At 54.6% G+C, this 57,508-nt stretch carries 51 protein-coding genes (2 of these 51 cut by a window edge); 37 read left to right on the forward strand and 14 right to left on the reverse strand.

The window, feature by feature from the left end; genetic code table 11:
- The 5 genes from GW579_RS16090 to GW579_RS16110 all read left to right on the forward strand — a co-directional run.
- Positions 1–436, forward strand: the 3' portion of a protein-coding gene (locus GW579_RS16090) for a UbiD family decarboxylase (protein WP_165060139.1). 1,061 nt of this gene lie to the left of the window's left edge; the window shows 436 of its 1,497 coding nt (coding positions 1,062–1,497); its start codon lies off the left edge, out of view; the stop codon is at positions 434–436.
- 31 nt (positions 437–467) lie between these two features.
- Positions 468–1,034 (forward strand): UbiX family flavin prenyltransferase, encoded by a 567-nt coding sequence (locus tag GW579_RS16095; protein WP_152326589.1) that lies wholly within the window; start codon positions 468–470, stop codon positions 1,032–1,034.
- A gap of 56 nt (positions 1,035–1,090) precedes the next feature.
- Positions 1,091–1,804, forward strand: a complete 714-nt coding sequence (locus GW579_RS16100) for a DUF554 domain-containing protein (RefSeq protein WP_152326588.1) — start codon at positions 1,091–1,093, stop codon at positions 1,802–1,804.
- Between the two features lie 80 nt (positions 1,805–1,884).
- Positions 1,885–2,742, forward strand: coding sequence for a LysR family transcriptional regulator (locus GW579_RS16105; protein ID WP_235937403.1), 858 nt, complete (start codon positions 1,885–1,887; stop codon positions 2,740–2,742).
- A gap of 117 nt (positions 2,743–2,859) precedes the next feature.
- Complete coding sequence (locus GW579_RS16110) at positions 2,860–3,180, forward strand: DMT family transporter (protein ID WP_165060142.1); 321 nt, start codon at positions 2,860–2,862, stop codon at positions 3,178–3,180.
- 78 nt (positions 3,181–3,258) lie between these two features.
- Here GW579_RS16110 and GW579_RS16115 read toward each other — a convergent pair whose 3' ends face one another.
- The 4 genes from GW579_RS16115 to hutW form a co-directional block, all read right to left on the reverse strand.
- A complete protein-coding gene (locus GW579_RS16115; protein WP_165060144.1) occupies positions 3,259–3,480 on the reverse strand; it encodes a YdgH/BhsA/McbA-like domain containing protein in 222 nt (73 codons plus the stop codon).
- A gap of 533 nt (positions 3,481–4,013) precedes the next feature.
- Entirely contained in the window at positions 4,014–4,637 is a 624-nt protein-coding gene (locus tag GW579_RS16120; RefSeq protein WP_165060147.1) for an SDR family oxidoreductase, read from the reverse strand.
- Positions 4,634–5,155, reverse strand: coding sequence for a heme utilization cystosolic carrier protein HutX (gene hutX, locus GW579_RS16125; RefSeq protein WP_371819704.1), 522 nt, complete (start codon positions 5,153–5,155; stop codon positions 4,634–4,636). Before hutX ends, GW579_RS16120 begins: the two co-directional genes overlap by 4 nt.
- Entirely contained in the window at positions 5,133–6,458 is a 1,326-nt protein-coding gene (gene hutW, locus GW579_RS16130) for a heme anaerobic degradation radical SAM methyltransferase ChuW/HutW (protein ID WP_165060150.1), read from the reverse strand. Before hutW ends, hutX begins: the two co-directional genes overlap by 23 nt.
- Before the next feature lie 631 nt (positions 6,459–7,089).
- Here hutW and GW579_RS16135 point away from each other — a divergent pair.
- Together GW579_RS16135 and GW579_RS16140 are read left to right on the forward strand one after the other, a co-directional pair.
- Entirely contained in the window at positions 7,090–9,756 is a 2,667-nt protein-coding gene (locus tag GW579_RS16135) for an autotransporter outer membrane beta-barrel domain-containing protein (protein ID WP_165060153.1), read from the forward strand.
- Between the two features lie 122 nt (positions 9,757–9,878).
- On the forward strand, positions 9,879–10,499 hold the full coding sequence (locus GW579_RS16140) for a helix-turn-helix domain-containing protein (protein ID WP_165060156.1): 621 nt from the start codon (positions 9,879–9,881) through the stop codon (positions 10,497–10,499).
- 131 nt (positions 10,500–10,630) lie between these two features.
- Here the strand turns inward: GW579_RS16140 and GW579_RS16145 are convergent, their stop codons facing one another.
- Positions 10,631–11,335, reverse strand: a complete 705-nt coding sequence (locus tag GW579_RS16145) for an SDR family oxidoreductase (protein ID WP_165060159.1) — start codon at positions 11,333–11,335, stop codon at positions 10,631–10,633.
- Positions 11,336–11,508: 173 nt separating this feature from the next.
- Between GW579_RS16145 and fecI the strand changes: the two genes are divergently transcribed.
- The 9 genes from fecI (at position 11,509) to GW579_RS16190 (ending at position 21,518) form a co-directional block, all read left to right on the forward strand.
- The gene (gene fecI, locus GW579_RS16150; RefSeq protein ID WP_165060162.1) at positions 11,509–12,027 is read left to right on the forward strand and encodes a ferric citrate uptake sigma factor FecI; all 519 of its coding nucleotides are present in this window, start codon (positions 11,509–11,511) and stop codon (positions 12,025–12,027) included.
- Positions 12,028–12,032: 5 nt separating this feature from the next.
- Complete coding sequence (gene fecR / locus GW579_RS16155) at positions 12,033–13,004, forward strand: ferric citrate uptake sigma factor regulator FecR (protein WP_165060165.1); 972 nt, start codon at positions 12,033–12,035, stop codon at positions 13,002–13,004.
- Between the two features lie 146 nt (positions 13,005–13,150).
- Complete coding sequence (gene fecA / locus GW579_RS16160; RefSeq protein WP_165060168.1) at positions 13,151–15,511, forward strand: TonB-dependent Fe(3+) dicitrate receptor FecA; 2,361 nt, start codon at positions 13,151–13,153, stop codon at positions 15,509–15,511.
- Between the two features lie 67 nt (positions 15,512–15,578).
- The gene (locus GW579_RS16165) at positions 15,579–16,484 is read left to right on the forward strand and encodes a Fe(3+) dicitrate ABC transporter substrate-binding protein FecB (RefSeq protein ID WP_165060171.1); all 906 of its coding nucleotides are present in this window, start codon (positions 15,579–15,581) and stop codon (positions 16,482–16,484) included.
- The gene (fecC, locus tag GW579_RS16170) at positions 16,481–17,485 is read left to right on the forward strand and encodes an iron-dicitrate ABC transporter permease FecC (protein WP_165060174.1); all 1,005 of its coding nucleotides are present in this window, start codon (positions 16,481–16,483) and stop codon (positions 17,483–17,485) included. The genes GW579_RS16165 and fecC overlap by 4 nt, the downstream gene beginning before the upstream one ends.
- Positions 17,482–18,444 carry a Fe(3+) dicitrate ABC transporter permease subunit FecD gene (gene fecD, locus GW579_RS16175; protein WP_152326574.1) on the forward strand — a complete coding sequence of 321 codons (963 nt, stop codon included), beginning with the start codon at positions 17,482–17,484 and terminating at the stop codon, positions 18,442–18,444. The genes fecC and fecD overlap by 4 nt, the downstream gene beginning before the upstream one ends.
- Before the next feature lie 2 nt (positions 18,445–18,446).
- Positions 18,447–19,214, forward strand: a complete 768-nt coding sequence (fecE, locus tag GW579_RS16180) for a Fe(3+) dicitrate ABC transporter ATP-binding protein FecE (RefSeq protein ID WP_165060176.1) — start codon at positions 18,447–18,449, stop codon at positions 19,212–19,214.
- 110 nt (positions 19,215–19,324) lie between these two features.
- Positions 19,325–20,473, forward strand: coding sequence for an FMN-dependent L-lactate dehydrogenase LldD (gene lldD, locus GW579_RS16185; RefSeq protein WP_152326572.1), 1,149 nt, complete (start codon positions 19,325–19,327; stop codon positions 20,471–20,473).
- Between the two features lie 205 nt (positions 20,474–20,678).
- Positions 20,679–21,518 (forward strand): MetQ/NlpA family ABC transporter substrate-binding protein, encoded by an 840-nt coding sequence (locus GW579_RS16190; protein WP_165060178.1) that lies wholly within the window; start codon positions 20,679–20,681, stop codon positions 21,516–21,518.
- A 158-nt stretch (positions 21,519–21,676) separates the two neighbouring features.
- Here GW579_RS16190 and fhuE read toward each other — a convergent pair whose 3' ends face one another.
- Positions 21,677–23,893: a ferric-rhodotorulic acid/ferric-coprogen receptor FhuE gene (gene fhuE / locus GW579_RS16195; RefSeq protein WP_165060180.1), complete on the reverse strand. Its 2,217-nt coding sequence runs from the start codon at positions 23,891–23,893 to the stop codon at positions 21,677–21,679.
- Between the two features lie 330 nt (positions 23,894–24,223).
- On the opposite strand from fhuE, the gene GW579_RS16200 reads away from it, so the two are divergent.
- The 6 genes from GW579_RS16200 (at position 24,224) to GW579_RS16225 (ending at position 32,184) form a co-directional block, all read left to right on the forward strand.
- Positions 24,224–25,126 carry a homocysteine S-methyltransferase family protein gene (locus GW579_RS16200; RefSeq protein ID WP_165060181.1) on the forward strand — a complete coding sequence of 301 codons (903 nt, stop codon included), beginning with the start codon at positions 24,224–24,226 and terminating at the stop codon, positions 25,124–25,126.
- A 74-nt stretch (positions 25,127–25,200) separates the two neighbouring features.
- Positions 25,201–26,742: an ABC transporter substrate-binding protein gene (locus tag GW579_RS16205; RefSeq protein WP_338105859.1), complete on the forward strand. Its 1,542-nt coding sequence runs from the start codon at positions 25,201–25,203 to the stop codon at positions 26,740–26,742.
- Between the two features lie 106 nt (positions 26,743–26,848).
- Positions 26,849–27,787 carry an ABC transporter permease gene (locus tag GW579_RS16210; protein ID WP_165060569.1) on the forward strand — a complete coding sequence of 313 codons (939 nt, stop codon included), beginning with the start codon at positions 26,849–26,851 and terminating at the stop codon, positions 27,785–27,787.
- 18 nt (positions 27,788–27,805) lie between these two features.
- On the forward strand, positions 27,806–28,621 hold the full coding sequence (locus GW579_RS16215; RefSeq protein WP_165060185.1) for an ABC transporter permease: 816 nt from the start codon (positions 27,806–27,808) through the stop codon (positions 28,619–28,621).
- Positions 28,618–30,210, forward strand: a complete 1,593-nt coding sequence (locus tag GW579_RS16220) for an ABC transporter ATP-binding protein (RefSeq protein WP_165060187.1) — start codon at positions 28,618–28,620, stop codon at positions 30,208–30,210. The genes GW579_RS16215 and GW579_RS16220 overlap by 4 nt, the downstream gene beginning before the upstream one ends.
- A gap of 309 nt (positions 30,211–30,519) precedes the next feature.
- Positions 30,520–32,184, forward strand: a complete 1,665-nt coding sequence (locus tag GW579_RS16225) for a methyl-accepting chemotaxis protein (RefSeq protein WP_165060189.1) — start codon at positions 30,520–30,522, stop codon at positions 32,182–32,184.
- A 160-nt stretch (positions 32,185–32,344) separates the two neighbouring features.
- On the opposite strand, the gene GW579_RS16230 is transcribed toward GW579_RS16225, so the two are convergent.
- From GW579_RS16230 to GW579_RS16240, 3 genes are all read right to left on the reverse strand, one after another.
- Positions 32,345–33,622, reverse strand: coding sequence for a type II toxin-antitoxin system HipA family toxin (locus GW579_RS16230; RefSeq protein ID WP_165060191.1), 1,278 nt, complete (start codon positions 33,620–33,622; stop codon positions 32,345–32,347).
- Complete coding sequence (locus tag GW579_RS16235; protein ID WP_152323795.1) at positions 33,619–33,915, reverse strand: helix-turn-helix domain-containing protein; 297 nt, start codon at positions 33,913–33,915, stop codon at positions 33,619–33,621. The genes GW579_RS16230 and GW579_RS16235 overlap by 4 nt, the downstream gene beginning before the upstream one ends.
- A 192-nt stretch (positions 33,916–34,107) precedes the next feature.
- The gene (locus GW579_RS16240) at positions 34,108–35,097 is read right to left on the reverse strand and encodes an aldo/keto reductase (RefSeq protein WP_152323796.1); all 990 of its coding nucleotides are present in this window, start codon (positions 35,095–35,097) and stop codon (positions 34,108–34,110) included.
- Positions 35,098–35,420: 323 nt separating this feature from the next.
- Here GW579_RS16240 and GW579_RS16245 point away from each other — a divergent pair, with 323 nt between their 5' ends.
- The 5 genes from GW579_RS16245 (at position 35,421) to GW579_RS16265 (ending at position 40,404) form a co-directional block, all read left to right on the forward strand.
- Positions 35,421–35,594 (forward strand): ATP-binding protein, encoded by a 174-nt coding sequence (locus GW579_RS16245; protein ID WP_338105860.1) that lies wholly within the window; start codon positions 35,421–35,423, stop codon positions 35,592–35,594.
- 105 nt (positions 35,595–35,699) lie between these two features.
- Positions 35,700–36,113 carry a hypothetical protein gene (locus GW579_RS16250; protein WP_235937405.1) on the forward strand — a complete coding sequence of 138 codons (414 nt, stop codon included), beginning with the start codon at positions 35,700–35,702 and terminating at the stop codon, positions 36,111–36,113.
- A 566-nt stretch (positions 36,114–36,679) separates the two neighbouring features.
- Positions 36,680–38,065: a diaminobutyrate--2-oxoglutarate transaminase gene (locus tag GW579_RS16255; RefSeq protein ID WP_152323797.1), complete on the forward strand. Its 1,386-nt coding sequence runs from the start codon at positions 36,680–36,682 to the stop codon at positions 38,063–38,065.
- A gap of 18 nt (positions 38,066–38,083) precedes the next feature.
- Complete coding sequence (locus GW579_RS16260; RefSeq protein ID WP_165060193.1) at positions 38,084–39,556, forward strand: pyridoxal phosphate-dependent decarboxylase family protein; 1,473 nt, start codon at positions 38,084–38,086, stop codon at positions 39,554–39,556.
- Positions 39,557–39,723: 167 nt separating this feature from the next.
- On the forward strand, positions 39,724–40,404 hold the full coding sequence (locus tag GW579_RS16265) for a Rossmann-fold NAD(P)-binding domain-containing protein (RefSeq protein WP_165060195.1): 681 nt from the start codon (positions 39,724–39,726) through the stop codon (positions 40,402–40,404).
- Here the strand turns inward: GW579_RS16265 and GW579_RS16270 are convergent.
- Positions 40,387–41,274: an SIS domain-containing protein gene (locus GW579_RS16270; RefSeq protein ID WP_152323800.1), complete on the reverse strand. Its 888-nt coding sequence runs from the start codon at positions 41,272–41,274 to the stop codon at positions 40,387–40,389. The two genes, GW579_RS16265 and GW579_RS16270, sit on opposite strands and share 18 nt — an antisense overlap.
- A gap of 385 nt (positions 41,275–41,659) precedes the next feature.
- Between GW579_RS16270 and GW579_RS16275 the strand changes: the two genes are divergently transcribed.
- The 5 genes from GW579_RS16275 (at position 41,660) to pagP (ending at position 46,712) form a co-directional block, all read left to right on the forward strand.
- Positions 41,660–43,267, forward strand: coding sequence for a PTS transporter subunit EIIC (locus GW579_RS16275; protein ID WP_165060197.1), 1,608 nt, complete (start codon positions 41,660–41,662; stop codon positions 43,265–43,267).
- 73 nt (positions 43,268–43,340) lie between these two features.
- Positions 43,341–43,787, forward strand: a complete 447-nt coding sequence (gene rpiB, locus GW579_RS16280; RefSeq protein WP_152323802.1) for a ribose 5-phosphate isomerase B — start codon at positions 43,341–43,343, stop codon at positions 43,785–43,787.
- Positions 43,784–44,470 carry a ribulose-phosphate 3-epimerase gene (rpe, locus tag GW579_RS16285; protein WP_165060200.1) on the forward strand — a complete coding sequence of 229 codons (687 nt, stop codon included), beginning with the start codon at positions 43,784–43,786 and terminating at the stop codon, positions 44,468–44,470. The genes rpiB and rpe overlap by 4 nt, the downstream gene beginning before the upstream one ends.
- A 432-nt stretch (positions 44,471–44,902) precedes the next feature.
- Positions 44,903–46,015, forward strand: coding sequence for a mechanosensitive ion channel family protein (locus GW579_RS16290; protein ID WP_152323804.1), 1,113 nt, complete (start codon positions 44,903–44,905; stop codon positions 46,013–46,015).
- A gap of 109 nt (positions 46,016–46,124) precedes the next feature.
- The gene (gene pagP, locus GW579_RS16295) at positions 46,125–46,712 is read left to right on the forward strand and encodes a lipid IV(A) palmitoyltransferase PagP (protein WP_165060573.1); all 588 of its coding nucleotides are present in this window, start codon (positions 46,125–46,127) and stop codon (positions 46,710–46,712) included.
- 61 nt (positions 46,713–46,773) lie between these two features.
- Here pagP and GW579_RS16300 read toward each other — a convergent pair whose 3' ends face one another.
- Positions 46,774–47,628 carry an aldo/keto reductase family oxidoreductase gene (locus GW579_RS16300; protein ID WP_165060203.1) on the reverse strand — a complete coding sequence of 285 codons (855 nt, stop codon included), beginning with the start codon at positions 47,626–47,628 and terminating at the stop codon, positions 46,774–46,776.
- A gap of 95 nt (positions 47,629–47,723) precedes the next feature.
- On the opposite strand from GW579_RS16300, the gene GW579_RS16305 reads away from it, so the two are divergent.
- Entirely contained in the window at positions 47,724–48,644 is a 921-nt protein-coding gene (locus GW579_RS16305; protein ID WP_165060206.1) for a LysR family transcriptional regulator, read from the forward strand.
- On the opposite strand, the gene GW579_RS16310 is transcribed toward GW579_RS16305, so the two are convergent.
- The 3 genes from GW579_RS16310 to GW579_RS16320 form a co-directional block, all read right to left on the reverse strand.
- Positions 48,641–49,123 carry a nuclear transport factor 2 family protein gene (locus tag GW579_RS16310; RefSeq protein ID WP_206738960.1) on the reverse strand — a complete coding sequence of 161 codons (483 nt, stop codon included), beginning with the start codon at positions 49,121–49,123 and terminating at the stop codon, positions 48,641–48,643. The genes GW579_RS16305 and GW579_RS16310 overlap by 4 nt on opposite strands.
- Positions 49,124–49,348: 225 nt before the next feature.
- Complete coding sequence (locus GW579_RS16315; RefSeq protein WP_165060212.1) at positions 49,349–50,620, reverse strand: DUF1479 domain-containing protein; 1,272 nt, start codon at positions 50,618–50,620, stop codon at positions 49,349–49,351.
- A gap of 152 nt (positions 50,621–50,772) precedes the next feature.
- Positions 50,773–51,558, reverse strand: coding sequence for a MipA/OmpV family protein (locus GW579_RS16320; RefSeq protein WP_165060214.1), 786 nt, complete (start codon positions 51,556–51,558; stop codon positions 50,773–50,775).
- 125 nt (positions 51,559–51,683) lie between these two features.
- On the opposite strand from GW579_RS16320, the gene GW579_RS16325 reads away from it, so the two are divergent.
- The 4 genes from GW579_RS16325 to GW579_RS16340 form a co-directional block, all read left to right on the forward strand.
- On the forward strand, positions 51,684–52,382 hold the full coding sequence (locus GW579_RS16325; protein WP_152323810.1) for a response regulator: 699 nt from the start codon (positions 51,684–51,686) through the stop codon (positions 52,380–52,382).
- On the forward strand, positions 52,379–53,560 hold the full coding sequence (locus GW579_RS16330) for a sensor histidine kinase (RefSeq protein ID WP_152323811.1): 1,182 nt from the start codon (positions 52,379–52,381) through the stop codon (positions 53,558–53,560). Before GW579_RS16325 ends, GW579_RS16330 begins: the two co-directional genes overlap by 4 nt.
- 93 nt (positions 53,561–53,653) lie before the next feature.
- Entirely contained in the window at positions 53,654–54,796 is a 1,143-nt protein-coding gene (locus tag GW579_RS16335) for an efflux RND transporter periplasmic adaptor subunit (RefSeq protein ID WP_165060217.1), read from the forward strand.
- A protein-coding gene (locus tag GW579_RS16340; RefSeq protein ID WP_165060220.1) for an efflux RND transporter permease subunit crosses the window boundary here: on the forward strand, positions 54,793–57,508 show its 5' portion. 365 nt of this gene lie beyond the right edge of the window; the window shows 2,716 of its 3,081 coding nt (coding positions 1–2,716); its start codon is at positions 54,793–54,795; the stop codon falls past the right edge of the window. Before GW579_RS16335 ends, GW579_RS16340 begins: the two co-directional genes overlap by 4 nt.

A 57,508-nucleotide genomic window follows, 5' to 3' on the forward strand; every position in this document is an offset into this window, starting at 1 on the left:
GCCGGGCCGCGTGCTGAATGTGAATGCACACACCTCCGGCGGCGGTAAGTTGCTGGCGGTACTGCAATTTAAGAAAGCTTCTCCGGTTGACGAAGGCCGTCAGAGACAAGCCGCGCTGCTGGCGTTTGCCGCTTTCTCCGAGCTGAAACACGTCATTCTGGTCGATGAAGATGTGGATATTTTCGACACCGACGACGTTCTGTGGGCGATGCAAACCCGCTTCCAGGGCGATGTGGATATCGCCACCATTCCCGGCGTGCGCTGCCATCCGCTTGATCCGTCGCAGAACCCGGCATACAGCCCGAGCATTTTGCAGGAAGGGATGTCTTGCAAAACGATCTTCGACTGCACCGTTCCTTTCCACCTGAAAGCGCATTTCGAACGTTCTAAATTTAAAGAAGTCGATGTGAAGAAATTCTTACCCGATTTTAAATAATACGAACGTTAGCATTAATTAAGGATTTGACATGAGTAAACGGCGCATAATTGTGGGGATCAGCGGTGCTTCAGGATTTCAATATGGCATGAAAGCGCTGGAAATATTGCGTGATATGGATATTGATGTGCATCTTATTATCAGTAAAGGTGCCGAGATGACGCGGAGCATGGAAACGGATATTGAAAGAGAAGATGTCACCTGTCTGGCCGACGAAGTTCACTCCATTAATAATCTGGGGGCTTCTGTTTCCAGTGGTTCATATAAAACCATCGGAATGATTATTGCGCCGTGCTCAATGAATACTCTGGGATCTATCGCTCACGGTTTAACCAGTAATTTACTCACCCGCGCGGCGGATGTCGTGTTAAAAGAGCGGCGCAGGTTGGTGCTGATGGTCAGGGAAACACCGCTGAATCTTTCGCATCTGAAGAATATGCAATCGGTGACAGAAATGGGCGGAATTATCTTTCCGCCGGTTCCGGCTCTTTATCACAAACCTGAAAGCGTGGATGACATTATTCACCACAGCGTGGCGCGTGCCCTGGATTTATTTGATCTGGACGTCGCGAATATCAAACGCTGGGGCGAAAACTGAGTGATAAATTCTTTGTGACAACGATAAAAAACAGCCTCTAAATTTGCGGAGTAGAAATGTTAATTGGACCTATTGTTAACAGCGGCGCCATTATCCTCGGCGGCCTGTTAGGGGGCTTTCTTGGCGTAAAAATGCCAGAGCGGTTAAGAACCTCGCTGCCCCAGACCTTTGGTTTATGCTCGATGGCGCTCGGCGTCGTGCTGCTGGTGAAAATGCACAGCATGCCGGTGGTAATCCTGTCGGTGATCCTCGGCGCGGCCATCGGGGAACTGTTTTATCTGGAACGTTACATTGCGCGTCTGGGCAATATGGCGCGCGGGATCGCCTCGCGTTTTGCCCCTGATACCGGCATGGATCAGAGCGTGTTCACCGAAAAATTCGTCGCGATTATTGTCCTGTTCTGCGCCAGCGGCACCGGTATTATCGGCGCAATGACCGAAGGGATGACGCATGATCCGAATATCCTGTTCGTTAAAGCGATTATGGATCTGTTCACGGCGGCTATTTTCGCCACGGTGCTGGGTTATGCGGTGGCGCTGATTTTCATTCCGCAGTGGATTGTGCAATTTCTTATCGCGTCGGCGGCGGTGTTCATTCTTCCGCTGACCAATGCGCAAATGATGGGGGATTTCACGGCAGCAGGGGGCTTTATTATGCTCGCCGCCGGTTTCCGTATCAGCGGAATCAAATCCATCGCAGTAGGAAATTTATTACCGGCGTTAATTCTGGTGATGCCCATCTCACATTACTGGAGCCTCTTTATTCACTGATGAATATCAGCCAAAGCCACTTCATTGCGAAGTGGCTTTTTGTATACTGAGCGTGCCACCGCCGCAATGAAGAGAAGGGAATGATGGATCTGAAAAGAATGCGTTACTTCTGCACCATCGCTGAACAGGGTTCAATCAGCAAAGCTGCGAAAGTGCTGAATATCGCACAGCCTCCGCTTGGAAAACGTCTGCACGAACTCGAAGAAGAAATCGGTTCGCCCCTGTTTATCCGCACCACCAAACAGATGGTTCTCACCGAAGCCGGACGTTTTCTTTACCGCAAATCCAGTGAAATCCTCAGCCAGGTCAACAGCGTCACGCGGCAGGCGGTGGATATCGCGTCGCAAAAAAAACGCACCGTGCGTATCGGCGTTTCCTATCTTTATCTGCGCTATTTCAATACGGTATTTCTCGAGCTGTACCGCAAAAACCCGGACTGGGATCCGAACCTTCTGGTATCTGAATCCACCTATCTGGAAGAACTGGTGATGAACAAAGCGCTGGATATGGCGATGATTCAGACGCCCGCCGATATCCGTTCTTTCTATGTCCGTGAATTTGAGCCGATCAAACTGGTCGCGGTTGTCTCAACTGAACTGGCCGAAAACCTGCCCGACCGCACGCTGACTTTCGCTGATTTATCCGGCTTCCCGCTGATTATGCTGCACCGGATGGGCGGCGAGGGCACCTATGAAGTGCTGCTCAACCGTTTGTATGAAGAAGTGAAAGATGTGAACGTGATTATGAAAGTGTCCGAGCCGCGGCTGGTGATCGAAATGTTTCGCGACGGCCTTGCGGGTGCTGCGCTGATGCCGGAATCGGAAGTCGGCGAGAGCAAACATTTCCGCGCGTTTAAAATCGAACAAAAAGAGAAGCTTTTCCGCCCGGCGATCATCACGCTGCATACTGAAAAAGACTCGTTTTTGCCGGGAGAGTGATTTTTGTCATGAGCAGGCGAGGTGAACTATAATCAGCTTTCTCATGCTGACTGGACGACCAGAGACTCAGCTTAATTTTTCGGGGACGACCCTGACTGTTATTCCTGAGGATGTTTTATGGCCTGGCTTTATCTGTTTTTAGCCGGAATTTTCGAAGTTGTCTGGTCGACCGCAATGAAAGAATCCCACGGATTCACCCGCCTCATTCCCAGCCTGATCACGGCATTTTTCATGCTGCTCAGCGTAGTATTACTGGCGATCGCCATGAAAACCCTGCCGCTCGGCACGTCGTACACCGTCTGGGTCGGCATCGGGGCTATCGGCGCATTTATTCTGGGTGTCACGATGTTCGGCGAAAGCCTTAATCCGCTACGTGTGATCGCAGTTTTACTGATTTTCGCGGGGGTTATTCTGCTGAAGGTGGCAACGAAAGAGTGACGGGGTAAAACTCCAGATCCCGCAAAGCCGCTCTGTAACGGGAGCGGCTTTTGTTCTTAAAATGCAGACTTAATCAAATCATTTGTACAATACAGCGGTGCCATGAATGCGGTTCTGACCACCGGCTTCGATAATTTTATAAGAGGTTGCACCGGCGGCAGCGGCTTTAGCGGCGAAGGTGGATTCCAGACCATCCAGTGTGTTGTCGGAGGCAGTAATAGTGCCGATTTGTGAGGCGAAACTACCAAAAGAAACAGTGGCGAGTGTTGCTGCGATAACGAAAGTTTTGATGGTTTTCATGATGTCATTCCTTCTCAGTGTTTGTTGGGTGAAGGCGGCTGCCTCCGATGAGAAGAAGAATAGCGCCGCGGGATCCGGATGAATAGCGGACTTATTTGCTTGTAATGATCAAAATGTTTGAATAATTCAGCGGGTATGCAATTTTCTCTTTCCGGAGGAGTCTCTTTCAGTCCGTCCGCCATTTGCCGTTATCACATGTCGTGTTCTGGCAAACTTTTATAAAAACCACGGACGTATATAAATGAGCCGGGAAACGCAGTTCCCCAGGGGAGGTCATTCATGGCGACGGAATATTATCTGCGCAGGCGGCTCGAAGTGATGATGGCTGATCCCCGGAACTGGGATTACAGCTATTCATCAGGCGGTTGCGCCCTCAGTAAAACATCAGCGACTGTATTTCTCGCTGGCTACCCGGCTTAACCGGTGGGACAGATTGCAGTTTTTGCTGATGAATACGGATAACACGGATGCGGCGTTACTGCGTCAGATGCTGGCGCAATAAATAACAGATGCCCCGTTTCCGGGGCATTTTTTTAAAACCTTTCGCCCTCCAGCGAGGCATCACACAGCGCGTACACCTCGCCCCAGCCTGCGCCGGTGGTCAGTAGCTGGCGGATGTGCAGGGCAACGTCGGCGCGGCGGACGCGGCCATGCGCTTCGGTTTCGATAAGGTGCGCTTTGCCGGTGGCTTCGCCGTTCATCAGGCCGCCCGGACGCAGAATACACCACGCCAGCGTGCTGGTTTGCAGCCAGCTTTCAGCCAGTGATTTCTCACGAACCGCCTGCCCGAATGCCTGTTTTGCGCGGTCGGATAAGGTCGGCCAGCTGTTGCCGCAGCCAATCGACGTCACCAGCAACATCTGGCGGATGCCGGTTTTTTCAGCGGTATCCACAATCAGCCGGTTAGCGGTGTAATCGGAGAGTTTTCCGCCCAGCGTGGACACGATCTGCGCCTCCGCCCCGGCCATCTGGCAGGCCTGCAAGACATCTTCCGGGTTCAGCGCGTCGCCGGTAATCACGGTGACGCCCGCCGCGCGCAACGTTTCTGCCTGTTGAGGGTTACGGATTAGCGCCACAACCGGGCGCTCCTGTGCGGAAAGGGCGACCAGTTCAGCCCCGACGCCGCTGCCAGCGCCAAAAATCAGCAAAGTATTCAAGGGTGTTTCTCTCTCTCGGCCAGAAGGGCAGGAAGGGCGCGAAATGCATTCAGCTGATCACTCAGAAGCTGGCGATGGCTGTCACGCCCGACGAAAACCTTGAGCATCGCATAACCGGAAGCGTTTAAAAACCAGACACTTGCTGTGCTCATTCCCATAAATGGCCGTTCGACCAGCGCGATGTGCTGGCAATTTGTTGCGCGGATATGCCCGCTCATTCCCTGTTTTCCGCGCAGGTTGAAATACCCGTGGCGATGCGTGCCGGTGGGCAACGCGCCGTGGAATTCGAGGATCAGATCGTCATTATTTACCAGCGTCGTGACGTCGCCCCATTCCGTGATGTTGTCCCACACTGTGTCGAACTGGCTGCCGGAAAACAGGTGGCTTTCGGGCAAATGTCGGATCACCGTCAGCGGCGTCACGCCATATTCACGGGCGATATCTTCAACAGTGCCGTCAGGCTGAGTGGAGAGAAAGTCGGTCAGTTTTTGCAGGTTATCCGTGTGCATGGCTGTCATTCCGTAAGGTCAGTTGAGGAACCAGAATTTGCAGGGCTTGCAGCATATTGCTGGCCCAGAAACGTCCGGCGGGAGTCAGGTTGAAACGCGGGCCGTCGCTGTGCATCAGGCCGCACTGTTGCCACTGTTGCAGCAACGGTTCAATCGGGAATGGATCTTCGACGATGCGGCTCAGATCATAACGTCCGGCTTCGATGCCGCCCTGTAAATCCAGCCGCCAGCGGTGCTCACCGGTGGTCGCGGCGGTCATCATCATGATCGGTTTTTGCCCGGCATCGAGCAGCTGATAATAAGCGTCCAGGCTGCGCATCGTCATATATGACTGGCCGCCAAGGTTGCCGCCCGCGCCGCTGCCGAAAGCCAGACAGTCTGCGCCTTTTTTGATCAGCAGATTATAGAGATTGCGTTCGCGGGTGGTGCGCGCCCAGTGGCTGTTGCTGATCTGATGCCAGCCGTCACGCGCCAGAAACGCTTCGCCTTCCAGATAGAAATCCCGACGCATGCTGACGTCGGGCAGGGTGACGCGATTGTTCCCGACCGCTTTGCCCAGTGGCGTGGACGGCAACAGATTCAGCGCGTAAAGATCGACACCGTCCAGCGGCAGGTCACGGACAATCTGTAAATCTTCCAGCCACGACGCGCGGGTCTGTTCCGGCAGGCCAAACATCAGGTCACAAACCACCGCCGCGCGGTCACGTTCGCCCAGCTTGCGCAGAAAATTAATGGCTTCGTCGCGGCTGGCGCGGCGGCCCATACGCTGACGGATACGCGTGTCGAACGTCTGAATGCCGACGGAAAAACGGTTAGCGCCCGCGTCCAGACAGGCATCAATGCGTTCGTCATCGAAATTCAGGATGCGGCCTTCCACCGTGATTTCGCAATCCGGTGCCAGCGGCAAACTGCGGCGCAGGGTCACAATAATCCGGTGCAACTGCCGGGCGCTGAGCGCGGTCGGCGTGCCGCCACCAAAATAGACGGCGTGGATTGGCGCAGACTGATGCAGCGGTGAGCTGGCTTCCTGCTCGATTTCGCGGATCAGGTAATCGCAGTATTGTTCGGTGGCTTCCGCTTCCAGCTTGTTCTGGTAGAACCCGCAAAATTTGCAGTGCGTCGCGCAAAAAGGGATATGCAAATAGACCAGACGTTTATTCGCAGGCAGCGTTTTCTGACAAAGCGCCTGCCATTGTGCGGGAACCTCCTGCGGAGGAACGGGTTGCTGCGGCCGCCAGGGCATAACCGCCCAGCGATCCGGGAACGGCAGGCCCTGATCGGCGGCATAAAAGCGCGTGAGGTCTAAGCTCATAAGGGTCTTCTTCTCCTGAAGAAACAGTCATTATCGCCATTAAACGATAATGATTATCATTCGATCAAACCCAACCCGCGCCTTTGATGATCTGTATCAAGTTAAAATTTGTGAGGATTTTGCTAAGAAAATCAGGTGGCCACCTGGGATTGTCCCTGTCCTGCGGGTGACGCCAACGTTACCAGGTGAGTCTGAGCAGTATATTTTTCCAGATAATTTAATAATGATCAGTTACGGGAATAGCTATTTTCACACTGTATTAATTATCCGGGTGATCAGAGTTTTCAAAACGTATTAAAACATAATCCTAAATTAAAGTTCCAGTGGTTTTTATTTCGCATGATGAAATGTATGATGAGTGATTAATTTTGTGGGATTATTTTTTATGGCGAATAAAATAATCCTAAAACAGATGACTCATTATTTTTATTTTAATTTATCGTGTTGTTTTTAAAGAGTTTTATAATTTAAAATAAATAAAGTCCGTATCCGTATACTTTGCCAATCAAGATTGAACCTTTGTATCTTATTGTGAATAATTGATTTTGAAGTCGTGGTGGGGAATAAACCGTTAGCGCGTTTTTCATGTTGCTATGGTTTCTACTCAATTATTCAAATTAAAGGATTACAAATGAATCATCATAAAAAGGGTTTGTCTGTTTCAAAGTTAGCCGCCGCATGCTCATTGGCATTAATGGCTCAGGCATCCGCTTCGGATATTTCTAACACAAGCTATGAAACATTCTATTTTAATACGACCGATAACACGCCGTATTATCAGGGCTACGTTGGGTTCAATAACGGGCAAGACCTCACGACGCAGGGCAATATCTCGCCGGGGATTAACAATGCTGTCGTTCGTGGTGTGATCTCGACCTATTATCTGAACGCCAATGCCAGCGAAAACGCACTGAACATCACCAACAGCACCGTCCGCGGCATGATCACTTCTCAGTGCATGACCACAAACTGCGCCGCAGATACCCTGACAAACGCGGGCGTATTGTCATTAACCGTTGATAATTCGACGATTGATGACACCTACGAGCATTACAATTATGTCAACAATGCCAACGTGGCGGGCAGCATTGATACTTACAATCTGGGCACTGCCATTACGCTGGACCAGCAAAGTAATATCGTTTTGCGTAATAACTCCCGTGTGGCGGGTATTACATTAACGCAGGGTTATGACTGGGCAGCAGATTCAGCAAATAACGGCACTTCGTTTAATAATAACGTGACAATCAGTGATTCCGCGCTGACGTCAGGTGCCTGGTCTGAGCTGGATAACTCAGGTTTCTACGGTCAGTCCGGCAAACCTTCTGATTACCATAATGGTTCAGCGGGTTGGGATGATGTAGCGCTGGATGTCAGCGATTCTGCTGATGCCGTTCATTCGATGAAAACCAACGTGGTATTAGACCATTCCACGCTGACCGGCGATGTCGCATTTGCCAGTACCTTCAATGCGAATTTCTATCCGGCAGGGCATGACTCAAATGCGGATGGCACGCTGGATACCAATGGCGGCTACGCGCAGGATTCCCTGAATCAGGATGAATTAAACCTGACGCTGCAAAACGGCAGCAAATGGGTCGGCGCGGCCATGTCTTCGGTTGAATCGACGGCCACTTTATATGATGTGGCACCGAACAGTATTCTTCCTGAATCTGTTTACGACACCAGCGGCCACGTGGCCGGCAATCAGGTTTTCCAGAGCGGTCTGTTTAATGTCGCACTCGATACCGGTTCCCGGTGGGATACGCGCGGTAATTCCAATATCGACACGCTGACCGTGAATAACGGTTCGCTGGTGAATATTACCAACGCGTCTTCCTTGCTGGCGGATTCTGTTTCGCTCAACAATCTGTCCGGGCTGAACATCGCCAATGACGGTTTCGTGGCGACCGATACGCTGTCCCTCGACAACCAGAGCCAGGTTTCGTTGTTAAATGAAGGCGCAGAACTTTACGCAAACCAGATCACCGTTGACCGTCAGTCTCAGCTGAATTTAGGTCTGGGTCAGGTGGAAAGCCGCAATATGACGCTGGCTAACGGCGGCACATTCAACGTGGGAAGCCGTGCTTACATCCTGAATTCTGATCTGAATTCGACCGCAAGCCAGGTTCGTCAGGAGCAGGGTATCGTTGCCCTGAATTCTGATGGTCATCTGTCAGTGAATGGCGATGTGAACGGTAACTTCCGCGTCAATATCAACGACGCCACCGGCAAAGGCAGCGTTGCTGATTATAAAAACAAAGAAGTGATTCGTGTGTACGACAACAACACGGCCACTGCGGCAACGTTCACCGCCAACAATAAGGCCGATCTGGGTGCATACCGTTATGAAGCGAAACAGGCTGGCGACACCGTTGTTCTCAAACAACGTGGCCTGACCGATGCCGCCAATATCGCCCTGAGCATTCCGTCCGCGAACACCAACATCTGGAATCTTGAGCAGGATACGCTGGCAAACCGCTTGAGCGCTGGTCGTCATTCCGGTGATGCAGGCGGCGTGTGGGTGAGCTACACAGGCGGTAATTTCAATGCCGATGGCAGCACGGTTTCCTACGATCAGGACGTCAACGGCATCATGATCGGTGTCGATAAAATGATTGAGGGCGATGCTAAGTGGATGCTGGGTATGGCCGCAGGCTTCGCGAAGGGTGATGTTTCTCATAAGAGCGGCAGCCTGGATCAGGATACTCAATCTGCACGTGTGTACGCTTCTGCCCAATTCGACAACCATGTCTTCTTAGACAGCTCACTGAGCTACAGCCGCTTTAGCAACGACCTGACCAGCGGTATGAGCGACGGGCAGCATGTTACGGCTGACAACGCTACCGACGGCTGGGGCTTTGGTCTGAAACTGGGCTACGACTGGGCGTTCAACGAAAGCGGTTATGTCACGCCGTATGCCGCCATCAGCGGTCTGTTCCAGAACAACGACAGCTATAAAGTGAGCAACGGGATGAACGTGGGTAGCCAGTCTTACAACAGCCTGCGCTACGAAGCCGGTGTTGATGCGGGTTACACCTTCAATTACGGCAGCGAACAGTCCCTGACGCCGTTCGTGAAACTGGCATATGTCTACGATGACGCGGGCGATAACGATGCACGTATAAACGGTGACCGTATCGACAACAGCATGAACGGTTCTGCGGTTCGCGCAGGGGTGGGCGGTCAGTTCAACTTCAGCAAAAACTTCGCAACCTATGCCGATACTGCTCTGCTGAAAGGCGGGGATGTTGACCAGGACTGGTCTGCAAACGTCGGTGTGAAATACCGCTGGTAATATCGGGTAAACGTCAGAAACGTTTAACCTGATTGCCTGAAATACGACTCCGGGCATACTTCACAAGGCTGTGAGTATGCCTGTTCGCCAATAACCTTACTCAATCTTGTCGGTTTTATACTATGTCAGAAAAACCACTGGAAATACTTCAGCAACTTCATGACTGTTTAATGGCAGAAGGTGTCTCTTTTACTTTTAATAAAGGAGAAAAGATTCAAATTGAGCAGGAAGAAAAGGAAAATATTGTCTATTTCCTCGAGTCGGGCTGTGTGTTTATTTATAATGAAGAGAAAGAATGGCTTCTGGATGTCGTCGATTCCGCTATGTTACTGGGCGCATCGGGCATCGTTTTCAAAGAATACGAAGGTTCCTGTGCCGTTGCTGTTAACGTCTGCCAGGGGTTCTGGCTGACCGCCAGCCGGGCAAAAGCGCTGCTCAATCAGAGCAATCTCTGGTACGAACTGAGCATCTGGCTGAGCTATCTGGCCTTCTACCTGAAACACCGTGAATGTGATCTGTTAGGCTCAAACAACTATTGTATTGTCCGCGCGATGTTAATCCGTATGCAAAGGATCAGGCCTGAGGTTCGCCAAAAATTAGGCGTTCTGGAGTTTATCCAGCAGCGCTCCAAAATATCGCGCACCGTGATTGCAGAAATACTCTGTGAATTACGCAAGGGTAATTATATCGAGATGGACAAGGGGAAATTAATACAGATAAACCGTCTCCCGGCGAATTACTAATTTCTGACTGAATGTTATTGGCGTCAACACCGGTGAATTAAAATCAATCACAGAACGGGTAACCAAACCCGATAATAAAAAGCCTTTTTGCCCCGGAGTTTTTGCGCATTCCGGGGCATTTTTTTACGGGTCTACCGCTTCGCTTTATCCCGGCGCGGCCTCACTGCGATATCCGTAATTTGCGTATCGTCGCTGGCGCTGACCACCAGACGCACCGCCGCCGCGACCGATTCCGGCGTGCTGTATTCGCGCGGATCAATGGCGTCAAAATTGCCCTGACTTTCGCGGGTTTTGCGGTTCATCGGCGTATCCGTTGGCCCCGGCGCAACGGTGGAAACGCGCAAGCCGTGCTCCGTTTCTTCCTGACGCAACGCATGGGCTAGGGCGCTCAGTGCGAACTTAGAGGCACAATAGACCGTATTCCCGCCATCTGCTTTTGTCCCCGATCCCGAACCGATAAATACCACCTGACCTTCCTGTTTTCTCAGCGCCGGTAATGCCAGACGGGTGAACTCCGCTGGTGCGAAAACGTTGATAGAAAACTGCTTTTGCCACTCCTCCGGCGTCGCCTGTTCAAGGCGCAGTGGTTTGGAAATCGCCGCCGAATGTACCAGCACATCAATCACCGGTAACTCACGAACAAACTGCTCAACGGCACTGAAATCCAGCAGATCGATTTCAACCGCCTCCACGTTTTCGACCAGCCGCAGCGCAATCAGGCTGTCTTTATTACGCCCGAGCGCATAAACCTGATGATCGCGTGCCAGATTATGAACAATGGCCAGCCCGATACCGCTGGTTCCGCCGGTAACAACGGCGACAGGGAGTGAACTCATGATGTTTTCCTTGTGGTTTTTATTCAGGCTAACACCTGGCAGAGTTGTGATCGACGCACTTAATTGGCTTAGCATTTATGGCAGATGGGAAAGCGAATGATTCTCGATTGTAATGATAACTATTATCAATTATCATCCAATTGTGAATTTCTGGTCTGGTTATGTAACTTCCTATGTCCGCAAACGTTGCCGTTTCCCCGGTTCGTGCTTTTGAAGCACTTTACAGCTCGCATCACCGCTGGCTGAAAAACTGGCTCCAGTTCAAACTGGGGTCCGCCAGTGACGCAGACGATCTGGCGCAGGACACCTTTATGCGCGTTCTCACCGGCAATACCGCACAGGAAATTCGCGAACCCAAATCCTTTTTATGTACCGTTGCCCGCCGCGTGATGGTGGATTTTTTCCGCCGCAACGCGCTGGAACGTGCGTATCTCGACATGCTGGCGCTGATGCCGGAAGAACAGATGCCGTCGCCCGAACAGCGGCAATGTCTGCTCGAAACCCTGCAACAAATCGATACGATGCTCGACGGGCTGGGCGAGAAAGTGCGTCAGGCATTTTTACTCTCACAGCTTGAAGGGCTGACGTATCCGGTGATCGCCGAACGTCTGAACGTGTCGGTCAGTTCGGTCAAAAAATACATGGCGAAAGCCACCGAACACTGCCTGCTGTTCAGCATAGAACACGGCTGATTCCGATGAATACGTCCCTGACCGATAACCAGCGCCTGTCGCTGAAAATAGCCGCGCAGTGGTTCGCCACCTTGTGCTCGGGCGAGGTCACGCCGCAGCAAAACCAGAAATGGCAGCAGTGGCTGGCGCAGGATGAAGATCATCGCTGGGCGTGGCAGCGCGTGGAATCGTTGCAGGGGCAACTGCACAATATGCCCGGTAAATTCAGTTATCAGACGCTTAACCATGCGCGCCAGCAGTCGGATGTCACCCGCCGCCGTGTTCTGAAAAGCCTGGTGGTGTTGCTCGGTCTGGGGGGGACATGGGAAGCCTGGCAGTCGTCCGCCGGGCAGCGTTTGCTGGCCGATGCACGCACGTCTACCGGCGAAATCAAAACCCTGCGCCTGCCGGATAATTCACAGCTTTCGCTCAATACTGCCAGCGCCGCCGATATCCGTTTTACCGACACACTCCGTCTTATCCGCCTGCATCAGGGCGAAATCAGCATTATCACCGCGCGCGATAATCAGCCGGTTCCGCGGCCATTTCTGGTCGAAACGCAACAGGGTATGTTACGCGCGCTGGGCACGGAATTTATCGTGCGCCAGCAGGATGACGCCACGACGCTGAAGGTGCTCAAACACGCCGTGGAAATCACGTTGCGCGACCGGCCTGCGGGCGGTTTGCAAATCAGCGAAGGCCACGCGGTGCGCTTTACCGGCAGTGCTTTCGGTGATGTTACCGCGGTAACCGGCGGTGCAGGGAGCTGGACCCACGGCGTGCTGAGCGTCAGCGACTGGCGTCTGGCGGATGTGATTGCCGAGCTGGCCCGTTACCGCCACGGTCATCTGAGCTGCGACCCGTCAGTGGCTGATTTACGCATCAGCGGCACGTTCCCGCTGAAAGATACCGACAGTGTGCTGGAAATTCTTTCACGAACACTTCCCGTGAAAATTCAGACGGCTACGCGTTACTGGGTGAAAGTGGTGCCTGTGTAATGTCCCGGTAAAATTCTTCCTGCAAATAAAAATGATAAATAATCGCATTCGCGGTTGTCCCTTTTCCATTCTCATCCGACTCCTGAGTAACACCTAAAAAACTGCCTGAAAAATCACACAGTAAAAAACATAAAATCGGAGACGGTATGTCCATTTCACGCTCACGCGTTATTCGTTCTTTTCGCAAAACAACACCACTGGCGATTGCCATTCACTGCGCCATTCTTCCTGCCGCACTGCTGACGTCGCTGCCGGTAGCCGCCGCGGTGCAGTCTGCGTCTTATCAAATTGCGGCCGGGGATCTGGATACCGCGCTGAATCAGTTCGCGGCCAAAGCCGGGATTACGCTTTCTGTGGATGCCTCGCTGACGCGTGGAAAACACAGCAGCGGCTTGCAGGGGAGTTACACTGTCACTGATGGTCTGACGACGTTACTGGCAAACAGCGGGCTGGAAGCCAGACCGCTGGGCAATAATGCGTTCACTCTGGCGGTTATGCCTGCGCCGGTGCAGGCACCGGAATCCCTGACGGTGGTCGGAGACTGGCTGGCGGACGCGCGTGAAAACGATGTTTTTGAGCACGGCGGGGCGCGTGATGTGATCCGCCGTGAAGATTTTGTGAAGACCGGCGCGACAACCGTTCGTGAAATGATGAACCGCATTCCGGGCGTCAATGCGCCGGAAAACAACGGTACCGGCAGCCATGACATGGCGATGAATTTCGGCATCCGTGGCCTGAACCCACGTCTCGCCAGCCGTTCAACCGTGCTGATGGACGGCATTCCGGTGCCGTTTGCGCCTTACGGCCAGCCGCAACTTTCCCTCGCGCCGGTTTCACTTGGCAACATGGATGCGGTGGACGTGGTGCGTGGCGGCGGTGCGGTGCGTTACGGACCGCAAAGCGTCGGCGGCGTGGTGAACTTTGTCACCCGCGCCATCCCGAAAGATTTCGGTATCGAAGCCGGCATGGAAGGGCTGCTCAGCCCGACGTCCAGCCAGAATGACCCGAAAGGCACCGGCAATCTGATGGTAGGCGGCACGGCGGATAACGGTCTCGGCGGCGCGCTGCTTTACTCCGGCACGCGCGGCAGCGACTGGCGCGAACACAGCGCCACCAAAATTGACGATGTGATGCTCAAAACCCGTTACGCGCCAAACGACGTCCACACGTTCAACAGCCTGCTGCAATATTACGAAGGCCGCGCGGAAATGCCGGGCGGTTTATCCCGTGCCGCGTATAACGCCGACCGTTTTCAGTCCACGCGCCCTTATGACGAATTCTGGGGCCGCCGCCAGCTGGCGAGTTTTGGCTATCAGTATCAGCCCGACCAGCAGCATAAATTCAATGTGCAAACGTTCTACACCTACACGCTGCGCAGCGGTTATCTCGATCAGGGTAAAAACCTGACGCTTTCCCCGCGCCAGTATTGGGTTCGCGGCGTTGAACCGCGCTACAGCCAGAGCTTCAACCTCGGCCAGACCGCGCATGAAGTGGGCGTCGGTTACCGTTATGTCAGCGAATCCACCCACGAATTGCGCTATTACAGCCCGGCCAAATCCGGCGTTCTGCCGACCGGCGACAGCCCGTATGACCGCGATACGCAATCCGGCACGCAGGCGAATGCGTTTTATGTTGATGACCGCATTGACGTCGGCGACTGGACCATCACGCCGGGCATGCGTTACGAGCACATCCAGTCGTATCAGAACAACTACATCAAAGGCACCAGGCAGGAAATCAGCTACAACGCGCCGCTGCCTGCTCTGAACGTCGTTTATCACATGAACGAGGCGTGGAATATTTATGCCAATACCGAAGGTTCTTTCGGCACGGTGCAGTACAGCCAGATTGGCAAAGCGGTGGACAGCGGCAGTATCGAGCCGGAAAAAGCCCGCACCTGGGAGCTGGGAACGCGCTTTGATAACAGCGTTGTGAAAGCGGAAGTCGGGCTGTTCCTGATCAACTTCAACAATCAGTACGACTCCAACCAGACCACGGACAGCGTCACCGCGCGCGGAAAAACCCGTCATACCGGTCTGGAAAGCCAGATTCGTTACGACCTCGCTGATTTGTCGCCAAAACTCGAAAACTTCTCCGCTTACGCCAGCTATGCGTATGTGAATGCCGTCATTCGTGAATCCGGCGATACGCAGGGCAACCAGGTACCGTTTTCCCCGAAAAACAAAGGCACGCTGGGGCTGGATTACACACCGGGCAACTGGTTCTTCAACGTCAACAGCGAATACCAGTCCGGCCAGTTTGCGGATAACGCCAACACCGTCGAAGAAAGTGCCGACGGCAGCACCGGTCGCATCCCCGGCTTCATGCTGTGGGGCGCCCGCGCCGGTTATCAGTTTGGCCCGGACATGGCGAACCTGAATCTGGCCTTCGGCGTGAAGAATATCTTCGACCACGAATACTTCACGCGTGCGTATGACGATAACAACAAAGGGATTTATGCCGGACAGCCACGCACGTTGTATATGCAGGGTTCCCTGAAATTCTGATGGTTTAAAACGCCGGGCTTAGCGTGACGACGCCCGTTTTTTCCCTTTTCAGCCGCACAGAGGTTCTATGTCTTTCTTCTCCCGCTTTGCGCTTTTTATCGGTTTATGTTTTTCGCTGGGCACCGCGCAGGCCGTGACGGTGACTGACCAGCAGGGCACTTTTACGCTCGATACGGCGCCTGAACGCGTCGTCGTTCTGGAGCTCTCTTTTGTGGATGCGCTGGCCGTGGTGGATGTCAGCCCGGTGGGCGTGGCCGATGATAACGACGCGGAACGTATTTTGCCGGAAGTGCGCCAGCGTATCAGCGCGTGGAAATCCGTCGGCACACGATCGCAGCCGAGCCTCGAGGCGATTGCCGCGCTGAAACCGGATCTGATTATTGCCGACAGCAGCCGTCATGGCGGCATTTATGCCGCGCTGAAAGGGATTGCGCCGACGCTGATGCTGAAATCCCGCAACGAAACCTACAATGAGAACCTGGAATCGGCGGCGATCATCGGCAAAGTGCTGGGGAAAGACGCGCTGATGCAGCAGCGTCTGGCGGAACATCATCAGCGGATGCAGGCGTTTTCCAGTCAGTTACCGAAAGGTACGCAGGTGGTGTTCGGCACCTCGCGCGAACAGCAATTTAACCTGCATACGCGCGATTCCTACACCGGCAGCGTGCTGACCTCGCTCGGGCTGATTGTGCCGGAACCGGTGAATCAGCAGGCGCTGGCCAACATCAGTTTCGAGCAGTTGCTGGCGATCAACCCGGACTGGCTGATTGTCGCGCACTACCGTCAGGAAAGTATTGTGCGTGCATGGCAGAAGGATCCGCTCTGGCAAATGATGAAAGCCGCGCAAAAAAATCAGATTGCGGCGGTCGATGCTAACGTCTGGGCGAGAATGCGCGGGGTGTTTGCCGCTGAGCATATCGGCCATGACGTGGTGCAGATTCTGCATCATCAGGCGCCTGCCACCGCACCATGAAAGCGGTGAAAACGATCGTAACGGGGTGGCGCTGGACGCTGCCTCTGCTCATATTGAGCGTCATCTTCTGGCTGACGCTTTTTTGCCGTTCTGCGGTGCCGATTGGCGCGGTGGAATCTCTGCGCGCGCTGATTCCCGGCCCGCCTGCAACACTGGCGCAGGCGCTGGTGCTCAACCTGCGGTTACCGCGCAGCCTGGTGGCGATGTTGCTCGGTGCCAGCCTGGCGCTGGCGGGCAGCCTGCTGCAAACCCTGACCCGCAATCCGCTGGCGTCTCCCTCGCTGTTTGGCATTAACGCCGGTGCATCGCTGGCGATGGTGGTGGTCAGCGCACTCAGCCCGCAGCTGTTTTCGGGGTTCAGCATTGCGCTGGTGGCAGCCGCTGGCGGCGGTATCAGCTGGAGCATGGTGATGCTGACTGGCGGCGGATGGCAACAGGCGGGTGACCGCAGCCGGTTGATCCTCGCCGGAGTGGCCGTGTCGGCGCTGTGCGCTGCGCTGGCAAAAGTGACGCTGATCCTCTCAGAAGATCACGCATACGGCATTCTCAACTGGCTGGCCGGAGGCGTCGCGCACGCCCGCTGGCCGGAGTTCTGGCATCTGTTCCCTTTCACCCTCATTATCGCGCCCTGGGTTTTGCTGCTTGCCAGCCGCCTGAACCTGTTACAGGTGAGTGATGAAAGCGCGCAGACGCTCGGCGTAAACCTGCCGCGCTTGCGGCTGATAATCAATCTTATGGTGTTATTGCTGGTCGGTGCCTGCGTCAGCGTCGCCGGGCCTCTGGCGTTTATCGGGCTGCTGGTCCCGCACATTTCCCGCTACTGGATTGGTTATGATTTACGCCGCATGTTGCCGGTGAGTATGATTTTTGGCGCAACGCTGATGCTGCTGGCGGATTTGCTGGCGCGTTTTCTGGCGTGGCCGGGTGAATTACCGGCAGGCGTAGTGCTGGCGCTGATTGGCGCGCCATTCTTTGTCTGGCTGGTGAGGACGCGCACATGACCCGGCAGTTCACGGTATTCACCGTTCTGACCAGCCTGTTGCTGCTGACCTTCGTGATTTCGCTGCGTTACGGCACGCACACGCTGACGTTTGAACAAATGCGTCTGGCGTTCGCACCCGCCGATGACAACCATTTTCCGCTGATCGAATATCGCCTGCCGCGCGCGCTGCTGGCGGTGCTGGTCGGTGCGGCGCTGGCGCTTTCCGGCGTACTGGTGCAGGGCATTATCCGCAATCCGCTGGCGTCGCCGGACATACTGGGCGTTAACCACGCCGCCGGACTGATGTCGGTCAGCGCGCTGATGCTGTTCCCCGCGCTTTCCGTGCTGTGGCTGCCGCCGCTGGCCTTCCTGGGTGGGATAGCCGCGTTTGTGTTGCTGCGCCTGATGTCCGGCCGTTCCGCGCCTTTGAAGCTGGCGTTGACCGGCGTCGCGCTGACCGCATTTTACGCCAGCCTGACCGATTACCTGATGCTCTCGCGCCCGATGGAAATCAACAGCGCACTGCTGTGGCTGACCGGAAGTCTGTGGGGACGCGGCTGGAATTTCGTCGAAATCGTCGCGCCGTGGTTGCTGATATTACTGCCGCTCAGCCTTGGGTTCTGCCGCGATCTGGACGTTATGGCGCTCGGTGACGAAAGTGCCTCGACGCTGGGGATCCGCGTTTCCCGCGTACAGCGTCTGGTGTTATTGCTGGCCGTCGCACTGGCCGCCATCAGCGTTGCCGCCTGCGGCCCGGTCGGGTTTATCGGGCTGGTCGCACCGCATCTGACCCGTAAACTGGTCGGCGGAAGGCACCGCGTTTTGATCCCCGCGTCAATGCTTGTCGGGGCGCTGATTTTACTGCTGGCCGACGTGCTAGCGCGCACCCTGCATCCGCCGCTGGAGCTGCCTGCGGGCGTTTTAACGGCGGTGATAGGCGCACCGTATTTCTTCTGGCTCCTGATGAGAACCCGCTGACTATGCAACTGAGTGCAGAAAATCTGTACGCCGGATACGGCAATAAATCCATTCTGAACGGACTGTCGGTGACCCTTCCGGCCGGAAAAATCACCGCGCTGATCGGCCCGAACGGCTGCGGAAAATCGACGCTGCTGAAATGTTTTTCCCGCCTGCTGACGCCGGAGTCCGGCACGTTGCGGCTGCAAGGAGACGATATTTCCCGGCTACATGGCCGCGCGCTTGCCCGTAAACTGGCGCTGTTGCCGCAACAACACGTCGCGCCGGAAGGGATCCGCGTGCGGGAACTGGTCGGCTATGGCCGGAGCCCGTGGCTGAATTTATGGGGCAGGCTGGGGGAGCAGGATCACGCGAGGGTCTCGCGCGCGATGCAAGAAACGAAAATTGGTGATCTGGCCGAAAAATTAGTCAGCGAGCTCTCCGGCGGACAGCGTCAGCGCGTATTTCTGGCGATGGTGCTGGCGCAGGATACGCCGCTTGTTTTGCTCGACGAGCCGACAACGTATCTCGATATCAGCCATCAGGTTGAGCTGATGAATTTACTGCGCCGCCAGAATCAGCAGGGCAAAACGGTGGTCGCTGTGCTGCATGACCTCAATCAGGCCAGCCGTTATTGCGATTATCTGGTCATGATGGCGGCCGGAAAAATAGTTGCACAAGGCTCGCCGGAAGCCGTAATGACGCCTGCGCTGCTGGCACAGGTCTTTGATATTGATGCGCAAATCCATCCCGAGCCGGTTTCCGGTATGCCGATGTGCATTGTGAAATAGTTTTTCATTTTTCGTTGTCATTGTTTTCTATCGACTTGTCTGTTTTGAACTACACTTTTTGCACCCCTACGCGCCAGAGAGCGCAAGACAAAGATAACGAGAAAAACACGATGATTATTTCTGCATCAACGGACTACCGCGCGGCGGCAAAAAGTAAATTGCCGCCATTTCTGTTTCACTACATCGACGGCGGCGCGTACAACGAACACACCCTGCGCCGCAACACTTCGGATCTGGCCGATATCGCCCTGCGCCAGCGCATCCTGAAAAACATGTCCGATCTCAGCCTTGAGACGCAACTGTTTGGCGAAAAACTGGCAATGCCAGTGGTGCTGGCACCGGTCGGCCTGACCGGCATGTACGCACGTCGTGGTGAAGTTCAGGCGGCGCGCGCGGCAGCCAAAAAAGGCATTCCGTTCACGCTTTCCACCGTTTCCGTTTGTCCGATTGAAGAAGTCGCACCGGCCATCGACCGCCCGATGTGGTTCCAGCTTTACGTCTTAAAAGATCGCGGATTTATGCGCAATGCGCTGGAACGCGCGCAGGCGGCAGGCGTGAAAACGCTGGTCTTTACCGTCGATATGCCGGTGCCCGGCGCACGTTATCGGGACGCTCATTCTGGTATGAGCGGCCCGAACGCCGCCGCACGCCGCATGTTGCAGGCCGTTTTGCATCCGCAATGGGCGTGGGACGTTGGCGTAAACGGCAAACCGCATGACCTCGGCAACGTTTCTGCCTATCTCGGCAAACCGACCGGGCTGGAAGATTATATCGGCTGGCTGGGCACCAATTTTGACCCGTCGATATCGTGGAAAGATCTGGAGTGGATCCGGGAGTTCTGGAAAGGCCCGATGATCATTAAAGGCATTCTTGACCCGGAAGACGCCAGGGACGCCGTGCGGTTTGGCGCAGACGGCATCGTGGTATCGAACCACGGCGGCCGCCAGCTCGACGGCGTGCTTTCCACTGCGCACGCGCTGCCTGCCATCGCTGACGCCGTAAAAGGCGACATCACCATTCTCGCCGATTCCGGCATCCGCACCGGCCTGGACGTGGTCCGCATGATCGCGCTCGGCGCCGACAGCGTGCTGCTCGGGCGCGCCTTTGTCTACGCACTGGCCGCGGCAGGTGAGGCGGGCGTCATCAACCTGCTGACTCTGATCGAAAAAGAAATGCGCGTCGCCATGACGCTGACTGGCGCGAAATCTATTTCAGAAATCAGCGCCGAATCGCTGGTCTACGGGCGAAGCGTGCGGTGATTTGATGCCGGAAAGGCAGCGATAATGTTTGTGAGGTGTCGCTGTCTTTATTATTTATCTGCTTTTTGAATATCTCAATTTTCCAGATATCCATGGGAGAAATGCGTATAAGTAACGGCCTGTAAATATGTCAGCATAGATTTGTCCGGGCTAATCCTCAGGGCGCCATCACCTCAATTAAAAAAGTTAATTTTAGGGAATGTCTATGCTGAAAAATATCGCTCTGCCGGTTTCTAAATCGCTTTCTTTTGCAGGTCGTCTGACGGCTGTTGCAGCATTGCTTTCCTCCTTGTCCGCCTGGGCGGCAGAGCCGTTGCGCGTGCAGGCCGATCCGGTCCCTCATGCGGAAATTCTGGCGTATGTGCAGAAAATCGACCCAAGTCTGAATCTCAAAGTGATCGAAATTCCGAGCGGGGTGAATCCGAATGAATTGCTGGCGCACGGCGATGTGGATGCCAACTATTTCCAGCACGTGCCGTATTTGCTGTCGCAGGAAAAGGCGCTGAAAGAGAAGTTTGAAGTCGCCGCGACGGTGCATATCGAGCCGCTCGGCGTATATTCCAGCCGTCACAAAAGCTATGCGGAAGTGCCGCAAAATGGCACCGTTGCCGTCCCGAATAACGAAACCAATCTCAGCCGCGCGTTGTATTTACTGCAAAGTCAGGGGCTGATTACGCTGAAACCGGGCTTCACCGATCCGGCGAAAAATCAGGCCACGCCGCGTGATATCGCCACCAACCCGAAAAACCTGAAGATTCTGGAAGTCGAATCCCCGCAAATTCCGCGTTCATTACCGGATGTCGATCTGGCGGTCATTAACGGCAACTTCGCGCTGGAAGCCGGGCTGAGCCCGGCAAAAGACGCGCTGGGGCTGGAGAAAGCGAAGGGAAATCCTTATGCGAATATTCTGGTGACGACCGAAAAACTTAAAAATGATCCACGGATTAAGCAACTGGCGAAAGATCTCGAATCGCCGCAGGTCGCAGAGTTTATTAAAGAGAAGTTTAAAGGATCGGTGTTACCGGTGGCGGCTGCGAAAAGTTGATTTTTGGGCTCGCCGCCCAGGCTGGCTTTTAGGTCAAAACCGTGGGCGCCGGCCCACACAGGGTTAAGGAGCGTAAACGCGCTCCTTAACTTTTTAACTGCGCGCTGCCGCTCACCGTCCCGGTTATACCCGATACGGCGAGCATCTGCGAGCCAAAATCAGAAGCTATAACTCGCTGTCACCGACACATTTCTCGGCTCGCCGTACACTACGTACTGGCTGACACTCGTGTCATATTCTTTGTCGAACAGGTTGTTCACGTTGGCCTGCACGGCGAGTTGTTTCGTGACCTGATAACGGCTGAAGAGATTAACCACGGTGTAGCTGCCTTGCTCGGCGTAACGGGTGCCGTTGCCGCTTGGGCCCGGCACATCCTGCCAGACGTGAGTCTGCCAGTTCGCGCCGCCGCCGACGGTCAGATCCTGCAACATCGGCAGACGATAGCTGGTGAACAGTTTCAGCTGCGTGCGCGGCAGTTGCGGGTTAACCGCGTCGCTGTTCTCGTCTTCGGCAATGTAACGGGTGCCGCCGAACGTCATCTGCCAGTTGTCGGTCAGCGCGCCATTCAGTTCGAATTCAATCCCGCGGCTCACCGTGCCGTTTTTGCCTTCGTACGCTGTATCGGTCGAGCCTTCGATGGTGCGGCCGGTACTTTGCGCGACGTTATCGAGTTCCGCACGGAACACCGCAACGGATGCGGTCAGGCGGCTGTTGAACCAGTCGGATTTCACGCCCGCTTCGTAGTTTTTGCCGATTACCGGCGACAGATACGCACCGTTGATATCGCGGTAAGTCTGCGGCTGGAACACCGACGTGTAGCTGGCGTAGGTTGACCAGGTATCGTTGATGTCGAACACCAGACCGGCGTACGGCGTGATGTTGTTCTTCTCAATCTGAGCCGTCAGGGTGTCAGAATTCCAGTTGGTGTAACGCGCACCGACAATCAGATGCAGCGGATCGGCCAGCGAAAGACGCGTGGCGACGTACGCGGATTTCTGGCGGATAACATCCCGCTCAGCCAGAGAACGCGGACCCCAGTCAGTTTCCGGGAACTGGCTGTTGTAGTCGTTAAAGTTACCCAGCTCTTCGGTCGAAATATTGGCGAATGCGCTGTAATAGGTATTTTGTTGTTTGGAATAACTCACGCCGGTCATCAGTTCATGCTGACGGCCAAACAGTTCGTACGGGCCGCTGGCAAAGGCGTCCACGCCATCGACTTTACGTTTACCGGTGTTGTAGCCGGTCCCCGCGACGACCGGATAACCGGCATAAGCGGATTCGCCCACGCCGGTGGTTTTATCGAATGTCCCGTCGATGTACATCATTTTGCTGTCGATAAGGGATTCAGTATGCGTGCCGTTCAGCGTGGCCTGCCAGCCGTTATCGAAGGACTGTTTCAGGGTGGTGAAAAGTTTGGTGGTCTCTTTATTGCTGTAAGCCCAGTCCGGCGCGGAGTTGAAACCACGGCGGTAATCGGTTTTGCTGCCGTCGAGATACCAGCGCGGCATGCCGCCCCAGGTCGGGCTGTCGGTATTCGTTTGCTGGAATTCGTAGCCCGCGGAAAGCAGGGTGGAATCGGTCAGGTCGGCATCAACCGTGGCGTAGACGAATTTTTTGGTCGCGCCGTAACGCTCAACGTAGCTGTTCTGATCCTGATATCCGGTGATCAGGCGGCCACGCACACTGCCGGAGGCATTCAGCGGAGTAGACAAATCAGCCACGTAACGCTGTTTGTTCCAGCTGCCGTAAGTCGCGGAAACATTGCCCGTGAACTCTTTGCTGTCGGCGTGTTTACGCACCTGGTTGACAGAAGCGGACGGGTTGCCCGGGCCGGTCATCAGGCCGGTTGCGCCGCGCACCACTTCGATGCGTTCGAACAGTGCGGTGTCGGACTGGGAATCGCCCAGATCCCAGCGCGGGTCGAAGGTGGTCGGAATGCCATCGACCATGTAGTTATCGATTAAAAAGCCACGTGCGTAATAGGTGCGACGGTCAAGATCCGAGACGCTTTCCTGAATGCCGGTGGTGTTTTTCAGTACATCACCCAGCGTTTGCAGTTGCTGATCCTGCATACGTTGTTTGCTGATGATGCTCACGGACTGCGGAATGTCGCGCGTGGTCAGCGCCATTTTGGTGCCCGCGGTGGTGACCGGTACGCTGTAATCGGTAGCGGCAGTGTCGGTAACCGCCGCGTTATTTTGGCCGGTCACGACGACCGTATCGTCGGTTTTATTCGCCGTAGTTTCGGCGGCAAAAGCAGAATGTAAAGAAGACGAAATAAAAACAGCCATAACAGAAAGTGAAAGTTTCTGTCCTAAATTATTATTCCTGCCACGGATTGATTTAACTGAATTTTTCCCTGAAACGGATACCATTTATTAATCTCCGAAAGATTATTTTATATTTTATTAGCCACAACTTTTAGATATTTATAACGCTTTAAAAGGGTGAACAAGACCCGCCGGGATCCCCCGAAAAAGAGGGCCGGAATGGTGGAGTGCAAACTTAGTTAATAAAGCGAATGAGAATAATACGCATTGGGTTTAGCGGTGTAAATAAATATTACCATTCTGTAATAGTGAGTTTTCTTTTCTCATTTTTAGCCATTAAGAAATCTAGACATCTAAACGTTCGTTTTGTAGAGTGTCATTCACCTGATGAATTACTGTTTGATTCAGTTAAGAAAATTTCGAGGCGGTGACACAATGATCAGTAACATTAAAATTCTCGATGGCGGAATGGGCCGTGAACTGGCCCGGATGGGCGCGCCGTTCCGTCAGCCGGAATGGTCGGCGCTGGCGCTGATCCAGGCACCGGAATTTGTGCGTAAAGCGCATGACGCTTTTATTGCAGCCGGTTCCGACGTGATCACCACCAACAGCTACGCCGTTGTCCCTTTCCATGTGGGTGAAACCGTCTTTGCGGAGCAGGGCGCAGCGCTGATTGCGCTGTCCGGAAAACTGGCGCGCGAAGCCGCTGATGCGGCAAAAACGCCGGTGAAAGTGGCGGGTTCCCTGCCGCCGGTTCTGGGTTCTTATCGCCCGGATCTCTTCGAGCCCGTTGCGGCGAAAGCACTGCTGACCGTGCTGGTGGAGAATCTCAAAGACAGCGTGGATTACTGGCTGGCCGAAACGCAAAGTTCAGTCGCCGAAGTTGAAGCAGTGCGCGAAGTGCTGACAGATGTGCTGGGCGATGACCGGCGTCCTCTGTGGTTCTCGTTCACCTTGCAGGATCAGCTTACCGGTGACGGCCACGCGCTGCTGCGCTCCGGCGAATCCATCGAGCAGGCGGTTGACGCCGCGCAGCGTTTATCCGCCAGCGCGATTTTGTTCAACTGTAGCCGCCCGGAAGTGATGGCCGCCGCCGTTCGTGCGGCACGCGCCGCAAACACCTCTTTTGATATCGGCGTTTATGCCAACGCTTTCGAGCCCGCGGATAACAAACGCGGTGCGAATGAAGGATTAAGCAAAATGCGTCAGGACACCGATCCTGCCGGATATCTGCAATTTGCCGAAGACTGGGTAGCGCAGGGCGCAACGATGGTTGGCGGCTGCTGCGGTATCGGGCCGGAACACATCGCGGCATTGAAAAACGCCTTCAGCCAATAAAATCAAAAACATTTCAGCCGCACGCCGGACTGAATTTTGGGGCGTGATCGCCTCAGTGACAGGGGAAAAACATGATTGATCGTCGTTCGTTTATTAAAAGTGCGGGGGCACTTTCCATCGCAGCCGCCACGCATTCATTGTGGCTGGGCAACGCATTTGCCGCCGACGCTGAGAAGCCGAAAAAAGGCGGACACCTGGTGGTGGGCGTGGATAACGCGTCCAGCACCGACCGTCTGGATCCGGCATTCTGGTTCGAAACGTACATGTATTTTGTCGGCTCACAGGTTTTCAATAACCTGGTGGAAATCGACGAAAGCGCCGGGCTTGCCCCCTCGCTGGCGGAATCCTGGTCATCTGCCGATGGCAGCAAAACCTGGGTGCTGAAAATCCGTCAGGGCGTGCAGTTCCACGATGGCCGCTCGCTGGGCGCGAAAGACGTGGTCTATTCCCTTAATCACCACCGCGGCGAGAAATCCACATCGCCGGTAAAAGGTTATCTGGACACCGTCAGTTCCATTGAAGCGACCGGCGAACACGAAGTGACGATCAAACTGACCGCCGCCGATGTGGAATTTGTCTGGCTGCTGAGCGCGGTGCATTTTGCGATCACCGCCGAAAATGAAAACTTCGACAAAGGCATCGGCACAGGCGCGTTCATTCTGGAGAAATTCCAGCCGGGCGTAACCACGCTGACCAAACGCAATCCGAATTACTGGAACAGCGAACGCGGGCATGTTGATTCCGTCGAAACGCTGGCGATGAACGATTCCACGGCGCGCGTGGCGGCGCTGGTCAGCGGCTCTGCGCACCTGATTAACCGCGTGAATCCGCGCATTGTCAGCCGTATCGAGCGCATGCCGAACCTGAAACTGGTGCGTGCGAAAGACAGCATGATTTACACCTTCCCGGGGCTGTCGAATCTGGCGCCGTTTGATAACGTCGATGGCCGTCTGGCGCTGAAATATGCCATTGACCGTCAGCAGATTATCGACACGGTATTGGGCGGATACGGCACTGTTGCCAACGATAATCCCATTTTCCCGTCGAACCGCTACTTTGCGAAAGACATCCCGCAGCGTCCGTATGATCCTGAAAAAGCCCGGTTCCACTGGAAGAAATCCGGGTTCAGCGGCCCGCTGACGCTTAACGTGGCCGACGCCGGTTTCCCGGGCGCGGTTGATGCCGGTCAGCTTTATCAGCAATCTGCGGCGAAAGCCGGGATCAACCTCAACGTGGTTCGCGTGCCGGATGACGCGTTCTGGAATGATATCTGGCAGAAGAAAGCGTTTGTGTCGTCTAACTGGGCGAACCGCCCGACCGCCGATGCGCTGCTTTCTCTGGTGTTTACCAGCCAGTCTTCGTGGAATGAATCGGCCTGGCACGTTCCGGCCTTCGATGCGATGGTGAAAGCCGCGCGCGGGGAGCCGGATGAAGCGCGCCGTACGCAGATTTACCACGATATTCAGGTGATGCTGGTCGATCAGGGTAGCGAAGTCATTCCGCTGTACGCCGACGCGCTTGACGGCTGCTCATCCAAAATCAAAGGATTCACCTCTGTGCCGGGAATGCCGCTGAGCGGTAACCGCGCGGCAGAGAAAATCTGGATCGAAAGCTGAGCCGGGTAAAAGAATAATGTCAGAACTTCCTTCTGTAAAAATACCTCAACGGCCCGCGGGCCGTTTTTCGCTGAACCGTGTTTCACCAGACGGCTCGCTTTTGCGCATGGTGCTGGTGCGTTTGTTTTATGGCGTGCTGGTGGTGCTGGCGGTTTCCGTGCTGATTTTTGCCGGTGTGCAGTTGCTGCCGGGCAACGCGGCCACCGCCATTCTCGGCCAGAGCGCGACGCCGGATGCCATCCGCGAACTGAACTTGCAACTCGGGCTGGATAAGCCGGCGGCGAGCCGCTATCTGAGCTGGCTGTCCGGCGTACTGCACGGCGATTTCGGTACCAGTTTCTCCACACGCGAGGCCATCAGCGGCCCGCTGTTTACGCGGCTTGGTAATACGCTGTTTCTGGCGGGATGCACCGCCGCCATCGCGGTTCCGCTGGCGCTAATCATCGGGTTTATTTCCGTGCGTTATCACGGCAGCGTTATCGATACTTTCCTTAATGCCATCACCCGCGCCACCGTTGCGCTGCCGGAATTTTTCTCCGGTTATCTGCTGATCCTGATTTTCGCCATCACGCTGGCGTGGGCACCGAGCAACAGCAGTATTTCGCCGGACATGCCGCTGGCCGCCAAACTTGCTGCAATCTCACTGCCGTGCGCCACCCTGGTGCTGGCGATCCTCGGGCACATGAGCAACATGACCCGCGCCGCGCTGATTGCCGCGCAAAGCTCCGCGTATGTGGATACCGCGCTGCTGAAAGGGCTGTCGCCGTCGCGCATTTTGTGGCGTCACGTTCTGCCCAACGCCATCGGCCCGATTATCAACGTCGTGGCGATCAATCTGGCGTATCTGATGGTCGGCGTGGTGATTGTCGAGAATGTCTTTGTGTATCCGGGGCTGGGGCAATACATGGTCGACAGCATCAGCAAACGCGACATTCCGGTGATGCAGGATTGCGCGCTGTTGCTGGCCGGGATTTATATCCTGCTGAATTTGCTGGCCGACGTGATGGCGCTGGTCGCCAATCCGCGTTTACGCCATAACCGCTAAAATTTAGGAATTGCTGCAATGCCTGCCTTAAAACCTGCCTCGATCCTTGGCCTGCTGGTGCTGATTCTCTTTGTTCTTATCGCGATTTTTGCGCCGTGGCTGGCGCCGCACGCACCGGATCAGACACTGGGCATGTCGTGGGATCTGCCGGGACCCAATGCGCTGCTCGGCACCGACAATCTCGGGCGTGATCTGCTTTCGCGCCTTATCTGGGGCACCCGTGTTTCGCTGGGCGTTACCGTGCTGGCGGCGCTGGTGGCCTTTTCGGTCGGCTGCACGTTGGGCTTTATCGCCGGATTGCGCGGCGGCTGGCTGGATCAGGTGATTTCCCGCTGCAACGACATCGTGATGGCGGTCCCGACACTGATTCTGGCGCTGATCGTGCTGGCCGTCTTGCCGAAAACCTTGCTGACCCTGACGCTGGTTCTCGGGCTGCTGGAATCCACCCGCGTGCTGCGCGTGGCACGTTCGCTGGCGACGGATATCGGCGTGATGGAGTTTGTCGATGTGGCGCGCCTGCGCGGAGAAAGCCTCGGCTGGATCCTCCGGCGGGTGATTTTGCCTAACGCCTTACAGACGCTGATTGCCGAATTTGGCCTGCGCTTTATTTTCATTTTGCTGTTCCTCTCGGCGCTGTCGTTCCTCGGTCTTGGCGTTCAGCCACCGACCGCCGACTGGGGCGGGCTGGCGCGGGATAACAAAGACGGCATTCTGTTTGGCGTTTGGGCGGCGCTGATCCCCGGCGGGGCGATTGCGGTGCTGGCGCTGGCGGTAAATGCCGTCGCCGACTGGCTGATGAGCGGTTCGACCCGCGTCTGGGGGAAAAAAGCATGAGCGACGTTTTACTCAAAACAGAAAATTTGCGCGTGGTGTCCGCCGGAAAAAATCCGCGGACGCTGGTGGATGACGTGTCTTTTACCGTCAAGCGCGGCGAAGTGCTGGGGCTGATTGGTGAATCCGGCGCGGGGAAATCCACTATCGGGCTGGCAATTCTCGGCCATTGTCGTCAGGGAATGCGTATTCATTCCGGCAGCATTGTCTTTAACGGGCAGGATCTCACGGCGTTGTCTGACCGGCGTTTACGGCAGATCCGTGGTCGCCATATTGCGTATGTGGCGCAGTCCGCCGGTGCGGCGTTTAACCCGGCGATTACCCTGGGTGAACAGGTGATTGAAGCGGCACTGAAACACAAAATCTATGACCGCCAGCAGGCACAGGCGCGCGCCATTGAACTATTTGAACAGCTCGGTTTGCCGCAGCCGCAGGCGTTTTATCAGCGTTATCCGCATCAGGTTTCCGGCGGTCAGTTGCAGCGGGCGATGATTGCGATGGCGCTGTGCGCCCGTCCCGAACTGCTGATCTTCGATGAGCCGACGACGGCGCTGGATGTCACCACGCAGCTTGGCGTGCTGAAAGCCATTGCCGATGTGATCCGCATTTCCGGCGTGGCGGCTATTTACATCAGCCACGATCTGGCCGTTGTCGCGCAAATCAGCGACAAGATTATGGTTTTGCAGCACGGCAAAACGGTGGAACAGGCACCGGCCGCGCAACTGCTGGCGCAGCCGCAACAGGAATACACCCGGCGTCTGCTGAATGCGCAGGGCGAAATCAAAACGCCGCAAACCGGCGAGGCACCGGTGGCGCTAAGTCTGCGCAATATCAGCGCGCGTTATCAGGCGCAGCCGGTCTTGCAGGATATTTCCCTGAATTTGCCGCGTGGCCGGACGCTGGCGGTGATCGGCGAATCCGGTTCGGGGAAATCAACGCTCGGCAAAGTGATTTGCGGGTTACTCAGCCCGGAAACGGGGAAAGTGACGCTGGAACAGCAAACGCTGCCTGCCGGTCTGCGTCAGCGCAGCCGCCCGCAGTTGCGCGATGTGCAGCTGATTCATCAGATCCCCGATACCGCGCTGAACCCGAAAGAGCGCATTGGCGGGCAGATTTCCCGCGTGCTGGAATGTTTTACTTCGCTTAACCGCCCCGAACGGCAGGCCAAAGTCAGCGAACTGCTGGCACAGGTCGGGCTGCATGCGGAGCTGGCGGAGCGTTATCCTGCGGCACTTTCCGGCGGCCAGAAGCAGCGCGTGTGTATCGCGCGTGCGCTGGCGGCGGAGCCGAAGCTGATTGTGTGCGACGAACCGACGTCCGCGTTAGACCCGCTGGTGGCGCGCGAGGTGCTGGCACTGCTGCGTAAAATCCAGCACGACACCGGCATTGCGTACCTCTTTATCACGCATGATTTGCAGGTGGTGCGCGAGATTGCTGATGAAGTGGCGGTACTGAAGCAAGGCGTGATTGTGCGTCAGGGGCCGGTAGCATCCGCACTGAGCGAACCGCTGGACGATTACACCCGCGAGTTGCTGCATTCCGTACCGGAAATGCGTACCGGCTGGCTGGCGGAAATGTTCGTCAGCGCGTAAAGCGGCCTCCCCTGAAAAGGGGAGGCGTAAATCGCAATTCCATTTTTGTACAGTTACAAACTTTTCTGATTCATTTCTCTTTACACTTCCCTAATAATTCATTCACTAAAGATCTCTTTATTTGTACCGATAACCTTCCTGAACATTAAATATTTCTAAGAGTTTTATTCCCGCGTCAAAAAATTAATTTGAGATAAGGGTTTACGGATTATTTAAAAAAATAAACAGTGATTTCGCTATGCAATTATCAGCGGTTTGAATTGTTTCGCGTTGTATTCATTTTATTGGCCACGAAATAAGGGAGTGAGAATGTTTAAGATGATCAACAATATGCGGGTGGGTGCCCGTTTGGGGGCCGCATTCAGCCTGGTAATTCTGTTATTAATCATCGTCAGCGTGACAGCAGTAACCAAAATAAGCGCTATCAACTCCAGCATTGACCAAATAGTCAACGATCGTTATGTGAAAGTTCGTCTGGCATTTGATGTCCGCGACGGTGTGAATAACCAGATTAAATTCTTGCGCGGAATTGTCATCGATACCAAGAATCCTGAACAAAACCAAAAACGTTATTTACAGCTGGATGACACCATTAAACAAACCAATCTGGCGATGAGCAAAATTGCGGCCATCCAGACAACGGTGACCGGTAAGCAAAAAATTAAAGCCTTGCAGGATGCCAGCGATGCGTTTGAAAGCGGCAAAGAAGCGCTGATTGCACTGGCCCGCGCCGGTGATATGGACGGCGCAACCGAATATGTCCTGCGTAAACTGACCACGTCGCAGAACGCGTATCTGGATCTGGCCATCGCTTTTGCCAATTCTCAGGATCAGCAGTTGCAGGCTGAAGGCAAAAAAGCGGTGGCAGACGGGCATACCGCCATTGAACTGACGCTGATTTTCTCCGCGCTGGCGATCCTGCTGGCCGCGGCAATGGGCTATTTCCTGACCCGTTCAATCACCCGTCCGCTGCTGAATGCCGTGAAAGTGGCGGAAAACGTGGCGGCAGGCGACCTGACCACGCAGATTCAGGTGAACTCCCACGACGAAACGGGCCAGCTGATGCAGGGCCTGAAAAACATGAACGAAAATCTGCTCAAGATCGTGACAGAAGTTCGTGCCGGAACCCATGCGATTAACAGCGCGTCCAGCGAAATTGCCGCCGGGAACCTGGATTTGTCTTCCCGTACTGAACAGCAGGCCAGCTCACTGGAAGAAACCGCCTCGGCCATGGAACAGATGACCGCGACGGTGAAACAGAATGCTGATAACGCGCGTCAGGCTAATCAGCTCGCGGCGCAGGCTTCCCGCGTGGCAGTGCAGGGCGGCGAAGTGGTGGGCGAAGTCGTTAATACGATGGAAGGCATCAATGCTTCTTCCCGCAAAATCGTCGATATTATCGCGGTGATCGACGGCATTGCGTTCCAGACCAACATTCTGGCGCTGAACGCCGCCGTGGAAGCCGCGCGTGCCGGTGAACAGGGGCGCGGATTTGCCGTGGTGGCATCAGAAGTGCGTAATCTGGCGCAGCGTTCTGCTTCGGCGGCGAAAGAGATTAAATCGCTGATCGACGATTCTGTTCTGAGAGTCGATAACGGGACGCAGCTGGTCGCCAAAGCGGGCGCGACGATGGCCGAAGTGGTGTCCAGCGTGAAGAACGTGACCGACATCGTGGGAGAAATTGCGATTGCCAGCAATGAACAAAGCACCGGCATCGAAGAGATCAACAAAGCCATCAACCAGATGGACGAAGTCACGCAGCAGAACGCCGCGCTGGTCCAGGAAGCCTCTTCGGCAGCATATTCCCTGAATGAGCAGGCGGAGCGTCTGTCGCAGGCCATCAGCATCTTTAAAGTCAGCGCGGCGACGGCAACCTCCGCCGTGCGTAAAGCGACGCAGGTTAAATCTCCGGCATTATTGCCAAACCGTCGCGCGGTGCCTGTCGCCGATGAAGGCTCGTGGGAAACCTTCTGATTTTCTGATTATTTTCTGCGTTAATTCTCCAAACCCGGTACTGAGTATCGGGTTTTTTACTTTTCTGCCGCGAAGATCGTGACGCAGGGGGACTGACGGGCTGACGATGAGGCGGAAGGCGACTTGCGCTTATTTGAACCTTCCGTGGTGCGGTTACCCGCTATCCTTTCAGAAAATCTGCACGCAGTTTATTCAGAACGTTGAAGACCGGTGTTCCTGCGGATTCGGCAATCTTTGTGTCAGCGAAAACTTGCTGCCAGTTAGCCAGTGCGGCCAGCGTCTGATCAATGTAATCATCCGGTTTGAGGAATTTATAGTCTTTGCACAACTGGTGCATAAGTTTTCGCGTCGGTTTTCCTTTTCCAGCAAATGACGTTGTGTGTTCCCCCATGCCTTCAGAAAATGTCAGGTCATAAGCGGGGGACAACGTCCACCGTTCTTCCGCATCAGAATGGATAAATGCAAAGTTTTTTGCATGATCATCGTAGTTATGGGAGAGCGCATTAAAGACCATCAGACGCGCCATTTTCTCGACTTCAGCAGCATTTTGGGTCAACGCGTAAGTGAGTTTAAGCATTTCACTGTAATCGAGCGACTGGGTTCTGAAATCGGCATAAATCAGCGCCGATGCGGTCATCACGTGGCGGCGGCTGTCGCCCTCACGGTCAAAACGACGTGTTGCAAAGAAACGCTCGGTTTGATTCTTATCAGAGAGTTGCACGTCTAACAGCGTTGAGTCCGCCATTGTGACGCCCGCATTTCTTGCCATGATGGCGTATGCCTGCTCGATAGCGCCAGTTTCCAGCGGTTCATCCAACGCCCTGAACTTTACAATCCAGTGGGTATATCCTTCACGCAGCGGCTCAAAGGCTGAAGTAGCCTGGGTTGTGTCAGCTGAGAGGGCTACGATGGCCTTTGGCCGGGCACCACCGGGCGAGCCGCCCGCAATACGCAGTGTTTTAAGAACCTGGCGAGTCTTCCCGGCCTGCACTTCGACAGAGGCCTCAAAAAGGTCTGCGACGCTAAGCGAAAAGGGAATATCCACTTTCTCAGATTTAGGGTGATATTCAAAAGCCCCCATGCCGCGATCGCCGAGGTACGCCAGACGGTCAAGTTGAGTGAGCGTCCGGGATGTCCCCGCACCAAAATGGCCATCGAAGAACCGGTCCATTAATTCCAGACCCCAGCCATCCGGCAGGGAATCTGAAAATGCGCCATGTAACCCGCGAAATAACATATGTTTCGCCAGCTGAGGTTTATCATCGAACGTCATAGTAAACGGTGAAAGGCTGAACCCTGAAGCCAGCCACGCTTTACTGTATGTGAAGTAAATGCCTTTTCCTTCAGCCTGATACAACTCACCGACCTTTTGTCCGTTGACGGAAACGGTTAGCTCTTCTACATGCGTCAGTGTGTCGTTTCTGAATGATTTATTCATCGTCCCCCCCGCTGGCGGCTGGCATTTTTTAGTTCCTCATAGGAACCGGGTTGTGAAGGTTTGAACAGCGTGGTGAATGGCGTGAGTTCATCCAGCGCGGTCGCCAGCAAGATCATCGATTCCAGCGTAGCAGAACCCGTGAGTTCAAAGCGTTTTATGGATGATTCAGAAACCCCTGAACGTTCAGCCAGTGTTTTACGTGAAAGATTTTTCGACAGACGTAATGCCCGTGCGTTTTTTCCGATATCGCGGGCAATTTCAGCAGGAGAATAAAGAAAGTGCATCAGGGACATTAAACGTCACTCCAGTGGCACTTAATGGTCCATATAAGACCTGTTATGTGCATTAATCGATGATAATAGGTCATTTTAGACCCGTTATTAAAAAAATGCAAAACCCCGAGCAAAAGGTCATATATGACCTCTTATGCGGGGTTGATAGTGTTTACAGGTCATATTTGACCCATAAAAGTATGGCCTGTTTTGTTAACGCCCGACGCGTGCCTGCAACGCGGCCGGATAGCGGTCTCCGTGAACTTCGACGGCGGCCAGCGCGCTGGCGAGATTGCGTAATTCGCTGTCGCTCAGCGTGACGTCCGTTGCGCCTAAGTTTTCTTCCAGACGGTGCAGTTTGGTGGTGCCCGGAATCGGTACAATCCACGGTTTTTGTGCCAGCAGCCAGGCCAGCGCAATCTGTGCCGGTGTCACGCGTTTTTCCTGCGCGATGTGATGAATCACCGCCAGCAGGCTCTGGTTTGCCGCCAGCGCTTCCGGTGAGAAACGCGGCACTTTGCTGCGGAAATCGTCGCTTCCAAAGGTGGCATTCGCATCAAATGCGCCGGTCAGGAAGCCTTTCCCCAGCGGGCTGAAGGGCACAAAACCAATACCCAGCTCTTCCAGCGTCGGAATGATTTCCTGCTCCGGCTCGCGCCACCACATTGAATATTCGCTTTGCAGCGCGGTAACCGGCTGCACGGCGTGCGCGCGGCGGATAGTTTGTGCGCCAGCTTCGGACAACCCGAAGTGCTTCACTTTACCCTCGGCAATCAGATCTTTTACTGCACCAGCAACGTCTTCAATCGGTACTTCCGGGTCTACACGGTGCTGATAAAGCAGGTCGATGACGTCGGTCTTCAGGCGTTTCAGCGAGCCTTCCACCGCAACGCGAATGTGTTCCGGGCGGCTGTTGAGGTTTTGCTGTTTGTTATCGTCGCCAAAGGTGAAACCAAATTTCGTGGCGATCACGACTTTATCGCGCACCGGTGCCAGCGCTTCGCCGACCACTTCTTCGTTGAGGTACGGGCCGTAAACTTCGGCGGTGTCAAAGAAGGTCACGCCGCGTTCGACCGCGGCGCGGATAAGTTCAATGGCCTGACGGGTTTCCGTTGCGGCGCCGTAACCAAAACTCAGCCCCATGCAGCCTAAACCGAGAGACGAAACTTCGAGGCCAGATTTGCCCAGTAAGCGTTTGTGCATGTGATTTTCCTCAGTATTGACGTGATATGTTCAGTGTCCGTGGGATCTGCGATCCGTTGTGTGGAGATTTATCCTGTAATCCCAAAATCCTGTGATTTCAGGATGAGTGACAACGAAAGCGTAACGTGGATTGAATCATAGTCGCTGAAGGTTCATCGGATTAGAGGGGGCAATCCGCATACCTTTATGAACTGAGTTCATAAATCGGAGAGAGCCTGCGGGAACATTACAAAGTTGTCATTTTACTGGCGGCTTTCTGTAGGGGCGCGCAGTTTGTCTGGCTGAGTATCGAAGATACGGGCGAGGGAATCTCTGCGGAACATCTGCCGCTGATTTTTGACCGTTTCTACCGGATCGACGCTTCGCGCAGCCTGACTGAAAACACCGGCCTCGGGCTGGCGATTGTGAAGACCATCGCGGAATTGCACGGCGGGCGCATTGTCGTTGGAAGCGAACCGGGAAAAGGCAGCCGTTTTACGCTGGTTCTGCCAAAATAATCATCCTGCGCTGAACTCCCGATAAATAAAATTCAGCGTTCCCGATGAGACAGGCTATCTTTCTTAAGGTTTTTAGATGATTAGCCAGAAAAATAAAGGGAGCACATGACCAAAATTTTATCGCCCCCGGCGCAGGCGCTGATGATGTCGTTGCTGACGGGGCAGGCGGTTCACTGGCAAAGTGCGTGGACGCCGCCTCCTTATACCGTGCAGGCCTGGCGGGGGATCAGTTCCGTGATGTTCTCAAAAATACTCGAACCGGTCTGGTGGTGCTGTCGTTGTCCGGATCCGGTGGTGACGGTCAGGCGTAACAGCGTCTACTGGCTGGCGCATCTGGTACAGGAACCCGGCCCGGCGGCGGAGAAACTGTGGATTGATGCGGTAAAAGCGCGCTATCAGATGCAGACCAACAGTACGCTCGGCCATGAAGCCGACGCCTTTCTGGTGCAGGTTTTTCAGGATTACGTCGCGCTGTATGACCTTTATCGCAAAGGGAAAGATAAGGCGAAAAATAGCTAGCAATAATGCGGATCCGTTTAGAAAATCGCGTTTCCGTTATTCGCCGATATAATAAAAGTCCGAATTACTTCATTAATAACCCGCCGTTATATCGGTGTAATATATTTCAAAATTTATATTCGGCTAATATTCAGCCATTTACTGCCCGCAAGGTTATTATCTGCGGCCGCCTTACATCCGGCAGGCTATAATAACAATGTTCTTTTTGGGATCTGCTATCCGGCCTCTGCGCCGGTGCGAAGTCACGGCCAGCGCGGGGCGATGCGATGTCACTTAAGGGCAATTTTGTTCCCGTGGTATCACGCGTTTACCCGTTGTTTACCTGACAGGAAGTGCTTTTTAGTGCTTTATTAATGACCGTGTAACGGAGTTAAGTCAGCACGATCGTTCACTAAATCAGCAACATATTGATTCTGTTAAAAAAGAATAAACAATTCTATACAAAATAAATTATTGAGGTACAGAGTAAAAAGCCATATATTGGCCGCGTTTTTCTCATGGTACTTACCTTTTAAATACATTTATTCAATTGCAGCGTTTCCATAACCTGCGGTTGTAGGAGAGATATGATGACGGATAAAGTCCGTATTGACAGTTTAGGTGCGAATTCATTAAACGGAAACAATGAAACCTATTTGGCGAGACAAGCTGAATTTGAATCGAATGTCAGGAGCTACCCGCGCAAGTTGCCGTTAGCAATTGCGAAGGCCAATGGCGTGTGGATCACCGATGTTGAGAATAATCAATATCTTGATTGCCTTGCCGGTGCCGGTACGCTGGCTCTTGGACATAATCATCCGGACGTGCTGCAAAGCATCCAAAATGTCATTACCAGCGGCTTGCCGTTACATACACTGGATCTGACAACCCCGTTGAAAGATCAGTTCTCAGAATATCTACTTTCTTTACTGCCGCAACAGGGCAAAGAGTATTGCCTGCAATTCACCGGCCCGTCCGGTGCGGATGCGGTAGAAGCGGCCATGAAACTGGCTAAAAAAGTCACCGGTCGCTCTGGCATCATCAGCTTCTCCGGCGGTTATCACGGTATGACACATGCCACGCTGGCGGTGACCGGTAATCTGTCTCCGAAAGAAGCGGTAAACGGCATGATGCCGGAAGTGCAGTTCATGCCTTACCCGCACCAGTACCGCTGCCCGCTGGGCATTGGCGGTGAAGCCGGCGTTAAAGCATTAACTTATTACTTCGAAAACCTGATCAACGACGTGGAAAGCGGCGTTCGCAAACCTGCGGCCGTTATTCTGGAAGCCGTTCAGGGCGAAGGCGGCGTGAACCCGGCTCCGGCTGAGTGGTTGCAGCGCATCCGTAAAGTGACTCAGGAACACGGCATTCTGCTGATCCTCGACGAAGTTCAGGCTGGTTTCTGCCGTACCGGCAAACAGTTCGCCTTCGAACACGCGGGTATCGAGCCGGACATCATTGTGATGTCTAAAGCGGTCGGCGGCGGTCTGCCACTGGCGGTTCTGGGTATCAAGAAACAGTTCGACGCCTGGGCTCCGGGTCACCACACCGGTACATTCCGTGGTAACCAGCTGGCAATGGCTACCGGTCTGACGACGCTGAAAATCTTGAAAGAAGAAAAGATTGCAGAAAAAGTCGCCGCGCAGGGTGAATGGCTGAAAGGCAAACTGGCTGACCTGCAAAAACGTTATCCGGTGATCGGTAATGTGCGTGGTCTGGGCCTGATGATTGGTATCGAGATCGTTAAACCGAACGAAGCGCAGGATCACATGGGTTGCTACCCGGCTGATGGCGATTTGTCTGCGCTGTTGCAGAAAAAATGCTTCGGTGCTGGCCTGATCCTGGAACGTGGTGGCCGTAATGGCTGCGTGCTGCGCCTGTTGCCTTCCCTGCTGATCACGAACGATGAGCTGGGTATTTTCCTCGATAAGTTTGAGCAGGCGCTGCTGGCGGCTGGCATCAAACCTGTCTGAGCGGAGTAAGAGATTCTGATGTCCGAGTTAAACCCGATTCTGGCAGGCTCAGCGCAAAGCACTGAAGCCTACCAGCAGGCCATTGCACAGAGCAGTGAAGCTGTTGTGCAGTGGCTGCAACAACCTGAGATGTATCAGGGGAAAACCGTTGCACAACTGCGTGAGCGTATTACGCTGGATTTCAATCCTCAGGGCCTGGGCAACCAGGCTGCGATTGAACGTGCGATTGAATATTTCCTGAAAGACAGCCTGTCGGTGCATCACCCGCAGTGCGTGGCGCATCTGCATTGCCCGAGTCTGGTGATCAGCCAGGCCGCGGAAGTGCTGATTAACGCCACTAACCAGAGCATGGACTCCTGGGACCAAAGCCCGTCAGCGACCATCATCGAGATGAAGCTGATTGAATGGCTGCGGACTCAGGTCGGTTACCAGGCTGGCGATGCGGGCGTGTTCACCAGCGGCGGCACCCAGAGCAATCTGATGGGGCTGATGCTGGCGCGTGACGCGTTCTTCGCCCGTCAGGGACACTCCATCCAGCAGGATGGTCTGACCGGTAATCTGCGTAAAATTAAAGTGTTATGTTCTGAAAACGCGCACTTCTCCGTGCAGAAAAACATGGCATTGCTGGGCCTCGGCTATCAGTCTGTAACACTCGTCAAAACCGATGAATTCGCCCGTATGGATTTCAACGATTTACGCGAGAAAGTGGCACAGGCTCAGGCCAACGGCGAGCAGATTCTGGCGATCGTCGCAACAGCCGGTACCACCGACGCCGGTGCTATCGACCCGCTGCGTAAAATTGCTGAACTGGCCGCGGAGCACCAGATTTGGGTGCACGTTGACGCGGCGTGGGGCGGTGCCTTGTTGCTGTCTGAAAAGTATCGTCATTATCTGGACGGTATTGAACGGGTGGATTCCATTACGCTGGACTTCCACAAACAGTTCTTCCAGACCATCAGCTGCGGCGCGTTCCTGCTTAAAGAAGAGCGTCACTACGAGCTGATGCGCTATCAGGCGGCTTACCTGAACTCTGAGTTCGACGAAGCGGCTGGCGTACCAAATCTGGTGTCTAAATCGCTGCAAACCACCCGCCGTTTCGATGCGCTGAAACTGTGGATGGGTCTGGAAGCGTTGGGTCAGAAACAGTACGCCGAAATCATCGATCACGGTGTCACACTGGCACAAGACGTGGCGCAGTTCGTGATGTCCGAAGCGTCGCTCGAACTGGTGATGAAGCCACAGCTGGCCAGCGTTCTGTTCCGTTATCGTCCACAGCAGCTGGCGACCGCCAGCGACGCGGCTATCGCGCTGCTGAACCAGAAAATCGGTGATGCGCTGCTGGAATCCGGTCGTGCCAACGTGGGCGTGACCGAGCATAACGGCGTGACCTGCCTGAAACTGACGTTGCTGAACCCGACCGTAACGCTGGAGGATGTCAAAGTCCTGCTGGCGCTGGTTGAGAAAACGGCACAGCAACTGCTGAACGCGTAAGTCTGGTTCGTTAGAGAACGCAGTAAAAAGCCGGTAACACTTTCAGGTGTTACCGGCTTTTTTATGCCTGACACACAATTTTCCAGGACACGAAAAACCACCTGAAAGCCCGGCGTTCCCCTCTATAATCCATTCACTGAACGAATTTTAAAACGATGAGGCATTCGATGGATATCTTGATTTATGGCGCGACAGGCATGGTCGGTCAGGGCGTTTTGCTTGAATGTCTCAGGGCGGATGACGTGAAGTCGGTGACGGTGATTGTGCGTTCGCCGCTGGCGGAAAGTCACCCGAAGCTCAGGCAGATTGTTACCGCCGATCTTCTCAGCCCTTTCACAACGAATGAAATGAGCCAGTATGCGGCATGCTTTTTTTGTCTCGGCGTCAGTTCGGCGGGCACGACCGAAGCACAGTACAGCAAAATTACGTATGATCTGACGCTGGACGTTGCCTCAAAGCTGTATCAGGTAAACCCGGCGATGGCGTTCATCTATGTTTCCGGTGCAGGAACGGACAGCTCGGAGCAGGGCAAAAGTATGTGGGCGCGGGTGAAAGGGAAAACCGAAAATGCTCTTCTGGCAAAAGGCTTTGCCTCTGCGTGGATGTTCCGGCCTGGCATGATCCAGCCGCTGAACGGCGCGCGCTCCAAAACAACCCGTTACCGGATTCTTTATCAGATTTTATCGCCGGTATTACCGCTGCTGAAACGTCTGTTTCCCCGCGCCATTCTGACGACGGAAGACATCGGGAAAGCAATGTTAAATCTGGTCCGTTATGGCAATCAAAAAGCCATTCTGGAAACGGAAGATATCGGCAGAATGGCGCATTCTTCACTTCGCCGCATGTAACGGGCTGACCACGTCGATTCCGCGCGACAGTTTTTCTTTATTTCCCTGATAATCTTCCAGAAGAATGGCGATAAAGAGGCTGTCCAGCAGGTTCAGTTGTACGATCCTCGCCACCGCATTTTGCCCCAGTAGCGGGCCACTCATTGCCGGGCTGAAAATAGATAAATCAGAACATTGAGAAAGCGGGGAGCCGTTGTCATTGGTGATACAGATGAGTTTTGCTTTGTTCGCGATGGCGGTATGAGCGGCGTTGAGCATCTCACGCGTTTCGCCGGACTGCGAGATGGCGATGACCACATCTTTTTCGTCAAGCTGGCTGGCGGCCATCAGCATCAGGTGGAAATCACTGTAGGCGTGGCTGATGATCCCGATACGCAGCAATTTATGTTCGAAGTCCATGCCGACGGAGGCCGAACCGCCGACACCAAAAATGATCACCCGTCGCGCCTGAAAAATAAGCCGCGCGGCTTTGCCGATGGTGGCCGCGTCAGCCACCGAACGCGCTTCTTTCAGCACCTGAATGCTGTTCGAAAACACCTTATCCAGCACGTTATCCAGGCTGTCATGCTCAGTGATTTCCTCTTCCCGCTCATACGGCAGCGACTCAAAATAGCTGATTAGCGCCGTGCGCATTTCCCGAAAACCGGAAAACCCGACTTTTTTCGCCACCTTCACCAGCAGCGGTTCAGAGACTTCCAGCGCCGCGGCCACTTCACGCAGACTGGTTTCCTGGCTGATATTGCCTTTGATAATGAGCCATTCGACGATCCTGCGTTCGGTAGGGTTGAGCTGAGAAAGGGACATTTTGATCCGTGCCCCTATCGCAAGAGCACTGTCCGATTCCTGCACTACACCCTCATTTTTGGCCATTTCTCATACCGTCTCTGCACTGATTAGGAAGCGTAAAGGTTAACACAAGGGATCAACCTGTTGAATACGGACGTCAAACTAAACGGCGTAACTTTCACATTACGATAAATTAATGTGAATAAAATGCGTCTTCCTCTCAGCAAGGTCTTTAGCGCATCCAATGATTCAGCTACTTCACTAACGCCCACCATTCTGACGCTTTCAGTAAATTCACATTAACTTTTAAAATTGTGAAGTCGATCTTTTAAAACGATTGCAATTGCGATAACTTCACATTGATAATGATTGTTGTGAAGTTATCGCGAAGGCATCAAAAACGGGCTCTCCGATCCAATGCCCTTTCTGATAAAAAAAAACTGTTCCTCTACATGAACAAGAGAATCCTATGAAATCGACATTGTTCGGCATCCTTCAGCGTATCGGGCGCTCTTTTATGCTCCCGATCGCCTTGTTGCCTGTGGCCGGGTTATTACTGGGCATCGGTGCATCATTCACTAACCAGACAACTATTCACTCTTATGGCCTGGAATCTGTGCTGGGAAATGGCACAGTACTTCACGCTTTGCTCACAGTTATGAAAAGTGCAGGCAGCGTGGTCTTTTCCAATCTGCCGGTAATGTTCGCCATCGGCGTCGCAATGGGCATGGCGAAAAAAGAAAAAGAAGTGGCCGCTATTTCCGGTGCGATTGGATTTTTCATTATGCACGCCACCATTAATGCCCTGCTGGACATCAACGGATTACTGACGCCCGGCGCGTTGCCGGACGGCGCTCTCGGCATGACGCTGGGGATTAATTCGCTGCAAATGGGCGTTTTCGGCGGTGTGATCACCGGCCTTGGGGTTGCCGCGTTGCATAACCGTTTTTACCGGATAGAACTGCCCGCAACGTTTTCATTTTTCGGCGGTACGCGGTTCATTCCCATCATTTCGGCCATCACTTATCTGTTTGTCGGGATTCTGATGTTTTACATCTGGCCGACCCTCCAGAACGGGATTTTGCACCTCGGCGGACTGGTTAACAGCGCGGGCTATGCGGGAACGTTTATCTACGGCGTAATTGAACGGGCGCTGATCCCTTTCGGTTTGCACCATGTTTTCTATATGCCGTTCTGGCAAACCGGTCTCGGTGGCACGGAAGTGATCGACGGCGTGACGGTTTCCGGTGCGCAGAATATCTTCTTTGCTGAACTGGCCAGCCCAAATACCAAAGAGTTCTCGGTCGAAGCGACGCGGTTTATGGCGGGTAAATTCCCGTTCTATCTGTTCGGTATTCCCGGCGCGGCGCTGGCGATTTATCACACCGCGCGTCCGGAAAAACGCCGGTTGGTATTAGGTTTACTGTTATCCGCGACCCTGACCGCCGTTCTGACGGGTATCACGGAGCCGATTGAATTCTCGTTCCTGTTCGCCGCGCCATTGTTATACGTGCTGCACTGCCTTCTGGCCGGATTGTCATTCATGCTTTGCCACATCTTTAATGTCGGCGTCGGCCAGACGTTTTCCGGCAGCTTAATTGATTTTATTCTCTTTGGTGTTTTGCAGGGGAATACGAAGAGTCACTGGATAAACGCTATTCTCATCGGGATCCCGCTGTTCCCCATTTATTATTTCAGTTTCCGCTTCATGATTACGCGATTTAATTTCAAAACGCCGGGACGCGAAGACGATAACGAAGAAACTAAACTTTATACCCGGCAGGATCTCGCCGCGCGCGATCAGAAAAATAATACCGGTGGGCTGAACGGGGACGGGCTCAATATTTCGCAAACCATTATCGCCGGGCTGGGTGGAGCGGCCAATATCTCGGATGTCGACTGCTGCGCCACGCGTCTGCGTATCACGGTTCTGGATGAAAATCAGGTGGATGACGCGCTGCTAAAAAGCTCAGGCGCAAAAGGCGTGATCCGAAAAGGCAAAGGTGTTCAGGTGATTTACGGCCCGCACGTCACGCTCATTAAATCGAATTTGCAGGATTGTCTCGAAAGCGTATAGCGAAGGTGAGGGGGAATTATTCCCCCTGTCCACCGCTTCATTTTATTTATTGTTAATGGTTGAAGGGAGAAATATGAATATTGCAATTGGCTGTGATCACGTCGGGTTTATTCTCAAAGCGGACATCATCGGGCATTTAATTAGCCGGGGCATGACGGTGACAGATAAAGGCGCTGATGAGAATACGCGCACGGATTATCCGATATACGGCAAAGCGGTGGCAGACGCGGTGGTTTCAGGCGAAGCCGACTTAGGGATTGTATTTTGTGGTTCCGGGATCGGCATTTCCATTGCGGCGAATAAAGTTCACGGCATTCGCGCGGTGGTGTGCAGCGAGCCGTATTCGGCGAAATTGTCCCGCGAACATAACAACACCAATATTCTTTCCTTTGGGTCACGCGTTGTCGGTTCTGAGCTTGCAAAGATGATTATCGACGCGTGGCTGGATGCTGAATTTGAAGGCGGACGCCACCAGAAACGGGTGGAGATGATCACCGCCATCGAGGAGGCGCAGCAATGACCACGCAATTTTGCCCGTCGCTGATGTGCGTGGATTTTTCCCGTCTGGGTGAGGAACTGTCCAGCCTTGAAGCGGCCGGTGCGGCGATGTTCCATATCGACGTCATGGACGGACATTTTGTCCCGAACTTTGCGCTCGGCCCGGAAGATATCAAAGCCGTTTCGAAGCTGGCGACGATACCTTATGACGTCCACCTGATGGTCACGAACCCGGACCCTTACATCGCGCGTTTTGCCGATCTGGGTTGCAGCATTATTTATGTCCACGCCGAAGCGCCAATCCATTTGCACCGGACGCTGGGCAATATCCGCAGCCGCGGCATCAAAGCAGGCGTGGCGATTAACCCCGGCACGTCGCTGAATATTCTGGAGGAAATCCTCGACGTGGTAGACGTAGTCATGGTGATGTCAGTGAATCCGGGTTTTGCGGGGCAGCCTTTTATAGAAAGCTCGTTCAGCAAAGTCCGCCGGCTCAGAACCATGCTGAATGAAAATAAGAGCGATGCGCTCATCGCCATCGACGGTGCTATTTCTCCCGAGGTGGTAAAAAAGCTCGGCACGGAAATTGACCTCTTTATTCTCGGCACAGCAGGGTTATTCCGCAAAGATATGTCATACAAAGAGGCGATGACTGTTCTGCGTAAGCAGGTCGTTATGGTGAAGGGCGCGGGAGAAGTGGCATAACCCGTGCGCGGGGATGAAGGCAATAAAAAAGCCATTCTGCAAAATAACGTCATTCGCAGGATGGCTTATGTTTTTTACGGCGGAAGCTGTCAGCGTCCTGCTGGCCCTGATAAAAAAAAACGCACTTAGTTGCGGGCACCAATGATCAGCGCTGCGACCAATGCAATTGAAACGAACGACATATAACTCACCACTAAAGCTCTTTTCATAATTAAGCACTTCAGTTGAACGTTTTTCAGAACATCGGACTCACGACTGGACGCAGAGTAAACCGGGCAAATCGCAGCTTACCTATTGATGATAGATCACGCCGACGCGGCAATGTTTCTTCTTTTTCAGTTTTTCCTTCTGTTTACCGAACTTTCCGATTCTGTCAGCCCGCGCGTCTGCGTTCCCTATACTGGTAGTTTGCGGTTAATTCCGGGAGGGAAAATGAATTTTCTATCACATTTCGATTTCATCACGCTGGTGATGACGCCGGAGTTCTGGACAGGCGTCGCGACGATGGTGATTGTGACGTTTGCTACTTACTGGCTGCTGAGCTGGGTGCTCTCATTTTTGCGCAAAGGCGTAAAAAGCTGGGGAGAGGTGAATCAGGCCAGCCACAGAATACGGTTTGTGCTCGGCGAAATTCTCAACCGGACAAGCAACTTACTGATTTTTATCGCAGCCTTTTTGTTCAGCCTGCGGTTCGTTAATCTTCCCGATCATCTTTACAGCACGATAACCCACGCGTGGTTCTTGGTTCTGGCTTTCCAGATGGCGCTGTGGCTGGATCAGGCGGTCGTTTCGTGGTTACGCGATCTTATGCGTCAGCCCCGCATGCACAGAAACCCGGTTACGCTGGTGATCACCGGTCTGATATTCCGCGCGGTGGTGTGGACGGTGATGCTGCTGTCGATTCTGGCGAATGTGGGCGTCAATATTACCGCGCTGGTCGCCAGCCTGGGCGTCGGCGGTATCGCCATCGCGCTCGCCATTCAAACCATCCTCAGCGACGTCTTCGCGTCACTCTCCATCGGTTTTGATAAACCTTTCGAAATTGGTGATTTTGTTGTGTTTAATGATGTCGCCGGAACGGTCGAACATATTGGCCTGAAAACCACGCGAATACGCAGCCTGAGCGGTGAGCAGATCGTCTGCGGTAATGCCATTTTGCTCCAGCAAACGTTGCATAATTACAAGCGAATGCAGACGCGCCGTATCGTATTCAATTTTGGTGTCGCGATTAATACGCCGCCGGAGAAGTTGCGTAATATCGGCGATATGGTCAAAGACATTATTATTGATGTGGGTGAAACTAAATTCGACCGTGCGCACCTTCTTGGGTTTGGCACAGACCGCCTGAATATCGAAGTGGTTCATATCGTCAATACAGCCGACTACAACAAATACATGGATATTCAGCAGGAAATCAATATCCGTATTATCGAGAAGCTTATCGAGCAGGATATTGAAATGGCGCTGCCTAATATGATTGTTCAAACGCCGGATAAAAGCGAACCGGGGAAATGGGAGGCCACCCGCGCAAGGCAGCAGGCGTAAAAATGCACTTCTGATTTTATTGAGGTTTATTGATTAACAATAAAAGTCCCTGCCGGAGGATGAGCTATCATTGACTGAAATAGTGCTCTCAGCAAACTCTGGTGGACGGATGATAATAAAGAAAAAACTCAATTCAATCATGATGGTGTTAGGCATTGCCTGCACGATACCCGCAGTGGCTGCTAACCCCACGGGCGGCAACAGAAGCGGAGTATCGGGCCTGTGGGAAGATTTTAAAGACGATGTTTCCCTGACCTGGAATGAACCGCAATATACCGATGTCTATCTTCCTTTTCTAAGCTGGCATAACCGGCTGACGTACGATAAGCATAAAACAGATCATTATAATGAAATGCCGTGGGGTGGCGGGATTGGCGTTTCCCGCTATACAGAAGAGGGCAACTGGAGTGGACTTTTTACGATGGTATTTCAGGATTCCCACCGCGAGTGGCAACCCGCCGCCGGTTACGGGTGGGAAAAGGGAGGGTATTTCACGCAAAGTAAGGATGTCCGTCTTGGGCTGGGATTAGCGGGCGGAATTACCGCCCGTCAGGATTTCGCTAATTACGTACCGCTGCCATTCTTATTCCCACTTTTTTCTGCGGGATATAAAAACGTCAATTTGCAGTTCACTTACATCCCCGGAACTTACAATAACGGCAACGTGCTTTTTGCGTGGCTGAGATATGGTTTTTAGATATTACCCACGGTCAGACGCTATTTCAGCCACTGATGAAAGGCTTGCCTTACGGCTGGCCTTATATTCCGTTTAGCCTATCCATCACGTCTTCGGACAATTGCAGCGTCGCGCTCGCCAGATTTTCCTGTAAATGTTCCGGCGACGACGTGCCGGGGATCAGCAAAATATTCGGTGAGCGTTTGAGCAGCCACGCCAGCGCGACCTGCATCGGTGTGGCCTGCAATGTGGCGGCCACCTCATCAAGCAACGTGGACTGCAACGGTGAAAAACCGCCCAGCGGGAAGAAAGGCACATACGCAATGCCCTGTTCCGAAAGGGTATCGACCAGCGCATCATCGCGCCGGTTCGCCAGGTTATACATGTTCTGAACGCAGGCAATTGTCGTCAGTTTCTGCGCGTCAGCGACCTGAGTTGCCGTGACATTGCTCAGGCCGATATGGTGAATCAAACCACGTTCTTTCAGTCTGATTAGCGCTTCCAGTTGTGGTTCGAGTGAACCCTCTTTCGGCTGATGAATGTCGAGCATGCTGCGCAGATTCACCACGTCTATTGTTTCCAGCCCCAGATTACGCAGGTTATCTTCCACGGCCTGCGTCAGTTCCTGCGGGCTGAAAGCCGGTAACCAGCCGCCTTTTTCATCACGGCGCGCGCCGACTTTGGTCACAATACACAGATTGTCAGGGTACGGATGCAGTGCTTTTTTGATCAGCCGGTTGGTTTCATGCGGGCCGTAAAAATCGCTGGTATCGATATGATTCACACCGCTGGCGATGGCGTCACGCAATACCTGAATGCCCCGCGCTTCATCTTTCACCGGGCCAAAAACGCCCGGTCCCGCCAGTTGCATGGCGCCGTAACCTAAGCGTCCTACTTCGCGATCGCCCAGGCGATAAGTCATGGAAGGCTTTGACATGGAATTCTCCTCTGTGAATGTTCACTGATTGTAGCGGGGCGCTGGTTGTGCAACTATCCGGTAAAATCAGCACAAACTGTACGAGGTTACGCACAATGTCGATGGATATCGCCCTGTTGCACGCAGTGGTTGAAGTGGCGAAAGCCGGTGGATTTCGTGAGGCGGCGCGCGTCACCGGCAGCAATGCGTCCCGGCTCAGTGATGCGGTGCGTCGCGCAGAACAGCAGCTCGGCATCCGGCTGTTTCACCGGACGACCCGCACAGTGGTGCTGACCGAAGCCGGCAGGGCGCTGATCGAACGTTTGCAGCCCGCCATGAATGAGGTGAATGCCGCGCTGGACGCGCTTAACCGTTATCGCAATACGCCCGGCGGCACGCTGCGGCTGAACGTTCCTGTCAGCGCCACGCGGCTGGTTTTGCCTGCGCTGGTGCCGGAATTCCTCCGGCGTTATCCGGATATCCAGCTGGAAATTATTGCGGAAAGTAATGTGCAGGATGTGTTTCGCGACGGCTGCGACGCCGGTATTCGTTACGACGAACGTCTTGAGCAGGATATGGTGGCGCTTCCCATCGGGCCGCGCCGTCAGCGTTACGCGGCGGCGGCGTCTCCCGCGTATCTCGACGCGCAGGGCAGGCCGGAACATCCGCGGGATCTGATTGAGCATCGCTGTCTGCGTGGCCGCTATGCCAGCGGTAATATGCCGGACTGGGAATTTGAGCGCGATGGCGAAAACCTCAGCGTGCAGGTGAGCGGCCCGCTGGTGGTGAGCGTCGGCGGGGCGGTGGATCTGGCCGTGGAAGCCGCTATCGCGGGCGCGGGTATCATCTACCTGTTCGAAGAGTGGCTGGCGCCCGCCATTGTCAGCGGTAAGCTGGAGCCCATCTTGCAGCCGTGGTGGCTGTCGTTTTCAGGCCCTTATCTTTATTACAACGATCGCCGCCTGATCCCCGCGCCTTTGCAGGCGTTTATCGATTTTGTCCGCGAAGACAATCTGAACCGGGCGGCGGCCGGTTAAAACCCGAATTCGCTCAGGCCGGGATGATCGTCAGGTCTGCGGCCCAGCGGCCAGTGGAATTTGCGGTCGGCTTCAGCGATGGGTAAATCGTTGATGCACGCGTGACGTTCGAACATCAGCCCCTGCGCGTTAAACGCCCAGTTTTCGTTGCCAAAACTGCGGAACCAGTTGCCGGAATCGTCGTGCCATTCGTAAGCAAACCGCACGGCAATCCGCTCACCGTCGAACACCCACAGCTCTTTAATCAGGCGGTAATCCAGCTCTTTGGCCCATTTACGTTGCAGGAATTCCACCACACCGGCCTGACCCGTGACGAATTCGCTGCGGTTGCGCCAGCGCGTATCGGCAGAATACACCTGGCTGACGCGCTGCGGATCGCGGCTGTTCCACGCATCTTCGGCAAGCCGGACTTTTTCGATGGCGCTTTCACGCGTAAACGGCGGAAGGGGTTTTTTCACAATTAAGCGGCTGTCAGTCATCATGGCCTCACGTTAAGGGAGAATGTGCGTTGGTGTTTCATGTATATAAGCGTTCGGCCACGTAGAAGAAAGCAATGTTGCGTTGCTAATCGTAAATCAGCACGTTTTTTCCCTGAACCTACCCGTTGGCTTTGCGCTTATGGGATTTGCGGGCATCAGATGGTCGTTGTTTCGGGAGGACAATGCAGACCTTAAACGCAAGGTCTGCATTGAATGGGAATGGGATTACTTCGCGGCGTCCTGCCCTAAGCCCTGAAGGCCGTTCTTATTCAGATCGGTATCCCGGAACCGGTCTTTCCAGTTCATTTCATAATGTTCTGGCGGGAAATCCGCAGGGGAAGTTCCCTGTTTCAGGGCGTCGTGTACGGAGTGCGCATACGCCAGATTTTTATCGCACATCGGCGCTGCCGGAATGTACATCACGTTTCCCCATCCTTGCTGGTTTTCAACCGGCGCAACCGAATGAATCACATCGCAGTGCCACCAGACAGAGTCTCCGGCCTGTAATTGCGGAATGCTGCAAAGGCCGTTAATGAGGTGAGGGTGCCATTTCTCTGAGACAGGCAAAACCCGGCCCGGCGCGACGCCGCACAATTCATCTTCGGGTACGTCATCTAACAACGGGCGAAGCAACATGTAGGCCATCGCCTCAGGGACCGGCACAACGTGCAAAACGCCCTGGCCGCTCTGTATATCAGACAACGCCGTCCAGCCCTGGAAGGTGCGGAATACGGAGCATTTTGTGGTATCAGCGACGTCATATTCATTCACATCTGGCCGGAACGCCGCATCCCACGGGTCATATTCGTCAAAGCGATTGTTGAAAATATTCCGAAAGACGTTCTGATAAGCAGGCAATAACCAGCGTTCCAGCGCGCCGGAGTCAGTGTGCGCCCCGAGGCCTTTGGAGGTCGTTCCCGGCAGTCTGCGGCGGAGCCGGTCAGGATAAATGACGCTGATATCGGGGTTAAACCAGACTTTTCCTTCGCTGTTGAATTTCCACAACCGGTTGAGGAATGACTGAACCGCGCCGATCTCCTGACTTTGCCTTGCCTCCATCTGCGCTTTTGACCAGTAGATGGGATAAATTTCGGGACGCGAAGCCTCCAGACTGCCAAAGAAATTATCGCCCGGCCCGCGGTAAACGTCGTCGAAATGGTTATTGTCCAGATAACTGAGCATGGACTCGTCCATCGCCAGCGCCGCATCGCGCCCGAACGTTCCGCGCACAACCAGACAACCACGGCGCTTAACCTGCGCAATCAGCGCCCCGGATCCTTTTCCGGCGGCGAGATCTGACCATTCGATCTCTGGCCAAGCCGAACCCTGAGCACGTTCCTCTTCACGGGCGGCAGCAATCTCTGATTCAATTTTGCTGCACACCTGATCAAAAAGCCCCTGCACATCACCAATCTGAGACCGTAGTTTTTGTTTTACGTCAATGATTTGCTGTTTGTAATCTTCCGGCAGTTTTGTCGCGATGGGGGTTTTATGCATGATGATTCTCCCGTGTCGTTTATGATTTTTATTACATACGAAGTATATATTACTTTCATTCGTAAGTTCATGGACGACAGTAACAAAACTCAGTGCAGGTGTTTTTGCAGCGGATCACGGTTTTGAAATTCGGGTTTGCGCGGCGGGAATGCTTAAAAAGTATAAAGCACGCCAAGATTCAGCGTGGTCCCGCCGCGCTGGTCAACGATCGGGCTTTTACCGGCGTGATCGCTCAGCCAGGCGTAATCTACACTGACGACGCTGCCCCAGTGTGGCGTGAACTGGTGACTCCACGTCAGACTGCTGTCCACGCCATAAAAACCCCCGGCCGCCTGATAAGGCGCGAAATCCGTGCGTTCGCTTTGTTTCTGGCTCACGCCATAGAAGGTATTCATGTAACGCCGGTCACCAAAAAGTGTCGCGGACTGGAGTGCAACGGTGTCAGCGTTATTTTGCACGGGCAGGAGCGTGACGGATGTCTGATAGTGTACGCCTTGCCCGTCGCTCAGCGGCAGGGTGGCTTTGCCTTCAAATGAAAGCCACGGCGTGGCAGACCAGCCCACCGCGATGGCGGTATTGACGGCTGCATCGATATTTCCCATGCCTTTGAGTTTATTTGAACCATCACGCCAGGTGGAATTTCTGTCCGCCCGGCCCAGGCTGAACCCCAGCGTATGTTCAAGATACAGGCCGTTATCTGCCTGTAAGTCATACCCCACGTCTTTCAGGGAGTCGAAGAAAAACGCGTTGTCCCGCGCCTGAATGACCGGCCCCGCCAGCCAGTGACGCTGATCTGATCCGCTGTAACGCGGGGCGCTTTGTGCGCCCATCCCGACCGTAAACGTTTCCGCTGACGCATCGTCACCGGCCTGTGCCTGCCACGCTGTTGCGGACAGCGTGAAACAGGTAATGTGCAGCATAAGTTTTCTGGATATCATTGTGACTCCTCATCACCCAACCGTATGGTTCGTAGCGGATTGCAGCCGCGCCGAAAACCGGAGTATGCAGAGGCAGTGTCAATAAACTGTCTGGGATTTATGAAGAAACAGTCAAGGCGGCAGACATGCAAACAAAACGGATCCTGATCATTGAAGACGACGTCGATGCGGCGGATGTTCTTGATGCGTATTTGAAACGTGAAGGTTATGAGGTGCAGATTGCGGGAGACGGGCTATCCGGGCTGGAGAATGCGCAGCGCTGGAAGCCTGATCTTATTCTGCTGGATGTGATGTTGCCGGGAATAAGAGGGACGGACGTTCTGGCGTCAATCCGCCGCGAAAGCCGCGTTCCGGTGATCATGGTGACGGCAATGGGCGATATGCCTGACAAAATTGGTGCGCTGCGGTTCGGGGCTGATGATTATGTTGTCAAACCCTACAACCCTGGCGAAGTGGTGGCGCGGGTGCAGGCTGTACTCCGGCGGGTGATTTCCGGCTCAGAGGCTGTGTCTTCCGTGTTGTGCTGGCAGGGGCTTGATGTTGATACCGATGCCCTCACCGCCGCTGTCCGGTCAGCCTCAGGTGAACCGCGCTATCTGGATCTAACACCAACAGAGTTCGGTGTGCTGAGCACATTAATGCGCGCTCCGACGCGTCCGTTCTCGCGGCAATATCTGCTTGAACATTGCCTGCCGGAAAGCGAGGCGCTGGAAAGGGTCGTTGATACGCACGTTTATAACCTGCGTAAAAAGCTGGAATCTGCGGGGATCGTCAACGTGCTGGTCAACGTGCGTGGCGTCGGTTACCGGTTCAGGCAACCATGAGTGGCCCACATTATCAGTCCCTCTGGCGCTGGATTTGTGTCCGTATCCTGACGCTGGCAATCGGCAGCGTGATCCTGATTGCGCTGTGCATGTGGCTGCGCTTTGTCATCGAAAATCTTTGGGTGTTGCACCACATGTCCCCGGCAATGCGGGCTGAATTTGAGGTGCTGCGCAGTAACCCTGAGCTTAATCTGGCGCGGTTTCATGAGATTGTGGATCAGGGCTGGGGCGCGCGCTATTCGGATCCTTCGATTGCTTCTGCCGACTGGATGATGGTCGGCATTCTGGTGGTCGTGGTGATCCCTTTTATCGCGCTTTTGGGTTTAAAAGCCGCGCGCCCGCTTTCGTCGCAGTTCAGCCGTCTGGCGCAGGTGGCCCGTTCGGTCACGAAAGGGGATTTCAATACACGGGCTGAAGCGGTGAAAAATGCCCCGTCTGAACTTATCCAGTTTACCGATGATTTCAACGCCATGATGCTGCAACTTTCCCGCTATGAGCGGGAACTGCGGGCGTCGCATGTCGCGATGGCGCACGAGCTGCGTTCGCCGCTGACGGCGGCGGTAGGGCGGTTACAGGGGATGCTTGATGGCGTATTTCAGCCGGAGCCGCGTCAGTTACAGATGGTCATGAAACAGCTTTTGCATCTGAACCGGCTGATTGACGAACTGCATTTGCTTTCGCTGGCGGACGCCGGTCAGCTGAATCTTCATAAAACATCTCTGGATCTGGCTGAACTGCTGCGCGAGCGCGTGGCCTGGCTCAGGCCGCAGCTAGCGGAAGCCGGTTTTGACATCACCGTGACTCCCGATATCCCCTGTCCTTATGTCGGGGATCCGTTCCGTCTCGGGCAGGTCTTCACTATTCTGATGGAAAATGCGCTGCGTTATGCGCAGGAAGGCCACCGGCTGGATATCGCAATTTCGCACAGTGAAGGCGGCGTGGAGATTGCGTTTCGGGATCACGGGCCGGGTGTCGATGCGGGTTTTCTGCCGGTAATGTTTGAACGCTTCAGCCGGGCAGAATCTTCCCGCGCCCGGCACTCCGGGGGCAGCGGGCTGGGGCTATCCATTGCCCGTGCGATATGTGAAGCCCATGGCGGCGGCATCCGGGCTTTGCTGAAAGAACAGGGCGGGCTGGTTATCACGGTCAGTTTGCCTCAGCCGGAAGCGGGAAAATAAATAAGCGGTTCTTGACGGTTCCTTGATGAAATATCTCGGGAATCTGGACAGTGAGCGGATTGAATAGCGGTATCTCAATTCAGGAAGTCTGTCATGACCGCTACTTTTACGGATTATGCCCGCCACGGCGTGCGCCATTTATGTGCTGCTGGGCGTCTGCTGCCCTTTCTTCCCGCCGCCTGTCTGCTGATAGTTGTCGTCGTGCTGGCGGGGTGTGGCGATAAATCCCGTCAGCCCGTAGTACCCGCAAGGCCGGTGCGCGTGGTGATTGCGCCGCTTCCTTCAGCCTCCGGCACGGTTATCCAGACAGGTGAAATCCGCGCCCGCGAAGAGGTGGCGCTGGGTTTCCGGCTGGACGGCAGGATCCTCACCCGTCAGGTCGATGTCGGTGATCGTGTGGCGGCCGGGCAGATTGTCGCGACGCAGGAAAGTGCCACCCGCCGCAACCAGCTCAACAGCGCGCAGGCCGAGCTGGACAGCGCCCGCGCGGCGGAACAGCTGGCTGCGCTGAATCTCCGTCGCATGAAGCTGCTGATGCCGGGCGGTGCTATCGCCCGCACGCAGCTGGATAGCGCACAATCCGACTGGCAGGCGGCCCGCGCGCGGCGTCAGAGCAGTGAAGATGCGCTGAAAAACGCACGTGAAAATCTCTCCTGGGCACAACTGACCGCACCGGCGGACGGCGTCGTGACGCAGGTCAGCGCCTCGGTCGGGCAGGTGGTCAGCGCCGGGCAACAGATTGTGACGCTGGCCTCGGGCGGCGGGCGTGATGCGGTGTTTGATGTCGCCGATCCGCAGGCGATTCCGGCACAGGCGGGCGCTGTTTTTAGCGTTTCGTTACTGTCCGGCTCTTCAGTGATCGCGCCGGGGCATTTACGGGATATCAGCCCGCAGGCCGATCCGCAAACCCGGACATGGCGTGTTCGTATCACGCTCGATAACCCGCCGCCCGCCATGGCGCTGGGGGCCAGCATTCAGCTCATTCTCCCTGCTTCAGGCCAGACGGCGATCGCACTGCCTGCGTCAGCGCTGACCCGCGCCGGTGGCCAGCCCGCCATTTTTATCGTGAATACCAAAACGCTGACGTTGCACCTGCAACCGGTGGTTTTAGCGCGTTACAGCACCAAAGAAATCTTTATTTCGGCTGGCCTGAGTCCCGGCGAAACGGTCGTGATTGCCGGTGTGAGTAAACTGCGCAATGGCGAAAAAGTGACGCTGGGGGAAGGCAGCGAATGAAGCCGTCCACTCCCGTACACCGGTTCAATCTCTCCGCCTGGGCGCTGGCACATCAGCCGCTGATCACCTTTTTTATGCTTCTGCTCATGGCCGCCGGTGTCTTCAGTTATGAGCAACTGCCGCGCAACGAAGATCCGGCGTTTACCATTAAAACGGCGGTAGTCTCTGCAAGCTGGCCGGGTGCCAGCGTGGCGGATACGGTCAATCTGATCACGGATACGCTGGAGAAAAAACTTCAGGAAATCCAGTATCTTGATTTCGTTGAGAGCGAGACCCGCGCCGGGCAATCGGTGATTTTCGTTAACTTGCGTGATGATACGCCGCCCGCACAGGTTGCAGGCATCTGGTATCAGGTGCGTAAAAAAATGCAGGATATCGCCCCGTCGCTGCCCGCAGGCGTGCAGGGGCCGTCGGTCAACGATGAGTTCGATGATACGTTTGGCACGATTTATGGGTTTACCGCTGAGGGTTACTCGCCGCGTGAACTGCGCGACCGCGTGGAAGATATCAGCCGCAGCCTGATGTCGCTGCCGGACATCGGCAAAACCCGCCTGCTGGGCATTCAGGAAGAAAACATTGTGATTGCGTTTTCGCCCGCGCAGCTCGCCGGGATGGGCATTGATTTGCAGCAGGTCACCGACGCCCTGAAAGCGCAAAATGCGGTCGAACCTGCGGGTGTTTTGCGCAGCGATCGTGAAAATATCGCCCTGCGCGTAAGCGGCTCCCTGACGTCTGAGCAAAGTTTGCAGGCGGTGACGCTGCACATCGCCGGGCGCTACATTCCGCTGACGGATATCGCGACGATAAGCCGTCAGGATGCCGAGCCGCCTGCACCAGAATTTCGTGTTAACGGGCAACCCGCTATCGGGCTGGCGATTTCTATGGCTTCCGCTGGAAATATGCTGTCCTTTGGCAAAGCGCTCAATGACCGGATGGCGGACATCCGCACGCGCCTCCCGCACGGCATTGAAATGGTCAAAGTGGCCGATCAGTCAGCGGTGGTTTCACAGGCCGTCAGCAGCTTTATCCGGGTGCTGATTGAATCCGTTTTCATTGTATTAGCCGTCTCTTTTGTTTCACTCGGCACCCGCGCCGGGCTGGTTGTGGCGGCGGCCATTCCGGTGGTTCTGGCCATGACGTTCATCGGCATGATGCTGGCGGGAATCGGGTTACAGCGCATTTCTCTGGGCGCGCTGATCATTGCGCTCGGGTTACTGGTGGATGACGCGATGATCACCGTTGAAGCGATGGTGTCGCGTATCGAGGCGGGAGATCCGGCCTGGCGCGCCGCCACCTACGCTTTTGAAACGACGGCATTCCCGATGCTTACCGGCACACTGGTGATGATTGCCGGTTTTATTCCGGTGGGCTTCGCGGCCTCAAGCGCCGGTGAATATTGTTACTCCCTGTTCGCCGTGGTGCTTATCGCGTTGCTGTGTTCCTGGGTGGTCGCCATTCTTTTTTCGCCGCTGATCGGGACGTGGATTTTACCCGCAAAGCTTGCATCGCACGGTGAAAAGCGTGGCCGGTTAATGCGTTTCTACCTGCGTCTGCTGAATTATGTGCTGCTTCACCGGTGGGGCACGCTGAGTATTGCCTGTCTGTTGCTGGCGATGGCGATGTATGCGACGACGTTTATGCAGGGGGAATTCTTCCCCGCCTCCGACCGGCCGGAATTACTGGTGAGTCTCACGCTTCCCGCGAATGCTTCCTGGACAGAAACCGCGCGGCAAACTGAACGCCTGGAACGTGCGCTGCAAGGTAACCGGAATGTCGATCACTATTCGGATTATGTCGGATCGGGGGCTGCGCGCTTTTATCTGCCGATGGATGTGTTACTGGATAACGAGAATACGGCGCAGCTGGTCATTGTCGCCAAAAATCTGGAAGACCGTGACAAGCTTCGCGCACAGCTTGAGGCCATTTTAGCCCGTGATTTCAGCGACATCACCACGCGCGTTTCCCCGCTGGAACTCGGCCCGCCGGTCGGGTGGCCGGTAAAATATCGCGTCAGCGGCCCGGACTATGCGCAGGTCAGACAGATCGCCCAACATCTCGCTGCCACGCTGGGTGAGGTTCCGGTTACGCGCGAAGTGAATCTGACCGCCGGAGAGCCCGAGCGGGTAATAACGCTGCGGGTGAATCAGACGGCAGCGCGTGCGGCAGGCGTTTCTTCGGAAAGTCTTGCGGCTTTGCTTAACACCGTCTGGTCAGGCAGCGTCGTCACCACCGTCCGGGATAAAAACCGGCTGATTGATGTTGTTCTGCGGGCGAATAACCGCGAGCGTCAGGATATCACCACGCTGTCGGGCCTGATGATCACCACCGCAACGGGGCAAAAAATCCCGATAAGTCAGGTCGCGACACCGGTCTGGGGGATTGACGATCCGGTTGTGTGGCGTCGCCAGCGGCTGCCGTTCATTACCGTTCAGACGGATTTAGCGCCGGGGCTGCATGCTGAAACCGTATCGCAGCAGCTCGCGCCGCGGGTTTCGCGTATCCGTGCGGCGATGCCTTCCGGATATAAAATCGAGGAGGGCGGCGTAGTGGCGGAGTCAGATAAAGGCAACGGTTCGGTGTATGCCGTGCTGCCGGTCACGTTGTGCGTGATGCTGATCCTGCTGATGATCCAGTTGCAGCGTTTTTCGCGCATGCTACTGGCCTTATTCATGGCTCCGTTCGGCCTTATCGGCATTGTGCTGGCGATGTTGC

The organism is Rahnella contaminans (assembly GCF_011065485.1).
In the GTDB taxonomy this organism is placed as follows: Bacteria; Pseudomonadota; Gammaproteobacteria; order Enterobacterales; family Enterobacteriaceae; genus Rahnella; species Rahnella contaminans.

Excerpts from the sequence above, each read along its gene's own strand:
- fecA (WP_165060168.1), top strand. The coding sequence starts at position 13,151 with ATGTCCATTTCACGCTCACGCGTTATTCGTTCTTTTCGCAAAACAACA.
- GW579_RS16110 (WP_165060142.1), top strand. The coding sequence starts at position 2,860 with ATGGCCTGGCTTTATCTGTTTTTAGCCGGAATTTTCGAAGTTGTCTGG.
- fecR (WP_165060165.1), top strand. The coding sequence starts at position 12,033 with ATGAATACGTCCCTGACCGATAACCAGCGCCTGTCGCTGAAAATAGCC.
- hutX (WP_371819704.1), bottom strand. The coding sequence starts at position 5,155 with ATGACAGCCATGCACACGGATAACCTGCAAAAACTGACCGACTTTCTC.
- GW579_RS16265 (WP_165060195.1), top strand. The coding sequence starts at position 39,724 with ATGGATATCTTGATTTATGGCGCGACAGGCATGGTCGGTCAGGGCGTT.
- GW579_RS16220 (WP_165060187.1), top strand. The coding sequence starts at position 28,618 with ATGAGCGACGTTTTACTCAAAACAGAAAATTTGCGCGTGGTGTCCGCC.
- fecC (WP_165060174.1), top strand. The coding sequence starts at position 16,481 with ATGAAAGCGGTGAAAACGATCGTAACGGGGTGGCGCTGGACGCTGCCT.
- rpiB (WP_152323802.1), top strand. The coding sequence starts at position 43,341 with ATGAATATTGCAATTGGCTGTGATCACGTCGGGTTTATTCTCAAAGCG.
- GW579_RS16165 (WP_165060171.1), top strand. The coding sequence starts at position 15,579 with ATGTCTTTCTTCTCCCGCTTTGCGCTTTTTATCGGTTTATGTTTTTCG.
- GW579_RS16260 (WP_165060193.1), top strand. The coding sequence starts at position 38,084 with ATGTCCGAGTTAAACCCGATTCTGGCAGGCTCAGCGCAAAGCACTGAA.
- GW579_RS16230 (WP_165060191.1), bottom strand. The coding sequence starts at position 33,622 with ATGAATAAATCATTCAGAAACGACACACTGACGCATGTAGAAGAGCTA.
- GW579_RS16215 (WP_165060185.1), top strand. The coding sequence starts at position 27,806 with ATGCCTGCCTTAAAACCTGCCTCGATCCTTGGCCTGCTGGTGCTGATT.
- GW579_RS16325 (WP_152323810.1), top strand. The coding sequence starts at position 51,684 with ATGCAAACAAAACGGATCCTGATCATTGAAGACGACGTCGATGCGGCG.
- GW579_RS16105 (WP_235937403.1), top strand. The coding sequence starts at position 1,885 with ATGATGGATCTGAAAAGAATGCGTTACTTCTGCACCATCGCTGAACAG.
- GW579_RS16290 (WP_152323804.1), top strand. The coding sequence starts at position 44,903 with ATGAATTTTCTATCACATTTCGATTTCATCACGCTGGTGATGACGCCG.
- rpe (WP_165060200.1), top strand. The coding sequence starts at position 43,784 with ATGACCACGCAATTTTGCCCGTCGCTGATGTGCGTGGATTTTTCCCGT.
- hutW (WP_165060150.1), bottom strand. The coding sequence starts at position 6,458 with ATGAGCTTAGACCTCACGCGCTTTTATGCCGCCGATCAGGGCCTGCCG.
- fecE (WP_165060176.1), top strand. The coding sequence starts at position 18,447 with ATGCAACTGAGTGCAGAAAATCTGTACGCCGGATACGGCAATAAATCC.
- GW579_RS16225 (WP_165060189.1), top strand. The coding sequence starts at position 30,520 with ATGTTTAAGATGATCAACAATATGCGGGTGGGTGCCCGTTTGGGGGCC.
- GW579_RS16305 (WP_165060206.1), top strand. The coding sequence starts at position 47,724 with ATGTCGATGGATATCGCCCTGTTGCACGCAGTGGTTGAAGTGGCGAAA.
- GW579_RS16200 (WP_165060181.1), top strand. The coding sequence starts at position 24,224 with ATGATCAGTAACATTAAAATTCTCGATGGCGGAATGGGCCGTGAACTG.
- GW579_RS16310 (WP_206738960.1), bottom strand. The coding sequence starts at position 49,123 with ATGACTGACAGCCGCTTAATTGTGAAAAAACCCCTTCCGCCGTTTACG.
- GW579_RS16250 (WP_235937405.1), top strand. The coding sequence starts at position 35,700 with ATGACCAAAATTTTATCGCCCCCGGCGCAGGCGCTGATGATGTCGTTG.
- GW579_RS16135 (WP_165060153.1), top strand. The coding sequence starts at position 7,090 with ATGAATCATCATAAAAAGGGTTTGTCTGTTTCAAAGTTAGCCGCCGCA.
- GW579_RS16145 (WP_165060159.1), bottom strand. The coding sequence starts at position 11,335 with ATGAGTTCACTCCCTGTCGCCGTTGTTACCGGCGGAACCAGCGGTATC.
- GW579_RS16275 (WP_165060197.1), top strand. The coding sequence starts at position 41,660 with ATGAAATCGACATTGTTCGGCATCCTTCAGCGTATCGGGCGCTCTTTT.
- GW579_RS16140 (WP_165060156.1), top strand. The coding sequence starts at position 9,879 with ATGTCAGAAAAACCACTGGAAATACTTCAGCAACTTCATGACTGTTTA.
- GW579_RS16320 (WP_165060214.1), bottom strand. The coding sequence starts at position 51,558 with ATGATATCCAGAAAACTTATGCTGCACATTACCTGTTTCACGCTGTCC.
- pagP (WP_165060573.1), top strand. The coding sequence starts at position 46,125 with ATGATAATAAAGAAAAAACTCAATTCAATCATGATGGTGTTAGGCATT.
- fecI (WP_165060162.1), top strand. The coding sequence starts at position 11,509 with ATGTCCGCAAACGTTGCCGTTTCCCCGGTTCGTGCTTTTGAAGCACTT.
- GW579_RS16095 (WP_152326589.1), top strand. The coding sequence starts at position 468 with ATGAGTAAACGGCGCATAATTGTGGGGATCAGCGGTGCTTCAGGATTT.
- fhuE (WP_165060180.1), bottom strand. The coding sequence starts at position 23,893 with ATGGTATCCGTTTCAGGGAAAAATTCAGTTAAATCAATCCGTGGCAGG.
- GW579_RS16240 (WP_152323796.1), bottom strand. The coding sequence starts at position 35,097 with ATGCACAAACGCTTACTGGGCAAATCTGGCCTCGAAGTTTCGTCTCTC.
- GW579_RS16210 (WP_165060569.1), top strand. The coding sequence starts at position 26,849 with ATGGTGCTGGTGCGTTTGTTTTATGGCGTGCTGGTGGTGCTGGCGGTT.
- GW579_RS16270 (WP_152323800.1), bottom strand. The coding sequence starts at position 41,274 with ATGGCCAAAAATGAGGGTGTAGTGCAGGAATCGGACAGTGCTCTTGCG.
- GW579_RS16300 (WP_165060203.1), bottom strand. The coding sequence starts at position 47,628 with ATGTCAAAGCCTTCCATGACTTATCGCCTGGGCGATCGCGAAGTAGGA.
- GW579_RS16115 (WP_165060144.1), bottom strand. The coding sequence starts at position 3,480 with ATGAAAACCATCAAAACTTTCGTTATCGCAGCAACACTCGCCACTGTT.
- lldD (WP_152326572.1), top strand. The coding sequence starts at position 19,325 with ATGATTATTTCTGCATCAACGGACTACCGCGCGGCGGCAAAAAGTAAA.
- GW579_RS16235 (WP_152323795.1), bottom strand. The coding sequence starts at position 33,915 with ATGTCCCTGATGCACTTTCTTTATTCTCCTGCTGAAATTGCCCGCGAT.
- GW579_RS16100 (WP_152326588.1), top strand. The coding sequence starts at position 1,091 with ATGTTAATTGGACCTATTGTTAACAGCGGCGCCATTATCCTCGGCGGC.
- GW579_RS16330 (WP_152323811.1), top strand. The coding sequence starts at position 52,379 with ATGAGTGGCCCACATTATCAGTCCCTCTGGCGCTGGATTTGTGTCCGT.
- GW579_RS16315 (WP_165060212.1), bottom strand. The coding sequence starts at position 50,620 with ATGCATAAAACCCCCATCGCGACAAAACTGCCGGAAGATTACAAACAG.
- fecD (WP_152326574.1), top strand. The coding sequence starts at position 17,482 with ATGACCCGGCAGTTCACGGTATTCACCGTTCTGACCAGCCTGTTGCTG.
- GW579_RS16335 (WP_165060217.1), top strand. The coding sequence starts at position 53,654 with ATGACCGCTACTTTTACGGATTATGCCCGCCACGGCGTGCGCCATTTA.
- GW579_RS16255 (WP_152323797.1), top strand. The coding sequence starts at position 36,680 with ATGATGACGGATAAAGTCCGTATTGACAGTTTAGGTGCGAATTCATTA.
- GW579_RS16190 (WP_165060178.1), top strand. The coding sequence starts at position 20,679 with ATGCTGAAAAATATCGCTCTGCCGGTTTCTAAATCGCTTTCTTTTGCA.